Source organism: Henriciella marina (genome assembly GCF_027213945.1).
GTDB classification, from domain to species: domain Bacteria; phylum Pseudomonadota; class Alphaproteobacteria; order Caulobacterales; family Hyphomonadaceae; genus Henriciella; species Henriciella marina_A.
The window spans coordinates 614164-669376 of sequence record NZ_JAPWGW010000001.1 but is presented as its reverse complement, the minus strand read 5'-3'; the positions used below and the strand labels follow the sequence as shown (position 1 = coordinate 669376).

Here is a 55213-nt window from a genome sequence, read left to right as displayed (position 1 = left end):
ATGGGCTGCTTCTGGGGCGTTGAGCGTATCTTCTGGCAGATGGACGGGGTCTGGGTGACCCAGGCTGGCTATGCTGGCGGGGAGACACCCAACCCGACCTATGAAGAGACATGCTCCGGCAAGACGGGCCACACCGAAGTCGTCCGCGTCGTCTATGACCCCTCGAAAGTGACGGCCACTGAGCTCATCAAGGCATTCTGGGAAAACCATGACCCGACACAGGGCATGCGTCAGGGCAATGATGTCGGCACCCAATACCGGTCTGCCATCTTCACGACGACCGAGGAGCAGGAAAAGATCGCGGCTGCGACGCGTGAAAGCTTCCAGAAGGCGCTCAGCGAATCCGGACGCGGCCAGATCACGACGGAAATCCGCTCGCTGGACGAGTTCTATCACGCTGAGGACTATCACCAGCAATATCTCGCCAAGAACCCTAATGGCTATTGCGGGATTGGTGGCACCGGCGTTTCCTGTCCGATGCCGACGGGTGTCAGCGCCTGAGCTATTTGCTAAGCGGGCCCGGTGAGCGATTTCCTGACCCGTTTTGCGCCATCTCCGACCGGAAGATTGCACCTCGGCCACGCGGCCTCGGCCTTTCATGTCTGGCAGGCCGCAGAGCGGGCGGGCGGCAGTGTTTTGCTGCGCATAGAGGATATCGACCAGACGCGCTGCAAGCCGGACTTTACCGATGGTATTCTGGAAGACCTTGCCTGGCTCGACTTTGACTGGACGGGCCCGCCGCGCATTCAGTCAGAGCACTTCGCGGACTATGCTCGCGTGGTCGAGCGACTGACCGAACTTGGCCTGACCTATCGCTGCTTCCGCACACGAACCGACATGGCCGCAGAGACTGAGGCGGCAGGCCTTACCCCCGGAAGCCCTTTTACCGGCCAGCCCTTGCCTGCAGAACTGGAAGCCGAACGACTGTCCCAGGAAGCGCCCTTCGCATGGCGCCTGTCGCTGGAGAAATGCCGCGACTATCTGGGGCCGGAGTATGACCGGCTGAGCTTCGAAGTCTGCGGTCTTGATGGGGCCACCCGCATCGAAAAGGCCCGCCCAGGGCTCCACGGCGATATCAACCTCACGCGGAAGGATGCGCCGACCGCGTATCACGTTGCGTGTACACATGATGATGCGCGGCAGGGCATCACGCATGTTATACGCGGCACCGACCTGGAAGACGCGGCCCATATTCATGTGTTGTTACAGGCCCTTATGGGCTGGCCGACCCCCATTTACACCCATCACCCACTTGTTCTGGGCCCGGATGGACACAAGCTGGCCAAACGCTTTGAATCACAAAGTCTTGCGAGTCTTCGCGAGGCGGGTTTAACGCCACGGGACGTTAAAAAGCTCGCAGGCGTTTGAGGCAGACAGTATGAGCGATACCGCAAACGGCCGCGCCTGGCTCGGCCCTCTCCTGCTGCTTCTGGGCGGTCTTTGCATTGGTCTCGCACCAATCGGTCTGCGCATGGGGCTCGATACGCTCGGGCCGCAGGCTATCGCTTTCTGGCGCTACACTTTTGCGATCCCGATGCTGTTCGTCCTGCTCATCGGCATTGAGCGGCGGATGCCGAAAAAGATCACGCCCCTGATCATCCTCGCAGGTACGCTCTTTGCGCTGGACATTGCGCTCTGGCACTGGGCGCTGACAATGACCACGGTCGCAAACGCCACCTTTATCGTGAACATGGGCAATGTCTGCGTAGGATTCGTCGCCTGGCTGGTGTTGAAGGAACGTCCCAAGCCCATCTGGTTCGTCGCGGTCGCCGTCGCTGTGGCTGGCGCGGCAGCCTTGTCGCAGGGCGGCGGCGCAAGTGGTCAGGCGGACATTCGCGGCGACCTGCTCGCTGTTGCAGCGGCCATCATGGTCGCGGGCTATATGCTGTTCTCGAAAATGTCCCGCAACAAGCTTGGCGCGATGGATGTCATCTTCTGGCTGACCGTGGTCGAGGCCATCGTTGCAGGCATGGTCGTTCTCGCCTCTGGTGAGCGTTTCATCCCTGAAACACCTCAGGGTTTCGCCGCGCCGCTCTTCCTTGCTCTCGTTGCACAAGTTGGCGGCCAAGGTCTGATTATTGCCGGACTTGGCCGCACGCCGGCCGCCGTTGCTGGCATCATCGTTCTTATCCAGCCGGTCTTCGCCGCTGGCCTGTCTTGGCAGCTTTTCGGCGAGTCCCTCACTGTTTTGCAGGGGGGCGGTGCCGCCCTTATTCTGCTTGGCATCTGGCTCTCGCAGGGCGGGGTGAAGAGGCGTCGCCGGTCTGCGGCAAAACCGTCACATGCAGAAGCTACAACCAGCGCCTGAAACAGGAGAATTCCGCCATGACACAGCCAAATGCCGGCGCCTTCCGCGCGCTCCTTCTCGCGATGACCAGCAGCGCCGCAATCGCAGCTTGCGCAACCCCGCCAGCTGAACTCGAGCCCGTCGATGCCGTGGTGCCGCCATCAGAAACGGCCGAGACCGCCGACGCACCGGGTCTTGCGCGTACGGGCGTCTCCCCGCAGCAGGCCGGCGATGATTACTACGTTGCGGCCGCTGCTGATGTGCAGTCCCGCACGGCAGAAGACTTCGTCCCGCGCGCCCGCAACGTCATTCTTTTCGTCGGAGATGGCATGGGCGTGTCGACCATCACCGCCGGGCGTATCTATGCAGGTCAGCAGAAAGGGCTCGACGGTGAAAGTTACCGTCTGGCGATGGAAAGCCTGCCCTATTCAGCCTTTTCCAAGACTTACAGCCATGACGCACAGGTGTCCGACAGCGCATCGACCGCCACCGCAATGATGTCCGGCATAAAGACGCTGTCGCGAACGCTCGGCCTTCGTTCTGGCATTGCTTACGGCAATTGCGCGTCGGTGTCCGGACAAAGTACGGATTCAATCTTCGAGATCGCCGAAGCGGCCGGTCTTTCGACGGGTATCGTCTCGACGGCGCGCATCACGCATGCAACGCCTGCCGCAGCCTATGCCGAGAGTGCCGACCGCAATTGGGAAGACGACAACCAGCTTGGCGGTACGGACTGTAAGGACATTGCCCGCCAGCTTGTCGACTGGGAGGCCGGGGACGGCTTTGAAGTCGTGCTGGGCGGTGGCCGCGGCGCATTCTTTCCGGCGAGCCTGACCGATCCTGAAACCGGCGAAGCGGCCGGCGGCCGCATCGATGAAGCAGACCTTACCGAAGTTTGGACGGCCAAGTCGGACGATCACGTCTACATCACCGATCAGGCGGGCTTTGAAGCGATCGATTTCACAGGCGAGACCCGTGTGCTTGGCCTGTTTGAGCCGTCCCACATGCAGTTTGAGCTCGACCGCGCGGAAGATCCCGCTGGCGAACCCTCGCTTGCCGAGCTGACCACCGCCGCCATCACGCGTCTGTCCCAGAATGAGGATGGCTATGTGCTGCTGGTTGAGGCAGGACGCATTGATCACGCCCATCATGGCGTGAATGCGGCGCGCGCACTTGGCGACACGGCCGCGCTGGATGATGCAGTCCAAGCCGCGCTAGACCTAACGGACGCCGAAGATACGCTGATCGTAGTCACCGCCGACCACTCACACACGCTGACGCTGGCGGGTTATCCCGCACGCGGTAATCCGATCCTCGGCAAGGTGGCCTATGGGCCTGGCGGTCTGGCGCGGGCTGACGACGGGAAGCCTTACACCACCCTTGGCTATGCCAATGGTGAAACAGGCTGCGCACCGGGTGAAGAAGACTGCGCTCGCGAAGACCTTTCCGATGTCGACACGACAGCGAAGAACTTCCAGCAGCAGGCTCTGGTCTTCCAGGGTTCGGAAACGCATGCGGGCGAGGACGTACCTGTGTATGCCAGCGGACCGGGCGCAGAGCTTTTCCGCGGCACAATCGAACAGCACGAGATTTTCCACGTAATGGGCCGTGCCAGCGGCCTCGTTTCCTACGAGGACTGATCCATCGCATCTGCGGCGAGGCGGCGGATCACATCTGCCACTTCGTCGCCATGGTGATGGTGGGGCATGTGCCCGGTCTGCGGCAGTTTGACGAGCTCAAAGCCTGTGACCTGATGCTTGATCTTTCCTGCATGGAGGGTCGGATCGATCACAGTGTCCTTGGCGCCTGAAAAAAGCACGATGGGCATGCTGAGCTCTGGGTAGCGGTGCTGCTGGGCCGCGAGCTCCTCCTGCAGGACGTTCATGTCATCTGCATTCGCGCGGAAGCTCGGCGGCCGGAAGAGAAGGCCGATGGCCGCGTCTGAATAGTAATCGTTTGGCGCGTCCTTCGGGTCGAACACGCCATCAATGCCGCTTTTTACCATGGCGGGCGCAACGAGCGGAACGAGTTGTGAGAAGATCGGCCCGATGACAGGTGGGCCTGCAACCTTGTTGTACCAGGTCTCACCCCCGCCGCCCCAGTCATGGGTTACCGGCGCAAGAAGCACGACCCCGTTGACGAGATCAGGGTGGTCCAGCGCAAGCCGGAGCGCGACCGCGCCGCCATAGGAATGTCCGACGATGACCGCTTTCTGCCCCGGTGCAAGCTGTCGGAGAACCGCTGCCATCTGGGCCGCCTGAACCTCCAGCGTTTCCGCAGCTTCAGGGCGGCCGGAATAGCCATGGCCGGGACGGTCCGCCATGAGCACACGGAAATCATCCTGAAGGCGCGGTGCCAAGGTAAACGTGAACTCTCTGGCGTTTGCCGACGCGCCATGGATCATCAGGACGGGCGGGCCTTCGCGGCCCGCTTCGATGACATGAACCTTCGCGCCATTTGCGACTACGAGCGTGCCCTTGGGCGGGTACTTGTCCTCGACATTGCTGGTGTAGACCGCACTATGAACGCAGGCGCTGATACCGCTCAGCGCGAGCAGCAAGGTGAGTCCGGTAAGAATAATTTTCAAAGCCCCTGACCGTTCTGTTCACGCAGCAGCCTCGACTCTGCGGCGCGCGCCGCCTGAAGCGTCGGGTGAATTTTCAATGCTTCGCGATAGGCTTCCAGTGCCTCATCCTTGGCCCCAAGCGTTTCCATGATGCGGCCAAGACCCGTCCAGGCCTCGAAATGGCGCGGCTCCAACCGGATCGCCTCATTGAGGTCGCGCAGAGCTTCGGGAAAATTTTCGTCGACCAGAAAAAGCGCTGCGCGCCGATTGTACGCCTCTGCATATTCCGGCTGGATCGCGATGACGCGGTCAAACAGCTCGTGCGCAAGTTCGAGGTCCCCTAGGCTCTGGGCTTCCACGGCGCGCTGCATCACAAGGTCTGCAGCGGCAGACCCGCTTTCCAGCCAGGCCGCCCAGATATCCATCGCCGTGGAATTTGCCTTTTCTTCGCTGGGTGCGTTCTTCAACTCATCGAACATCTCATCGCTCGGCCCGTATTGCGGGCCGCTGACGGCGATGACACTGGCGATAAGGAGGGCCTTGAGCATGCCTATCAGTATGGCTCTGGATGAGGTCCCGGCAAGGCCCGAATGCGGCAATCAGGCGACAGGCGCAAGCAGCCCTTCTTCGATCAGCGCAGCTTCAAGCCTTTCGGCGTCAGTGAAGTGATGCCCGCGGAACCCGAAGGCGCGGGCGGCTTCGATATTTTTCAGGCTATCATCAATGAAGAAGACACTGTCCTTGCGCGGCTGGCCGAGGCGCGCATGGGTCAGCTCATAAATCGCCGGATCAGGCTTAATCAGTTCTTCCTCGCCAGAAACGACAACATCGCGGAACAGCTTGAGCATTGGAAACCGCTCAACCGTTTCGGGCCAGATCTCTGCTGACATGTTAGAGAGGGCGAAGAGCGGGACCTGCGCTTCCTCGAGGCGGGCGATGAGCGCCGGTACGCCTGTGACGTAGCCATCGAACATCTCGAACCAGCGCCGGTGCCAGGCGTCGATTTCGTCTGCATAGTGAGGGTAGTCCTGCTTCAGCAGGCGCGCGCCTTCTGCAAAGGTCCGGCCCCGGTCATGCTCGACATGCCAGTCCATATTGCAGACTTCACGGCAGAAGGCCTCGGCCTCTGCCTCAGACGCGAAAATCTTTCGGTAAAGTCGCAAGGGTAGCCAGTCGATAACGACATTGCCGAGATCGAACAGCACGATGGGTTCAGCACCGGCAGAAATATTTCCGCCGGGCGCTGATGCCGTCATCTTCTGCTTAGCCCTGCTTTGCTTTAAAGCGTGGGTCTGTTTTGTTGATGACGTACGTCCGGCCCTTACGGCGAACGACCTTGCAATCGCGGTGGCGGTTTCTCAAGGATTTCAGTGAAGACTTAACTTTCATGGGATTGGCCCGGCGATCTTTGAAAACTCGTAAGGGGTGCGAGATACAGAATGGGTTATGTAGAGTCAACGCCGCTCACGCATCGCGACGGTAAAAGGAAGATATCATTTATGACGCGCAAGAATCTGGTCCTTCTCCGCTGGACCACCGCTGCAAGTTTCGCCGCACTGATCAGCGCCTGCGCGGCCACGCCAGAGCCGGCGCCGCAATCAAGCGCGCCGACCCCGCCCTCACAGAAACCGCTGGTCGAGCGGACGGTGCCGACAACAACACCGGACGTAGTGACGACAGACCGCGCGCCTACACACCATAGCTCAACAATCTCCCCCGGTGACCCGCGCGGTACGCCCGGCGCGCCGCCCTCTTCCGGCCCGGTCGGCCCGTTTGCACCGACGGGGAATGCCGAAATGGATGCCTGGCGCCAGGACTTTGTGTCCCGCGCAACCGCCCGCGGCACCAATCCGGCGCTTCTCTATGCCCTGCTGAAGGATATCCGGCCGCTCGACATCTATCTTGGCCCCGACAACCAGTCGGAAGTCGCCAATCAGGCAGAGTTTTCCAAGGCCATCTGGGAGTATCTGCGCACGGCCGTCACGGATAACCGTTTCGAAACAGGTCGGCAAAAGCTCGCTGAGCTTGCGCCGGTCTTTGACCGCATCGAAGCGACCTATGGCGTCAACCGCGAAGTGGTGAGTGCTATCTGGGCGATGGAAACCAATTTCGGCGGCTATATGGGCAATTTCAGCGCCGCGAACACGCTTGCCAACATGGCCGTTGAGGGCCGTCGCCGCAGCTTTGCCGAGGGCGAAATCCTCGCCCTCGTTGAGATTGTCGAGAAGGGCTATGCGCGGCTTGACCAGCTTGGCTCTGGCTGGGCGGGCGCTATGGGACACACCCAGTTCATGCCTTCCACCTATCTTGCCTATGCGCAGGACTATGATGGCGACGGGCTCGCCAATGTCTGGTCATCGTCACCAGACGCGCTGGCGTCTGCTGCCAATTATCTCTCGGTCTCTGGCTACCGCTTTGACCAGCCGTGGGGGATTGAAGTGCTTGCGCCGCAAGGTTTTGACTGGTCGATGGCCGACGGCAATGACCGGCGCCTGTCGTCCTGGAAGTCCGCAGGCCTGTCGCCGATCCGGGGTGGCGGCTTCGGCGTCGATGACAGCGACTATGCCGAGCTGTGGCTGCCAGCGGGTGCGACAGGACCGAAATACCTCCTGTTCCGCAACTTCGACGTCTTCAAGACCTATAACCGGTCCAACAGCTATGCCTTCGCAGTCGGCCTTCTCGCGGACGGACTTGCCGGCCAGTATGGCCCGGTCGCGTCATGGCCAACGGATATACAGCGCCTGACCTTTGACGAGGTGAAGCAGCTTCAGACCGCGCTCAACCAGCTTGGATACAATGCAGGCGGCGTCGACGGCATCATTGGGTCCGGCACGCGCGGCGCGCTGCGCCAGTTCCAGCAGGCAAACGGCCTGGTCGCGGATGGCTATCCGTCCCGTCCGGCGCTGAATGAGGTGCTGGCGCGCCTGCGCAGCTAGGACCTAGTCGTAAATTTCCGGCTGATCGTCATCGTCCTGATAGACCTGATTGGCCGGAAAGACGCGGCGGGCAAAGAAGGCCATCAGGACGAGCACGACACCCGCGCCGATGAAAGGCGCGCTCTGGTGAACGTTCTCATACATCCATGGGCCGAAGAACGGACTGACGATAAAACCGGTCCCGTTCGCCGAGATGACGAGGCCTGCGACATTGCCCTGAAGGCTGGAGCCGACAGAGAGCGACGCGCCGCTGGAGAAGCCGGGGCGCGCAAGGCCCTGACCGATCCCGACAAAAAATTGCGCGAGCACGAGCACCGCGAATTCATTGGTTGGCACGATGAGAAAAGCACCGACAGACAGCGTAAGCGCCCCGGTCACCATCAGCGTGCGGTTGGTCATCTTTAGGCGCGGAATGATGACGAGCTGCGAAATCAGCGTGCCGGCGGCGCCAACCGTATAGGCCGGGCCAGTGAACTGCATTGCTTCAGCCCCGTCGACGCCGATCTTGTCCATGATGGCGAAGGCGAAGGTCTGGGTCAGAACACCGGTCACAACGGACAGACCTACCGCGAAGATCAGGTAAGGCAGCACCCGCGGATCGCGCCACAGCCCGTCGCCCTCCTTCTTGCCGGTTGATTTGAGGCCCGCCTCTTTTCGCGGGGCGGTCTTTTCCGGAAGGCGCGTATAGATCAGGAAGGAGAGGACTGCCGCTGCTGCGCTGATCATGAAGACGGGGGTCAGCAGGCCAAACACGGCGCCCGCAGCCGCCGCGAAGGCGGGGCCTGCCACAGCGCCAAAGCTGAAGCCCGAAGTCAGCGAGGCGATTTCCTCTGTGCGTTTGTCACGGCTGGTCCTGTCGGCGATATAGGCCTGCGCCGCCGGGTTCGTACCAGACCCCAACAGGCCGAACAGCGTCCGCGAGGCGAGCAGGCAAACGAAGATGACGAGCGAGCTCTGCAGGTAACCTGCCATGGCGAGCGCGGCGCTAGTCCCAAAAAGCAACATCGACACCGAAAAGCCGAGCATACCGAGCGCGGCGACAGGGCGCCTGCCCCAGTCATTACTCTTGCGCCCCCAGAAGGACGAGGTGATCGCCCAGAGCGCCGCCGAGAGCGAGAAGATCGCCCCTGCCATCCAGTCAGGCAGGCCAAGGTCTCGCGAAAGCGGCGGCAGGATTGCGCTGACCAGCATCGTATTGCCCGCCCCGACCGCCAGAAGCGCGAAGAAAAGCAGCCGGAAGGCGCCGCGGCGGTCCGGCCGGTCATGTCCAAGCTGTGGTGAGGGCGTGTCGGTCATCACTTCTCTTCGGCCTCGCCGCTGGAAAATTCAAGCGCCCCGTCGCGTCATGGGACGCATCCTGTCGTCCGGAAACCTTATTTAAAGCCTGCCGCGATAGAAGCAGCTTTGAACCCGCCTGCGGAGACCCGTGAATGTTTCAACTTATCGGCCTTGTTCTGGTCACTGCCCTGATTGCAGGGGCGCTCCTTTTTACAGGAAGCCCGGCCCTGTTCAGCGCGCTGCCATTCGAACTGGCCCTGATTGGCGGGGCCGGTCTCGGCACGCTCGTGATAGGCAATTCACCGAGAGTGGCGGGCGCCGCGCTTGCCGGGATGGTCAAATCCATGCGGGGCGCCAAGTGGAAAAAGGCTGACTATGCGGATCTGCTCAGTGGCCTTAACGATCTGATGCGCCGGGCCCGCCAGGGCGGCATGATCGCCATTGAAGCCGACATTGAAACACCGGAACGCTCAGAGCTGTTTGCCAGCCGTCCGCGCCTTCTGGCTGACCGCACGGCGACCTCGATGATTACTGACAGTCTTCGCATCCACGCCCTCAACCCCGGGGGCAAGTCACCAGTTGCCGCGCATCTTGAAGATGCGGTCGCCTCTGCCGCGCGAACCCGGCACCGCGCCGTGGCCGCGCTGAACTCGCTAGCAGATGCCCTGCCCGCACTTGGAATCGTGGCGGCGGTCCTTGGTATCATCAAGACGATGAGCCTGATCGATCAGTCTCCGGACGTTCTCGGCCCGATGATCGCCACAGCGCTTCTCGGCACATTCCTTGGCGTCTTCCTTGCCTATGGCCTGGTCGGGCCCATCGCCGCCCGCTTCGGGCAGGTCGTGGACGAGGAAATGCAATTTCTGGAAACGATCCGGACGGTCATTACGGCCTGGCATGAAGGCGTGGCCCCCGGCACCGCTATTGAACTTGCGCGCGCCGGTCTGCCGGTTCACCTGCGGCCGTCTGTCGAAGACGTGGACGGACCAAGCTCCAACGTCGAGACCTTCCCCTCACAGCGCCGAAACAGTCGCGCCGCCTGACCCCTCAGCGACTAAATTCATGCGCCGACTCGCAATAGTAGGCGCACACCCCTAGTTTCCCGCCTGATGAGAAACCACGGGGAGGGTCTCACGTGTCGCGTTTCGACGAATTGAAGGCCATCGCAAAGACCTATCAGGATCTTGCGGCCGAAAACTATGCGCGCGTGCGCCAGCTCGCTGAGGAAGTCCGCGCAGGCTTCTGCGACTATCTGGATGCCTCCGATGGTGTCTGTGTCCAGCTCGTACCGCCTGTCGGCAATTTTGAGCCGAAACCCTATGGCGATCAGGCGTTTTCCGTCCCGCCGCGCGGCTTTCGACCGCTTGGACCGATTGCCTTCGGACTTGCTGTTCGGGTCACTGGCGGCACTGACTGGATTCGCATCACCACCCAGTGCCAGAAGATCGGCGACCGGTTTGTGCTGGACATCCAGGGCGGAGAGTCATTTACCTTGGCACTGCCCCTTGCAGAAGAGGATTCAACGCGTCTTTTCGGATATCTCTTTAATCACCTGACCAGCTGGTTTCAGGAAAAGATTGATCATTACGAGGCCGGCGAATACGGCACGCGCGAAATCGGTTTCGATTTCTCGCGCGAAGATACTGTCGCCAACGTCTGAAACGTACGGACCCCAAGTAAAAACCCATGCCGGATTTGAACCTCATTCTCGCGGGCACAGGCTCTGACAGCCTGATTTTTGCCTGCGCCCTTATCGGCGCGCTCGGTCTCGGTGCCCAGTGGCTTGCCTGGCGGCTTCAGGCCCCTGCAATCGTTCTGATGGCCCTGGCCGGGCTGGCCGCAGGGCCGGTCTGGTCACTTATCTTCGGCGACCCACTGCTCGATCCGTCCTCGACATTTGGGGATCTGCTACGGCCCATCGTGTCACTGTGTGTCGCGGTCATCCTGTTTGAAGGCGGGCTAATCCTGAAATTCGAGAATTTGCGGGATGCAGGCGCCGCCGTGCGCCGCGTGGTGTTCTTTGGCGGCCCGCTCGCCTGGCTGCTTGGCTCTTTGGCCGCGCGCTATGCCGCTGGCCTCGATTGGGCAAGTGCAATCGTCTTTGCGGGCGTCATGGTCGTTACCGGCCCGACCGTGATCATGCCGCTGATGCGCCAGTCCAAGCTCTCCGGCAGGCCTGCCCAGTTCCTGAAATGGGAAGGCATCGTCAATGACCCGATTGGTGCCCTGTTTGCTGTCGCCGCTTATGAAGTGATCCGCGTGGCAAGCCATGGGGATTCTATCGTCGGCGCAGGCGTCTGGATCCTCGCGGCTGCAGGCATCGGCGTCGCCCTCGGCATCATCTTCGGCCTCGGTATTTCGCGCGCCTTCCGCGCAGGCTGGACACCAGAATACCTGAAAGCGCCGCTCATCTTTGCGTCGATCATTCTGTGTTACGCGCTGGCCGAACAGGTCGAGAAGGAAATCGGCCTCGTTGCTGTCACCGCCTACGGCATGACGCTCGCCAATTCGAAGCTGGCTGACCTTTCCGAGCTTAGAAAGTTCAAGGAAGACATCGCCGTCCTGCTCGTCTCTGGCGTCTTCGTCATCCTGACGGCGGACCTGACACCCACGATCATTTCTTCGGCGCTCAACCTCAATACGCTGTTCTTCCTTCTGGCGATGCTCTTTGTCGTGCGACCGCTATCGGTATGGATTGCAACGGCCGGTACGCTGAACCGCAAGGAAGCGCTTCTCCTGGGCTGGATCGCTCCGCGCGGTATCGTGGCCGTCGCTGTCTCGGGCCTATTTGGCTCGCTGCTCGTCGACCTGTCGCGCGAGGGCCGATTCTACTTCTCCGGCGCAGACCAGATCGTGCCCCTCGCCTTTGCAATGGTGTTCACCACCGTTGTTCTGCACGGTTTCACCATCGGGCCGCTCGCTCGCAAGCTTGGCCTGGCCCGTTCGGAAAAGCCGGGCGTGCTTCTGGTAGGCGCAAACTCCTGGAGTGTGGAGTTCGCCAAGGCGCTGAAATCAGTGAAGATCGACGTCATCGTTGCCGACAGCAACTATCGGCGCCTGCGCCCGGCGCGTGAGGCGGGTCTCGATACCTTCCTGGGCGAAGTATTGTCCGAGGACGCAGAGATCCGTCTGGACCATTCACGCTTCGACACAGTGGTGGCACTGTCGACCAATGACAGCCACAATGCGCTCGTCTGCAGCCAGTTTGCGCCGGAAGTCGGTCGCCACCGCGTCTATCAACTCTCGCTTTCCGAAGGCGATGAGACCGATGACAAGTCAGTGGGTTCCTCTGCTCGCGGGCGCACGCTCATCAAGCGTGGACGCACTTATGATGGCTTGATCCGGGACCAGTATCGCGGCTGGAATTTCTCCCGCACGCGGCTCACTGAGAAATATACGCTGGAACAGTATCTGGCGGACAGGCCAAAAGGCGACCTCGTTGCCGAGATCCGTTCGGATGGCACGCTCGTCCTGCTCGGCCCAAGCCGGGAAGCGCGCGGCGGGGATGGCGCGACCATAATCAGCTTCGCACCTGACCAACAGCCGCAGACATCCGCGCCAGCGGAAGAACCATCCTCTTCTGATCCCAAAACAGGCGAGCCCCAGAAAGCCTAGACAGTCACGGCGTGAAGGGCGCGGCCATGGCGACGTAGCCAGTCGCGTTCCTTCTTCCAGTCCGGACAACATCTCGCCACATGCGCCCAGAAGCGCGGGCTATGGTTCATCTCAAGCAGGTGCGCGCACTCATGTGCGGCGACATAGTCGAGTACGCTGTGCGGGGCCATGATGAGGCGCCACGAAAAAGCCAGTCCGCCATCTGACGTGCAGGAGCCCCAGCGCGAGCGCGTATCCTTGACGCTGACTTTTCTGGCCGCAACGCCCAAGGTCGCGCAATGGCGCTCAACGGCGTCTGCAAGATCCTCGCGGGCTGCTTTCTTGAGGTAGCGCGCGGCACGGCGACTGACGGTTTCGGGGTCGCCCGGCAGGGAAAGCTGCTGCGGCGGTCCAGGCGCAAGCGATGCTCGCCGCCCTGGACCCTCCAGGGTGATCTCGCACGGCGCGCCGCGCAAATTGAACAGAGCGCCCTCGACCAGCCCAGTCTGTTGCGGCAGTTGCGCAAGACGGGCTGCAATCCAGTCGCGCCGATCAGTGGCAAACTGTGCTGCTGCCTTCAGATGTCGTTTCGACGGAGCGACGGCCACGGCTTCGCGATTCGCCTCATCCAGACGGAGAATCAGCCGCTTTGCGCGCGGGTTAATCTCAATGCGGACAGTTATGTTCTGGCCGTCTGAAGCGGACAGGGTCAGAGGCTGGCATTTATCGAAAAACATGATAAGTCTCAAACTGAAGGCGCGATGAGCCTACACCCATCTTATGACATCAGGGGAACCATCATGAAATATCTGCTCTGCGGCGTTGCGGCGATCTCCATTCTGACCGCATGCGACCAGACGGGCGTCGATACGCCAGAAGACATCAGCGAAATCACACTGCGGGACGGCGACGCTGCCGAAGCTCCGGACGTCATCTCTGCGATGATGCTGACCAATTCCGGCGACGGCATGATCACTTACGCCAGCAAGGAAGTCGACGGCGCGTCGGCAACCTTCTCCGACATCAGCGTCCAGGGCATGGAAGGCTTCACGGCCGATTCGCTGGTATTCGAAGGCCTCGACATGGTCGACGGTCAGGCTTCGTTCTCACGCATGAGCTTTTCGGGCCTGTCCATGAGTGACCCGGAAGCTGCTGACACGACCAATATGGGCGTTAGCGAGATCGAACTGATCAACCCGTCCCCAGCACTCGCGGCCTGGGTGGCGTCTGCACTCGGCACGGGTGAGCCTGCCGACTTCCCGGCTGTCGAGGAAATCTCCTTCGACGCATGGTCGATTTCTGACCTTTCCGGCGAATTCTCCGGCACGGACGGAGAAGGCACTTTTGCTGTCTCTTCCCTTCAGCTGCGCGACGTTGAAAACCAGCGCGCAGCTCTCGCAGAGCTGACCGGTGTAACCTTCGACATCATCGGCGAAGACGAGATGAACTTCAAAGGCGGCGTCGACTCCATGTCGATCGCTGGTAGCGACCTCAGCTTCCTGTCTGCCATCCAGCAGAATGCAGGGGACGAAGACGCCATGGGTGCAGCAATCATGAGCGCCATGATGCAGAACCCGATGGAGCCAGGCTATGATCGTTTCACGCTCGACAATCTGACCTTCGAAGGCGAAGGCATGAACTTCGCCATGCCGTCCATGGACGCCTATGTCGAACGCAATGATGATGGCCAGCCTGTCAGCTATGTCGTCGAGCCGTTCAGCATGACGCTCGACGCAGATGCCGATGGTGGTGAGGTCGGTGCAGGCCTTGCGCAGGGTTTCAGCATGCTCGGCTATGATGGCATCGAAATCCGCGGTGCCGGCAACAGCCAGTACAACCCGGATGCAGACATTCTGACCTCCGAAGCTGCAGACAACTATTTCGAGCTCGTCGATGGCGCCCGCTTCTCCTATGGCGGTGAGTTCATCGGCTATTCGGAATTCAACCAGCAGCTGGCCGCTTCCATGGATATGGAAAACCTCGCCGAAGGTGGTGAGCCTGATCCGATGGTCATGCAGCAAGCGCTGAGCGCGCTTCAGATTGGCAATTTCGAAATGCGCATCACGGATGACGGTCTGGTCGATCGCGTTTTCAACGTTGTCGCCACGCAGCAGGGTCAGGACCCCGCCCAGATGCGTGCGCAGGTCGCCCAGATGATGGGTATGGCGCCGCTCATGGCCCAGCAGGCCGGCGTGGACACTGCGATTGCCACCGAAGTCGGTACGGCGCTTTCCTCCTTCATCCAGGAGCCGAAGACGCTGACCATCATGCTCGATCCTGAAGAGCCGATCTCCATGGAGAGCGTGGCTGCGATGGAAGATCCAAGCATGCTGACCAAAGACTATCTTGGTCTTTCGGCTTCCAACGAATAGGCCTCAGACCTCGTCTGACATGTGAAGGCGCGCCCCGGGCAACTGAGGGCGCGCCTTTTCTTTTGGGGGGCAAGGGCCCATAGCTATCGCCCATGAAACTCGCATATTTTGGAGATGTGGTCGGCAAGCCGGGCCGCGCAGCTGTGGTCGACTATCTACCGGGCCTGCGCCGTGACCTGAAGCTCGACTTCGTCGTCGTGAACGGGGAAAATGCGGCAGGTGGCTTCGGCCTGACTGAATCCATCGCCAATGATTTCTTCAATGCCGGTGCCGACTGCCTGACGCTCGGCGACCACGCATGGGATCAGCGCGAGGCGCTTACTTTTATCGCCCGTGAACCGCGCCTCCTGCGCCCTGCAAACTATCCTGTCGCGGCTGGCGCTCCCGGAAAGGGCGCGCACGTCTTTGTTCTGGACGATGGCCGCCGCGTCGGCGTCGCCCAATTGCAGGGCAATGTCTTCATGAAGCAGCAGCTGGAGAACGCTTTCCAGCATGCAGACCGCATCCTCGACGACATGCCGCTCGGCCTCGCCGTCGATGCCATGATCGTCGACATGCATTGCGAAGCAACCAGTGAGAAGATGGCGATGGGCCATCACTGCGACGGCCGCGCCAGCCTTGTCGTCGGCAGCCACACACATGTGCCGACCGCAGACCTGATGATCCTTGAAGCCGGGACGGGTTATCAGACCGATGCCGGCATGTGCGGGGACTATGACAGCGTCATTGGCATGCGGAAGGAAAACTCCGTCCAGCGCTTTGCGACCCAGCTCCCCGGTGAGCGTTACGCACCCGCCCTCGGCGAAGGCACGCTATGCGGCGTCTATGTCGAAACAGATGACCGCACCGGCCTTGCAAAACGCATAGAGCCGATCCGCATCGGCGGCCGGCTGGCAGAGCATATTCCTGCCAACTAGACGTCAGGCCCGGTTGCGGGCTCTTCGCGTGTCTTCGTCGGGCATCTTTACGCTTTTCCTGCTCGCTGCTTCGCCCATATTGGTCGCCTTGCCGAACAGCCAGCCCTGAATGAGCGAACCGGCGCAATCGCGTGCCCAGTGTAACTCACGCGGGGTCTCCACGCTTTCAAACAGGAGGTGCGTGCCCAGACCGTGCAGTTTCTGAATGATGGAGTGGGCAAACTGCTGGCTCGCCTCGTTTTCCATCATCTTGCGGAACCAGCCAGCATCGATCTTGACGATGTCAGGTCGAAGTTCGATGACGCGCAGCAGGTCGGACTTGCCGCGCCCGAAATCGTCAATGGCGATACCGAAGCCGAGCGCGCGAAGCTTCTCGACCACCGCAAGCAGGTCAGACCGCGGGCAGTCGGCGCCTTCGGTGATTTCGAAGACGACCTTGTCGCGTCGCAGACCATAGTCGGCAATCAGGTCGCAGTACTGCTCGATACCCGTGATCATCTGATCGCGATAACTGCAGGAGTGCGGGTTCAGATTGACGAAAAGACGCGTCTCACCGAGTTGCCAGGCCGCCGCATTGGCGAGGTGAACGCAAAGGCACGCCCAGTCGGCAATGAACCGGTCCCAGCCCTCGAGCCGTGCAAAAAAGGCTGGCGGCTCGACCGATTGCGCACCCAACATGGGACGCGCAAGCGCCTCAACACCATAAAGCGCGCCTGAACTGCGGCTGATTTCGTAAATTGGCTGGAAGGCCGAATGCAACTGGAACGTTCCAAAATCAAAGGTACGGTGACCGCCATCCAGTTCGACAATTCTTGTCGTCAATTGATCAAGTCTCATGGGACCTCCGCTCAGATTGTAGCGTACATGAACCGCGTTAATACTTGATTGTCGTTTGCCGGGTCTGCATCCTTGGCTTTCAAAACGCCCGCGCCTGATCTATCCCGGCGCGAGCAATCAACAGAACCAGACAGTTTTGCGAGGACGTCATGGCCGGACATTCGAAATGGGCCAATATCCAGCACCGTAAGGGCGCGCAGGACAAGAAGCGCGCGGCCCTCTTTGCGCGCCTGTCCAAGGAAATCACCATCGCCTCCAAGCTCGGCGGCCCAGACCCTGATGCCAATCCGCGCCTGCGCCTGGCCATAAATAATGCGCGCGGCCAGTCCATGCCCAAGGACAACATCAAGCGCGCGGTCGACAAGGGCCAGGGCGGCGGCGGCGAAGAGTATTACGACATCCGCTATGAGGGCTTCGGGCCGGGCGGCGTCGGCATCATCGTCGAGGCTTCTACCGACAACAAGAACCGCGCAGCCAGTGAAATCCGCGCGGCCTTCTCCAAAAATGGCGGCAATCTCGGCGAAACCGGGTCGGTTTCTTTCGGCTTCGACCAAGTTGGCGAGATCGAGTATCCGACTGAGGCTGGCGATGAGATGGCGGTGATGGAAGCGGCCATCGAAGCAGGCGCGACCGACGTCGAAAGCGACGAGGAAGGTCACTGGATCTATACAGAACGCGAAGACCTGATGGACGTCGCCTCCACGCTTGAGGGCAAGTTTGGCGAAGTTGAAGCCAAATCGACGAAGCTGATCTGGAAGCCGCAGAACAATGTTCCCGTCGAAGGCGATCAGGCCGACACGCTGATGAAGCTGCTCGATGTCCTCGATGAGCTCGACGACGTCCAGAACGTCTACGACAATTCCGAATTGTCAGAAGCAGAGATGGAGCGGCTGGCAGGCTAGTCCCGCCAGCGCTTCAACCAACTGCACACGGCGCGGTCACCATTGCGTGAGCGCTGCTGGAGCTTGCTCGCAATTCCCGCCTGCCTGTCCATATGGATGGAGACACAGGACTTCCCCACGGGAAACAACGCTCATGAAGTTTTCGAATACGACGATTATTGCCATTGGCGCTGGCCTGGCTGCTGCAGGCGGTGCCTTCGTCTGGTCCGCTATGGCGGAACAGTCCGACACGCCTCCGCCGCTACAGGCCGCAAACACGGAATCCGCCATTTTTGCGGGCGGCTGCTTCTGGTGCACGGAAGCTGATTTTGACAAGGTCGATGGCGTCGTCGCTACAGTGTCCGGCTATACAGGCGGCACGGTCGATAATCCGAGCTACAGGCAGGTCACCGGCGGCGATACCGGCCATTATGAGGCCGTACAGGTAACTTACGAGCCGTCCCGGGTCAGTTATGAAGAGCTGGTCGACTATTACTTCCGCACGATTGACCCAACTGATGATCGCGGCCAGTTCTGCGACAAGGGCTCAAGCTATCTGTCCGCCGTATTCGTCGAAGACGAAGACGAACGCGCCATCGTGGAAAGCGAGATCAAAGAGATTGAGGCCTCAGGCGTCCTCCCCGGCCCGGTCGTCACGCGCGTGCTCGACGAGGCAACCTTCTGGGAAGCGGAAGACTACCACCAGAACTACTACAAGACGACGCCCGTGAAATACCGCTTCTATCGTCAGGGCTGCGGGCGCGATGCGCGTCTGGAAGAGCTGTGGGGCGACGAAGCCATGCAGCTTCCAGAAAGCGCAAGCTAGGCTCCCCAAATTTCAGCCATGCAAAAAACCCCGCGAGCCTCATGGCTGCGGGGTTTTCTTTGATTGAAAGGCGAAGCGACTAGCGCTCGTCTTCCTCTTCGTCGGCTGGATCATCCAGTCGGAAGAGGCGCGGGTTGAGACGCACATTGGTCTCGATGTCCTCAAGCACCACGCGGGTAACCTGCTGGTTCGCATCCAGCGTCCGCCAGCTGGTGAGCTGGTAGCTTGCCGGATCGAAATAGAGCGTCAGAACGCCTTCCGCTTCGCCGCGGCGGTCTTCCATCGTGATGGCAATCTCGCTGGTCGTCTTCTGGACGTCCGTAACGCGCGCTTCGGTTTCGAAGTCGAGCTCATCGTCGAGGACGAGGCCGAGCGGTGTCGAGGAAAGCGGCACGCGGTCCACTGTCTCAAGGTCGCTGTCTTCCATAGCCACCGTCGTGCCATTCGCAACGATCAGGATCGGCGTCGGATCATCGTAATCAAAACGCATCCGGCCGGGGCGTTGGAGGGCAAAATCGCCCTTTGTAACAGAGCCATTTGGCGCGAGCTGGACGAAGCGTCCGCGCGCCGTTTTCGCGGCTGCGAGAGAGTCGCCAGCAGCTTTCAGGATGGCACGGCGTTCTGTCGCAGACACCGCGCCGGATTCAGCCCGTACCGGCGCAGCCTCTGCGCGTGGGGCTTTTGGTTCTGGGGCAACGCCCGTGACTGGTGTTTCGTCTGCGTCAGCCTGCGCGAGAACAATCTCGCCCTGCGCAGCCTGTGCGACCGGGGCGACAGCAACACTGCTGACCGCCGCGTCATTGGCGACACGCCAGGCCAGTGGCTGCTGGCTGACAGCGCTGAGTTCGGTTGTAAGCGCAAAGGGCCCCGTCCCGATGGCGAGAAAGGCGGCGAGCGCTGGAAATAGAGACGTCATTGTCGTTCTCCTGTCTTGGCCACGAAACATAGGCCTCGATCAGGCGGTAAAACAGGGCTGAAATAAGGTATTTCCGCCCCGTTTCGTTGTAACTCGTTCAGCTTTGATCGGCTCAGTCCGACGGCGTATCGCGCGCCAGGATCTCGCGCTTACCAGCATGATTGGGGGCGGAGATGACCCCCTCTTCTTCCAGTCGCTCGATCAGGGTTGCGGCCTTGTTATAGCCGATCTTCAAGCGGCGCTGGATGTAGGAGGTCGAAGCGCGCTTGTCGCGGATCACGACGGCCATCGCCTGCGCATAGAGATCATCATCGCCATCGCCGGAGGAAACACCCAGCATCGCATCCATAATCGCGCTGCCCGTGCCGCCTTCTTCAGGCTCTTCAAGGATGGCTTCGTTATAGTCAGGCTCACCCTGCTCTTTCAGCCAGCCGACAACCGCCTCGACTTCATCATCGGAGACAAATGGCCCGTGCAGGCGCTTGGTTTTGACGCCGGCCGCCTGATAGAGCAGGTCACCCATGCCGAGCAGCTGCTCGGCGCCCTGCTCACCGAGAATGGTGCGCGAGTCGATCTTGGTCGTGACCATGTAGGAAATACGGGTCGGGAAGTTCGCCTTGATCGTGCCTGTGATGACATCGACAGACGGACGCTGGGTCGCGGTAATCAGGTGGATCCCGGCCGCACGCGCCATTTGCGCGAGGCGCTGGATGCATCCTTCAATCTCCTTGCCCGCAACCATCATCAGGTCGGCCATCTCGTCGATCACGACGACGATGTTCGAGATATGCTCCAGCGGCAGGATTTCGGTCTCATAGGCTGGCTTGCCGCGCTCATCGTACCCGGTCTGCACCTTGCGGGTGAGCTGGTCGCCCTTCTCACGGTAGCGCGCGGCCTTCTCATTGAAGCCAGCAAGGTTACGCACGCCGGCCTTGGACATGAGCTCGTAGCGGCTCTCCATCTCACGTACGGCCCATTGCAGCGCGTTCACTGCCTTTTTCGGGTCGGTGACGACCGGGGCGAGAAGGTGCGGGATACCTTCATAGATCGACAGTTCCAGCATTTTGGGGTCGATCATGATGAATCGGCACTGTTCCGGCGTCAGACGATAAAGCAGCGACAGGATCATCGCATTGACGCCAACCGATTTACCGGAGCCGGTCGTGCCCGCGATGAGCAGGTGCGGCATCTTTGAGAGGTCAACCACGGTGGGCGTGCCGCCAATATCTTCGCCAAGTGCCATGGGGAGCGGCGATTTGTTCTCGGCATACGCCTTCGCCGAGAGGAGCGAGCGTAGATAGACCGTCTCGCGCTCTTCATTCGGCAGCTCGATACCAATTGCATTCTTGCCCGGAATGACCGCGACGCGCGCCGACACGGCGCTCATCGAGCGAGCGATGTCGTCGGCAAGCGAGATGACGCGTGCTGATTTCACACCGGCTGCAGGCTCAAGCTCGAACAGGGTAACGACCGGGCCCGGGCGCACTTCCTTGATGCGGCCGCGCACGCCGAACTCACGAAGCACTTCGGCGAGACGGTTCGCCTTGGCCAGCAGACTGTCCTCGTCCACAGAGCCGCGTCGTGCAGGCGGAGAGCCAAGAAGATCCAGCGATGGCAGGGTACGCGGACGCTTGCGCTTTCCGCTCTTTGTGGTGGGGTGGGCAACAGGTTGCGGCGCCTGAGGCGCGGACACTTTTGGCCGTGTGGCGGCGCGGGGCATCGCCTCTTCGGGCGCCTCGTCATCAACATCGTCATACGCGTCGAAGGCGTCATCTTCGTCATCAAACTGCGGGGCGGGACCGAGGCTACGCGCAGCACTTTCATAGTCATCACCCTCATCAGCGCCTTCATGCCGTCGCGGTTTACCAACGAAACCGCCGAAGAGCCGGGCAACACCACCCGCTGCGCTGCCAAGGCGCGAGAGGGCGCGCTGTCCTGATGTGCTCGCCGCAGACTGCAGGAGGCTTGCATCACCGCGCCGGAAGCCGAGCGCCGCGCTGCCAAGCAGGAACGCCGCAATCCCAAGGGCCAGTCCGGCCAGAAAACCGGGCGCGGGCAGCAACAGTGCCTTGAATGGCATGACGACCAGGCCGAAAAGCCCGTCACCCACCATGCCGCCCATCCCTGTCCAGAACGGCCAGGAGGCCGGCACAGGAAAAGCCGAAAGCGTGGCGGCCAGCACCGGAACGAAGGCAACGCCATAAAACCAGCGCCGGATGCGCGGCGCGCCGATCAGGACAGCGCGCATCGCGCCGCCAATCATCAGGCAGAGGCCCGCCATCCAGGCCGAGAAGCCAAAAGTCTGAAGCGCGAGGTCAGCGACGATTGCGCCGCTATTGCCGAAGAGGTTTGAGACTTCGATGCCGGTTGCTGCGTTGAGGCTCGGGTCGGTCGGCTCGTGCGTGCCGACACTGCCGCACAGGAAAACGCCGATCGCGAAGGCGGCCGTCCCGGTCAGGATACGCCAGGCCGGATCGGATACTTCGCGGGAGAGGCCAGTGTGCGTTTCAGCGCTGGTTGTCGCCATGGCAGGTTGCTTCCATCGGTTCAGAAGGACTGTCTGGCTGCAACCTCGCAGCTTGGCCTTAACACACAGCAAACAAGTGAGCAGGCGACGGCAACGACTTGCTCACCTTCCACAATAAAAAATCCCCGGCCAGAAGACTGGCCGGGGAAGTCTGGGAGGAAACGCTTCGAATGAAGCGAGGTATTCAGCCTCAGCTGAATTCTGGGTAGGCCTCGAGACCGATTTCGCTCTTGTCGAGACCCATGATTTCTTCTTCCTCGGTCGGACGCACGCCGGTCGTCATCTTCAGCGCGAGCCACACGACGGTGGACACGACAGAGACGAAGATCGCGCAAGCCGCAACGCCGACGAACTGGCCGAAATAGCTTGGGTTACCTGCTTCGTTGAGGCCGATATCGTTCGCATAGGAGAATGGAACGATCATCGTGCCCCAGATGCCGCAGACGAGGTGAGCCGGGATTGCGCCGACCACATCGTCGATGCGGAGCTTGTCGAGCAGTGGCACCGTGACGACCACAAGCATGCCGCCGATAGCACCGATCAGGATGGAAGCACCCATCGAAGGCGCCAGCGGTTCTGCGGTGATGGAGACGAGACCACCAATGGCACCGTTGAAGGCCATGGTTGCGTCGATCTTGCCCTTGTAGAGGATACCGGTCAGGAACATCGCACCGAGAACACCACCGCAAGCGGCCATGTTGGTATTGGCGAAGATGTTGGCGACCGAATTGATGTCGTCAAACGTGCCAGCAGCAAGCTGCGAGGCGCCGTTGAAGCCGAACCAGCCGAACCAGAGGATGAACGTACCCAACGCTGCGAGCGGGATATTTGAACCTGGCATCGGGTGGACCGTACCGTTGACGAACTTGCCCGCACGCGGGCCGATGATGATGGCGCCGACAAGCGCTGCCCAGCCGCCGGTGGAGTGCACCAGGGTAGACCCAGCAAAGTCAGAGAATGCGAACTGGGAGTCCAGAGCGCCGCCGCCCCATTCCCACGATGCAACGACCGGATAGATGAAAGCGGTCAGCACAGCGGTGAACATCAGGAACGGCCAGAGTTTCACACGCTCGGCAACCGTACCGGATACGATGGACGCTGCCGTTGCAACGAACACCATCTGGAAGAACCAGTCCGACGAGGCAGCATAGCCTGTCGCGAGGTCTTCTTCAGGCGACCAGACGAAAGACGGAATACCGATCCAGCCACCGACCGTATCGCCCGGATAAGCCATGTTGTAGCCGAGAAGCCAGAACATGATGCCCGCAACTGAGAAGAGCGCGACGTTCTTCACCGACTGCATGGCAGCGTTTTTCTTCCGCACCAGACCGGCTTCCAGCATACAGAAGCCGGCAGCCATGAACATGACGATCAGGCCGCCGATAAGAAAGAGATAGCTATTATCGACATAGGCGCTGACTTCAGACGCCTCCTGCGCAGAGGCGCCCAGCGCCAGGGCGGCAGCGGCCGGCATAGCCGCGAGCCCCCGAATTGCCCTTTTAACCATACTGTTCATGCCCTTCTCCCATTGATTGGTATGACGGGCCGACTAAAGGGACTTGCCTCATTCCGCACCAGCACGGCGGGCGCGCACTTAATGGGCGCTTCATCGTTTGACTAAAAATCGTGCACGCTGCGGCGCAAAAGCCCGCTTCTGCGTCACCTCTGGACCGGAAGCAGCCGTGATCCTAAGTCTTTCATCAATGGCTCACCTCGATACCGAAATCGCAATCGTCGGCGCTGGACCGGCTGGCGCGTCTCTCGCCCTGGCCCTTGCGGGCGCAGGCTTTGACATCACACTGATCGATGCGCGCGACCCAGCAGCAAAGGCGCGGCCCGATACCCGCAACTTCGCGGTGGTGACGGGCAGCTGGCGGCTGCTGACTGCAATAGGCATTGCAGAACATATCGCTGGAGAGACCCAGCCGCTGCACGGACTGGAAGCAGTCGATGGCGGCACGCACTGGTTTGGCGCGCCGTCGGTCCTCTTCGGGGACGAAGACCTCATCCACCGCGAAGAGGGCGAAACGCTCGGCCATATGATTGAAGCAATCGTCTTGCAGGCCGCGCTTGATAAGGCTGTCGAAGCTGAAGAGCGGATCAAGAAGCTTGCGCCCGCCCGCTTCAGCGGTGCGAAAGCCGAACCCGGCCACATCACGGTGCATCTCGAAGACGGCAGCGCCATTACGGCCCGTCTTCTCGTCGGCGCTGACGGCATGAATTCCCCGGTGCGCAATGCGGCAGGCATCACCGTCGAAGGCCGTGACTACGGCAAGTCCGTCTTCGCAGCGAATGTGATCCTGTCCCAGCCGCATGAGGGCGTCGCCCGCCAGCTCTTCACCCCTGAAGGCCCCTTCGCCACCCTGCCACTGCGCGGAGATAGGGCGAACCTCGCCTGGTATATGAAGCGCGGCGCACCTGAAGCGCTCGCCAAGCTCTCGCCGGAAGAGGTCGAAGCGGAGCTGAACCACCGCTTTGCCGAATTTGCGGGCGAGATGAAGATTGACGGGCCGATGGGCTCCTATCCGCTCATCCTGCAGATCGCAGAGCATATGGTCGCCGACCGGGTCGCGCTGGTCGGGGATGCTGCCCGACGGATCAATCCGCTGGCCGGGCAAGGGCTCAATCAGGGTTTCCGCGATGTGGCAGCCCTGCACGAAGTTCTGGTCAACAGTGACCGCGCGGGTCTCGACATCGGTGCAGCCCAGTCGCTTTCCCTTTATGAAACGGCACGCCGCTTCGACGCGAACACAGCGTCTCTGGCGCTCGATGCCATTGACCGGTTGTTCTCCAATGACATGATGATGACCAAGCCTGTCCGCACGCTTGGGCTGCTTGCGGCGAGCGCGCTCTCACCGATGCGCCACAGGCTGGCGGCGCTGGCCAGCGCTTCATCGCCAGACCTCCCGCCGCTCATGCAATATAGATTTTCGGGAAGCTAAGCGGCTGCGAGATCGCGCAGATGCTGCCAGGTGTAAAGCCCGCTGGAATGGCCGTCGCTGAAATGGATCCGCACGGCATAGCGTCCGACAGGGTCAGCCTTGGTGACGGAGATATCGTCAGGCACCGGTGGCTGAGGTGGGCGCGGGCCTGATCCATGACCGCGCACTTCTGCGGAAGGGCTCTCCTCGCGCAGGCGCTTATAGGGAATGGCAGCGTCCAGCCCGTCCTCGAACGTGATGGAAAGCTCTGCAGCCCCCTTGCGGAACCGCAGCTCCTGCGGCCACGGCATCACACTCATTTGCCGGTCGCCTCATCGAGCACGCGCGCCTCGTTTTCCAGCATGATGGGCAAGCCGTCGCGGATCGGATAGGCCAGCCCCGCACGCTTGGAGACAAGCTCCTGACGCTCACGATCATAAGTCAGCGGCGTACGTGTGACCGGGCAGATCAGCTGCTCCAGCAGGCGCGGATCGGTCTTTGTCTCAGTCACGTGGATCTCGGTTTCACTCGTCATTGGAGTGTCGAGGAATCATCACCGGGCGCGTCCATGTCAAGCAGAGCGATCAGGGCGCGGCACCGCGCCGCGACCGTGTTGGCCTCGAGCAGTGCCTGCTTTTCCATCGGCGCGAACGGGCACCCGGCTGACAGTGCATGGACAAGTGTCTCTATCGGTGCGCTTTCGACAGCATCCCAGTCGACGTCCATTGCATGGCTCGCCACGTACTTCTTGAGGGCGCTGGCCAGCTTTTGCCGATCCGGCAGATTATCAAGATCAGGCTCAGCAAGGTCGTCCGCATAGGGAGACCAGTCGGGCGCCACCTGCCGATAGGGCGACGTGACATCGAGTTCGCTGCGAAGCCTGAAGCGGCAGATTCCCGTCAGGCTGATCAGATAGCGCCCGTCATCCGTCTCCGAATAGCTCGTCAGCCGCCCGGCACAGCCAACGCCGGCCAGTTTCGGATGTATCTTGTCGCCCCCAACCGGCTGGATCATGCCAATCAGACGAGAGCCTGATAGCGCGTCATCAATCATGTTCAGATAACGCGGCTCAAAAATGTTGAGCGGCAGAGACCAGCGCGGAAACAACAACGCGCCCGTAAGCGGAAAAACGGCGAGCGTTTCCGGCAGGTCTTCTACCTTCCTGTAGCCATGCCTCATCATATGTCAGGCCCTTTCCCGTCCAGACTGAGGACATGGCGCGCCGACAGACGATGTCGAGGCCTTAGGCGAACATCAATGAGGACAGGCGCCTGCGACCCTCAATAGTGGCGGGGTCTTTAGGGCCTGCAGCCTCGAACAATTCGAGCAGCTTGGCTTTCGCCTTGCCCTCTCCCCACTCAAGATCATCCGAGAGGATCTTCAGAAGGTGGTCGGCCGCTTCCTTGTTGCGCCCACGCGCCATTAACGCTTCGGCAAGCTCAAGGCGAAGCGCGTGATTTGCCCGGTCCGCAGTGACCTTGTCGATCAGCGCGTCGAGCTCGCTATCCTTAGGCGCGTCAGCCATCAGCTCGATTGCCGTGCGCACGCTCTTGATCGCCGGATCCATCTGGCGGTCAGGGCCAGCCATGTCGAGGATTTGCGAGGCGCGGTCCGGGTCGTCATTGGCGAGATAGCAACGCGCCAAGCCAACGATTGCCGGGATGTTCTTCGGGTCGCGTTCGATGATCGCGCCATAGATCTGTGCGGCCTGACCGGCATCACCGGCCTGCAAAAGCCCGTCTGCATGCTCGATCGCTTCCTGGATCTGCTGGCCTTCATCGGTCCCGCCGAGCAGCTTTTCGATGAACTGCTTCAGCTGGCTCTCAGGAAGCGCGCCCTGAAAGGCATCGACCGGGCGGCCATTATCGAAGGCGAAAACAGCCGGAATGGATCGCACGCCAAGCTGGCCTGCAATGCCCGGGTTCTCGTCAATGTTGACCTTGACGAGTTTGACCTTGCCTTGCTGCTCGTTGACCACTTTCTCCAGAACCGGGGTCAGCGACTTACACGGGCCACACCATGGTGCCCAGAAGTCGACCAGTACTGGCGCCTGCTTGGACGCCTCGACCACATCGGCCATGAAGTCCTGGTCGGTGGAGTCCTTGATATTGCCGCCAGCGCCGCCGGCTGGCCCAATGGTGATGTCTTCCATTTCGCTTTCGCCTTTCGGAATTTTCTGACGCGGAACTTGGGTCTTCGGCGCGGAAAAAACAACATCCCCCATGCGGGCTTATTCGTCTGGCAGGAGAGCTGCAAAGTCCACCACGGTGAGGTCATGACCGGTCGCCTCAACGAACCGCTTGAAATCGTCGCGTGAAATGGCCGTCGTGCCGGTATTCACCAGCGGATGGAAATTCAGCGTGTCGAACGCCATCAGGGCCGCATCGACGATGAAGCGGACCTTTTGATCCTTGTCGTTCATCAGCGCGAAGCCAGTGACAGAGCCGGGCGTTACGCCGAGTAGCTCTTCCATCAGCTCGCCGCTCGCAAAGGACAGGCGCCGTGTCCCGATCAGCTTGTGCAGCTGGTTCAGCCTCAGCTCGCTGTCTGCATGCGCCGAGATGAGGACGATGACCCCGTCCTTGTCCTTCATGAACAAATTCTTCGTATGCCCGCCCGGCATCGTCTCTTTCAGCTCGCGCCCTTCTTCCACGGTGAAGGTCGCCTCGTGCCAGCGCGTTTCATGGCCGAGGCCGAGCTGGTCGAGATAGGCAAAGAGGTCGTCAGGGCTTGCGGGCATAGCGGTCTTTCAGGCAATCAGGGCGCAGGCGTCAAGTACGCGGCGCGCGCAAAAGCCCGGCCCAAGGACAAGGACAAGGAGGCTCCACATGGAGCTTGAATGCTACAAGATCTACAATGTCGCCCCTGAGATCAGGCCAGGCGTGTCCCAGCGCGACTGGATGGACAAGTTCCCGGACCGCCATCCCTATCGCTGCCTGCCGCTCACCATGGCGAACTCCACCGGCTGGGAAATCCTCTGCCCGATGGACATCAAGATCATCTGGGATGGCGGCGAGCATGACTATTCGCTGAAGCTGTTCACGACGGGCGACCCGGCGGCTATTCCGTCCTTCGCAGACAGTCATTTCCGGCGCGGTATCGTGACCTTCCATACCGGTCACCTTTTCCGCACCCCGCCAGGCTGGGGCGTCTGGACCACTGGCCCGCCAAACTATTTCAAGGATGGCATCCAGCCGCTGACAGGCCTTGTAGAGACTGACTGGCTGCCTTTCCCCTTCACCATGAACTGGCAGATGACGCGCCCCGGCGAAGTCGTCTTCAAGAAGGGTGAACCCTTCTGTTTCGTCATGCCCTTCGAACACGGCAAGACCGAACAGATCCAGCCAGAGCGCAAACTTCTATCCTCCAACAAACAGCTCCAGGACGACTACCTTGCCTGGAATAAGAGCCGGAGCGGCTTTCTGGAAAAGCTTGAAGCGCGCGATCAGGACACGGTGAAGGCTGGCTGGCAGCGCCACTATATGCGCGGCGAGAAAGTCACCGGCGACAAGGCCGACGCCCACCAGACCAAGCGCCGCCTGAAGCCACCGAAAGACGTGTAGGCCCGAACACGACGCCCTCATCCTGAGCGAAGCCGAAGGACGAGGGCGGCATCGCTTACGTCAATCTAGCGCGAATTGCCTCGGCTTTACCGGGGCCCAAGAACACCGATTACACCTCCCGCCTGAAAATCCCCCTTGCACCCTGATCCTATTTGCGCTTAAAGCCCGTCTCTCGCTGATCGGCGCAAGTCGGCCAGCTACCCTATAGGACGCGGGCGTAGCTCAGGGGTAGAGCACAACCTTGCCAAGGTTGGGGTCGTGAGTTCGAATCTCATCGCCCGCTCCAATATTTCTCAATATCGACAAAGTGATTTCATGCCCGTTTCGGGCATCGATGTCGTGCGCAGTCCGCAGCCCTTAGCAGTGCTAATTGGCTCGTTGAGTTGACCGTAAAACTGCCCGCGCTAAGCCCCTCGCCTTGAGTGGGCGGCGCCAGATCGCCCCTCTCCGGTACAGTTTCTCCCAGAGGGTTTCTTACATGCGTATCTCGACATTCCGGCGCGCCTGCCTCGCGTCCGTCTGCCTTGCTTTTTGCGCCGGCCCGGCCGCCGCCCAGACAGGCCCTGACAACGAAGACAACGTCCGCAAGCTGGAGACGGTCGCCGTCACAGCGACGCGGCGCGAAGAGTCGACGCTCGACATTCCAGCCAGCGTCACCGTGCTGGCGGGCGAGATTGCTGAAAAGGCTTCCACGCTGGACGGTGCCGAAGGCGTCACGCAATACCTTACCGGTGTCGAAGCGGCCGTCGCCAATGGCTCACAGGTCGCCTTCCAGATCCGCGGCATCGGCGCCGTCGACCATCAGGCGCTGACGCCGACCGCCGCCGCCATCTATTCGGACGGCGTCTTTCTCTCGACGAACGTCCAGACCAGCCTCTTTCTCTATGATCTTGCCCGCGCGGAGGTGCTGAAAGGCCCGCAGGGCACGCTCTACGGTCGCAATGCCTCTTCGGGCGCGATCAACTTCATCAGCACGCGGCCAAGCCAGGATCAGGAGGGCTACATCCGCGCCTCATACGGCAATTTCAACCGGATCGATCTTTCAGGGGCTGGTGGCGCCGCGCTGACCGACCGTCTCTCTTACCGCGTCGCGGGCCGCTACCTCTCGCAGGACCCGGCCCTCGATAATGTTCAGACGGACCCGGCCATTCCGCGCGGCCCGGATGCGGCAGGCGGTAAGCGCGATGAGTTCGGCCTTCGCGGCCAGCTTCTCTATGAGGCACCCGGTGGCTCAACGCTCCTGCTGCGCGGCCATTTTGAAGAAGACAAGGGCATCAACACGACCCCGCGCAATGACAGCCTGAACGTTGGCGACCATGAGATCTCGTCCGAAGGTCTTGGCCTCAAAGACACTGACAATGAGTTCTACGGGTTTGCGCTCGAGGGCGAGACGACTGTCGGGGCGTGGTCGCTCTATTCGCTCTCGGCGCTTGAAGGTTATGGGCAGGACTACGGCTTTGATTTCGACGGCACGCCCGCGCCTTTCGGCAATCCGAACCTCAACGCCAATCTCAGCTATGACCGTTCTTTCCTGCAGCTCAGCCAGGAAGTGCGCGCCGCGCGTGAGTTTGACCGCGCCCGCGTGCTTGTCGGCGGCCACCTCGCCTTTGAGGACTTTTCGCAGGATTATCTCATCTGGTGCGGACAGCTCGATCCGCAGACACTTGCGGGGACCTGTCCCTATGTCGGCACGGCGGGCCGCGTGGGGCCTGACCCCGTCTCACCGCTCACAGCTGTCTCCCTACTCACCCATATTGGGCAGGAGCGGACCACCGCCGCCCTGTTCACCTATAATGACTTTGATCTTTCAGACCGCCTCACCCTGACGCTCGGCGCGCGCTACACCTACGAGGACATCGAAGGCAGCGGCTATGGCCAGCACATCTTCACCGACGGCACGCGCGGCCTGAACAATCGCGATGGTCTTGGCGGCGCGGTCGGGCAAAATGCCCTCGAAGAGAACAAGTTCACTGGCAATGCCGCGCTTCGCTATGCGCTTTTGCCGGACACATCGATCTATGCCTCGGTTGCCAATGGCTACAAGAGCGGCGGCTTCAATGGTGAGGTCCAGAACAATGCGACCAACTGGCAGGATGAAGGTCTGTTCGGCGCCGAAACCGTGACCTCCTATGAGGCGGGCTTCAAGACCGCGCGTGGCAATTTTGCCTTCAACGCAGCGGCCTTCTATCAGGACTATGACGCCCCGCAGGCGCGCATCTTCGTATCCTTCGACCTGCCGGATGGCAGCCAGATCACGTCGAACTCGCTCTCGAACCTCGATGAGGCGGTGTCCTACGGCGTCGAAGCCGACACACGCTGGTCACCGCTAGACGGCCTCGATCTGACTGCCAGCATCACCTGGCTCGAAACCGAAATTGAGCAAACCAGCAACACCGCCGGCAACGCCGCGCTCTTTGACGGCAACCCGCTGCCCTTCGCGCCGGAGCTTTCGGCCACCCTTGGCATCCGTCAGGAATGGCAGCTCACAGACAATCGCCGCGCAGCCATTCAGGCGAATGCGAAAGCCAAGAGCAAATACTATCTCGACGCCGAGGGTCTCGATGCGCGCAGTCAGGATTGCTATGCCACGGTGGACGCCAGCGCGACGCTCTATCTCGACACGCGGGGCCTCGAGCTCAGCCTGTGGGGGCGCAACCTGACGGACGAGGACGTTGCCATCTCCGGCTATGGCTTCATCGGCTACAACACATTCCGCTCTGATCCTCGCCAGTACGGGGTTGCGGCGAAGCTCAACTTCTAGGCCTCTCCCCGGCGGCAGGGGTGGCCGTGTGCGCATCGCTCCGCCATGTTTCCTCCAACAGCCAAAACGAAAGAGGCCAATGGAGGAAATATGACGGAGCGCAAGAAAGTCCTCGTCGCTGGTGCGACGGGCGTCGTCGGCCTCGCTGCGATGAAGCATTTCGCCAGCCAAGGCGTCGAAACGATCGCGATCAGCCGCCGCACGCCGCGCGAGACCTATGGCGCGGCCCATGTAAGCCTCGATCTTATGGACGCTGACGCCTGCGCGGCCTTCGCGCGCCAGCACGGCGACGTCACCCACCTGGTCTATGCGGCCCTGTTCGAGAAGCCCGGCCTCATCGCTGGCTGGCGCGAAGCCGATCAGATCGACACGAATGATGCGATGCTGCGCAATCTGATTCAGCCTCTCATGGAGAGCGCGAAGTCCCTCCGCCACGTCTCCATCCTGCAGGGCACCAAGGCCTATGGCGCGCACATCCGCCCCATCGAGACCCCCGCGCGAGAGGACCGCTCCGAAGTCGAGCATGAGAATTTCTACTGGAAACAGGAGGCATATCTGCGCGAGGCCGCCACCGGCGCGGACTGGTCATGGAGCATCTTCCGCCCGCAGATCATCTTCGGTGAGGCAACCGGCGCGGCCATGAACCTCATCCCGGCCATCGGCGCCTATGGCGCGCTGCTGAAAGAGAGGAGCGAGCCGCTGCACTTCCCCGGCGGCGCACACACCGTCCTCGAAGCGGCGGATGCAGACCTCGTCGCCCGCGCCATCTCTTGGGCTGGTGAGAGCGAGGCTGCTCAGAACCAGATCTTCAACGTCACCAATGGCGATGTCTTCACCTGGCGCGGGGTCTGGCCCGCCATTGCGGCCGCGCTCGGCATGGAGGTCGGCGAGGAACGCCCGATGCAGGCGGGCGCATGGCTCGAAAGCCAGTCAGAGGCTTGGGCTGCGCTCGCTGAGAAACACGGCCTTACCGAACCGAACCTGAAAGCCCTGCTCGGTGAGTCTCACCATTATATCGACTTCACCATGGCATCCGGGCTCGAAGGTCAGCTTCCGCCCGCCATCGTCTCGACGATAAAGCTTCGCCAGTCGGGCTTGACCGAGGTGATCGACACCGAAGCCATGTTCGCCAAATGGTTCGCCTGGTTTCAGGAGGCGGGCTACCTGCCCAAACCCTAGCGGATGCGCGTCCAGACTGTCGTCTTGCAAAGTGGGCGGATCACGCAGCCCTGAAGCTCCAGCTCATTGGCGGATGTCAGCTTGATCGTGCCCGAATAGGTTTTGCCGTCTGCGGGATTATAGAGCTTACCGCCGCTCCATCGCTCCGGCCCGCCGGAAAACCCGGTCAGCATGGTGATGCCTTTCAGCGGACGGTCCCGCAAAGCGCGATCATTGTTTTCGACGTCTTTGGCTTCTGCCGACGCCTTGATCGCGTTCGAGGTCAGCAGGGTGCCGCACATGGCCGCGCCGCAGGGTGCAATCTCGACTTCGGCACCGTTTGTGCCTGTACTCCAGACGCCCGTGATGTCCTGCGCGATCGCTGGCGCACCTGCGGCAGCAAAAGCGATGCAAACGAATGCTCTCTTCATATATGGTCCCCTTGAACAAGGGGCGGTGTTGCGCCCCAGTCCCCCACCGCTAGGGCGAATTTGCTAGAAAATGACTAATTCCAGCCAGCCTGAACGCCTCCTTACCCGGACGCCGCTTGGCTGGTGCGACCCTGTCGAGGCGTTCGCGCCTCTTAAAGACACGCCCTTCGCGCTCCTGCTGAATGGCGGCAGTGGAAAGTGGAGCTATATCTGCGCCAACCCGATGCGCACGCTGCATGTGACGGCCGCCGACGGACCCCGCGATCTTGATGTCGCGAGAAGCGGCATGGCCGCGCTGCCATTCAAGCGACCGGATGACGCGCCGCCTTTTTGCGGTGGCTGGGCCGGGCTCTTTTCATATGAATATGGCCGCGCATTGCTTCCCAAGCTGGGCGAAGGCGCTGAGCGCGGCGCATGGCCTGACATTGCCCTTGGTCTTTATAATGAACTCATCGCTTTCGATCACGAAACTGAGCGCGCCGAGCATTTCTTCTGGCGCTGGAACGAGAGTACTGAGCCAAAACTCCTAGGTCTAATTGGTGAACCAAAGACCGACCTCCATGTCTCCTTGGCATCAGCGGTAACGGCGCGCCTGCCGCGTGCAGACTATGAAGCCCGTCTCGCCCGCACGGTGGACTACGTCCATGCCGGTGACTGCTTCCAGTCCAACATCTCCCAGCGTTTCGATTTTGAACTCAACATGGGCGCCCACCCGTTTGACCTCACGCGCCGCCTTGCCAGGTCGAGCCGCGCGCCGTTTTCAGCCTATTTCCGCCTGCCCGGTCTGGCGCTGGCCTCGAACTCCCCGGAACGCTTCCTGCAGATCGGCGTCCAACCTCACGGCGCCCTCAAAGCCATCACGCAGCCCATTAAAGGCACGCGCCCGCGCGGCACCACCGAGGAAGAAGACCGCGCCCTCGCCAATGAGCTTCTCTCCTCGGAAAAAGATCTCGCCGAGAATCTGATGATCGTCGACCTCATGCGGAACGATCTTTCGCGTATATCGACGCCTGGCAGTGTCCGTGTGCCGAAGCTCCAGGCACTCGAGACCTATGCCAATGTCCACCATCTTGTCTCCACGATTGAAGCGACGCTCGCGCCAGGGCGGGATGCTTTCGACGTCATAAAGGCCGCGTTTCCCGGCGGGTCGGTCACAGGCGCGCCCAAGATCCGGGCAATGCAGATTATCGAAAAGCTCGAGGATGAAGCGCGCGGCCCTTATTGCGGGTCGCTCGCCTGGATCAGTCCGGACGGCGCCATGGATTCCTCTATCCTGATACGCACAGTCGCCTTCGAAGAAGAAAACGATGGCGGCTGGCGGGGGCATTTTCGATCAGGGGGTGGAATCGTCGCGGACTCCGTCCCCTCGGAAGAGTACACTGAAACACTCGACAAGGCCCGCGCCATCCGGGCTGCGCTTGAGGGGGAGTAGCGTATGGATATCGCATTTCTTGGAGCAGAGCGTCAGACCAAGCCTGCCGTATCGGTTCGCGACCGCAGCTTCCTGCTTGGCGACGGATGCTTTGAAACCCTGTGCGTGACCGACGGAGAGATTGAAGGCGCCAGCGAGCATATCGCCTTGCTCCGCCGCTCCGCAAAAACGCTATCCATCTCGGGCTATCCAGACGATGAAATCCTTCTCGCTGCACTGGGTGAAGCGGCGAGCGTCGCAGGAAGCAGCGCATCCCTTCGTATCACGCTGAGCCGCGGGGCCGGCGGACGGGGCGCCGATGCCGGAGAGGCCCAGCCGCTGACCGTGATCAGCCTTTTCCCGACTATGCAGTCACGGCCTTATGCGCCGCTTTCAGCGATCATCTCTTCGATCCGGCGCAATGAGACCTCCCCTGTCAGCCAGATCAAGCCGACAAATTATGCCGACAGTCTCGCTGCACGCCGCGAGGCCGAAGCCGCTGGCGCTGACGAAGCCCTGCTTCTGAACATGCAGGGGCGTCCTGCTTGCTTTGCCATGGCCAATCTTTTTATCACCCAGCCAGGTGGGAGCTGGGTCACACCTCCACCCTCTGAAGGGGTCCGCCCTGGATATATGCGTGGCCGGGTGATGGCGAAGCTTGAGGAGCGCGGAACGCCCTGTCTGGAGCGCCCCATCGACTCCGAAGAACTTACCCTTCCGAATGGCCGGATTTTTGCAACGAACAGCCTGTGGGGGCTCAGACTTGTCGCAAGTTTGGATACCCGCACCTGAAGAATGTCCTCAACTTATCCGGAGGCAGGACGTTGATAGCAGAGGCGCAGACACTGGAACCGGCGAGGTACCCATTGGTCGATCAGGCTGTAATCTATGCAATAGGCGACGTTCATGGCGAGCTGGCCCGGCTTGAAGCGCTGCATGAAAAGATCGTGGCGCATCACCTGGAATGGCATTCAGACCGCTGGCTCAAACTCATCCATCTCGGCGACTATGTCGATCGCGGCCCGGACAGCGCAGGCGTCATCGAATTGCTGCGAGACCTTGAAACGCGAACCAACATCATCGTCGTCAATCTGCGCGGCAATCATGAGCAGATGATGCTGGATGCCGCTGACGAAAGACATGGCGACTCGCGTCTTCACTGGCTCAGCAATGGCGGTGACGCGACGCTACATAGCTATATGCGCCGCGGCACTGACATGCCACCCGAAGACGACATTGAATGGGTCCGTAGTCTGCCGACGCTCCATCTGGAAGAGGATCGTCACCTCGTTTTCGTGCATGGCGGCGTCGACCCATCCAGCTTTCCCCATTGCGGCGCGCAAACCCATATGTGGACGCGCTCGCAGCGCTTTTTCGAACCGGACCAATGGGAAGGCAGCCCGCTTGATGGCTGGACAGTTATCCATGGGCACACCCCAACCGACGATGCGTCACCAGAACTCGCAGGCGATCCGCCCTGCCGTTTCAATCTCGATACAGGCGCGGTCTATGGCGGACGACTGACCGCAGGCGTCTTTGCGCCGGGCGTGACAACGCCAGAATTTATCTTCGCCTGATAGCAGGCGAACATAAACTCTCCCTTGCCGGGGCGGAACAAATCAGGAAAACAGGAAGAGCCTGTTAACCCGAATAGTGGTTTTTCGCCTTCTATGTCCGAAACCCTTCGCATCCTCGGTATCGATCCCGGCCTTCGTCATACCGGCTGGGGCGTGATCGAACAGACAGGCTCCCGGCTCAGCCACATCGCCCATGGCGTTATCCGCATCGATCCCGGCTTAAGCCTCGCGGCCCGCCTTGGCGGTATCTTTGAAGCGATAGGTCTCCTGACAGCGGAATACCTGCCGCAAATCGGCGGCGTAGAGGAAACACTGGTCAATGCGAACCCGCGCTCTGCGCTGAAGCTTGGTCAGGCGCGCGGCGTGGCAATGGCCGCACTTCATAGTGCCGGTCTGGATGTTTTTGAATTTTCGCCGCGCACGATCAAGCTTGCCGTCGTCGGTACAGGCGCCGCAGATAAAAACCAGGTCGGCTTCATGGTCGCACGGCTACTGCCCAAGGTTGGCAAATTGCCATCTGATGCGGCCGACGCGCTCGCCTGCGCCATCTGCACCGCCCATCATGCACGAATGCCAACCCAGCTGCGCGCAAGGGGGGCCGCATGATCATTGGTAGGCTGAGGGGAGAGATCGCGACGGTCGGGACTGACAGTGTCATGATCGACATTGGCGGCGTCGGCTATGTTGCGCTTGCTGGCGCTCGGCTGCTCTCACGCTTGTCTCCGGGCGACAAGGCTGAGTTGCACATTGAGACCCGGGTGACGGAAAGTTCAATCACCCTGTTTGCGTTTGAAAGCGATGAAGCCCGCGCCTGGTTCGTGCGCCTGCAGGATGTACCAGGCGTCGCTGGCAAGTCGGCCATGGCCATCATGGATGCTGTCTCGCCCGCAGAACTCATGGACGCGCTTGCTATAAGTGATGCCGCGACCATCTCGCGCGCCAAGGGCGTCGGCAAGAAACTGGCTGAACGCATCATCGGCGAGCTGTCCGGCAAGCCCCCACCCATGGGCCGGTTTGGCGCGTTCGCGCCGCATACATCCATGAAAGAAACTGAGACTCAGGCACCCGCGGCCGCAGGCAGCCGCAGCGAAGCGGTCTCCGCGCTGGTCAATCTTGGCTACGCACAGGCTGATGCGTCGAAGGCCGTGCTGGCTGCGTCCAGAAATAATCCTGAGGCTGACACCTCCGCCCTCATTCGTGCCGGCCTGAAAGAGCTTGCGCCCTCATGAGCCGGGATGGAAGCCTCACTGATCCTGAGCGCCAGTCCGGCGAAGCGCTGGACCGGGCGCTCCGCCCGCAGTCCTTCGATGACTATGTCGGCCAGGACGCCATCAAGTCGAATCTGAAAGTCTATGTCGATGCCGCCAAGGCGCGCGGCGAAGCGCTTGACCATGTCCTGCTCTTCGGCCCGCCCGGGCTCGGCAAGACGACGCTCGCGCAGATCGTTTCGAAAGAGCTGGGTGTGGGTTTCAGATCCACGTCGGGCCCGGTCATCGCCAAGGCTGGCGATCTCGCGGCGATCCTGACCAATCTCGAAGCCAATGATGTTCTCTTCATCGACGAGATTCACCGTCTGCCGCCCGCCGTGGAAGAGATCCTCTACCCGGCCATGGAGGACTACGCCCTCGACATCGTGATTGGCGAAGGGCCTTCGGCGCGCTCTGTCCGGCTCGATCTTGCGCCCTTCACCCTTGTTGGCGCGACCACCCGGGCCGGCCTCCTCGCAAATCCGCTCCGAGACCGCTTCGGCATTCCGATGCGCCTCGACTTCTATAGCCCGGAGCATCTTTCCCGCATCATCATGGCGGCGGCGCGCAAACTGTCGGCGAACATTACAGAAGACGGCGCGCTGGAAATTGCGACCCGCGCCCGCGGCACGCCGCGTATCGCGATACGGCTACTACGTCGTGTGCGCGATTTTGCCGAAGCCGAAGGGGCGTCCATTGACAAGGCTGCCGCCTCCCGCGCGCTTTCGCGCCTTGAGATAGATCAGGACGGGCTCGACGCACTCGACCGGCGCTATCTTGAAGCCCTGGTGCGCACTTATGCAGGCGGGCCCGTCGGCGCAGACACGCTGGCCGCTGCCCTGTCAGAGGCCCGCGACGCCGTCGAGGACATGATCGAACCGTTCCTGATGCAAAAGGGCTATATCGCCCGCACCCCGCGCGGCCGTATCGCCGCTCCGCTTGCCTATGAACGGCTCGGCCTGTCGCCTCCGGCCAGCGGCCAGCAAAGCGGTCTCTTCAACGGAGATTGAGCCGCCATGCTGCGCCTGCCAATCGAATATCATGAGCTTATGCGCGCAGTCGTGATCTACATGTATGGCCTCGGCGCGGGCGGCGCCTGGATCGCAGCGATCGCCTCTCCCAACACCTCCTATGACAAGCTCGACCCAGCGCGCGCCGATACGCATATCAGGGCGTTATTGCGGACAGCATCGGCGCAAATCGCTGTGGTTCTTCTGCTTGCCGCAGCCCTCGCAGCGCTCATCACCTATTACATGTCGGCGCTTTTTGCAGTCATCGCCGCGATCGGCTTCATCTCCAACCGCCTCATCCTCTCGAGACGCTCGACCGAAGGCCGCGTCAGGGACCGAAGACAGGCCCGCCGCGTCATTGCGGTCGGCCTGACCCTCGTCTTCATGCTGGCAATTCTGATTGCGATGATTTTCGCGGTGCAGCGGCTCTAGTTCGAGATCCCCTTTTAGGGCTGGCTCAATACTGCGGCTCACAGGTCTCCATAGCTTCATCGAAATGCGGTTTCAGCGTTTCGTGAAGAAGGCTGCACATTTCGTCACGATGGATTGGCGCCGCTAAGTCGACGAAGAAGTGTATGACGTCGACATTCTCTTGCAACGCTGCGGTTACTGGAAATCCGCTGCGTCTTTGGAGATCTTTGAGCACCATGCTTGTAGCGGGGTCTTTGAGCGTCAAAGTCTCGGGCCTCTTAAGCTTCCAACCTTTCACAATGACTAAGCCCATTTCGCTGTCTGCGTAGATACTCTCCAAGTCGAAAACGAGGCTGGGCCCTGTTTCAGCCTTTACCGTCAATCCGAGTGTACAGTTCGCGAATAGGTGTTTCACATCTCCAGCGAAAGATCGCTCCAAGTGCGCACCAGCTATTCTCGGAGCCAGATGAGTTCCGCAACGCTCCCCGCGGAGACTTTTAAATGTCGTTAAGCCCGACTCACGCCACGCGCAGAATTGCCCTTTAAACTTCAGATCAAATAGAGGGAAATCTGCACTGCGAATACTGGCGCTCTCGAGCTCGAATTCGTGAAAGCAAATCTCCGGGTCTGCGAATAAGTCCGTATGCAGGACTTCACCCGCTCCATCGCGTTCGACAGAATAGGGCTCGGTATCTGTTACAGCCTTGCCGCAAGCGACCATTGCCCATGCCGAAAAAAGCGCCACGAAGGCTTTTAGCTTCCCCGTCATCCGTCACCCTCGAAAATGGCCTCTAGAATATCCCGATCCACGCCTGCTCTCTCATCGAGCAAGACTGTACGAATTTCAACTTTGGATCTTCGCGCTCTAACGGCTCTAGTTCGAGATCAGCCACATCAGCTGCATTGAATGCAGGCGCAGCAGCGCCTCGTAGGACTGTTTCGCCGCCTTGCGCGCCACATGTGCCGCAAGCCAACGCGCGACAGCACCAAGCGCGAGGCTGAGCGCCATACCCGGCAGGAACATCCACCAGCCGATCATGAAACTTCCCATCACGGCCAGCATCACGAAGACGACCGACATGGCGTCGGCGAGCTTGATCCATGTTGGCGCATTCCGACCAAAAGGCGCGAGAAGTTCGGGATTGCGGTGAAGCGCCTCGGCATCGATCGCCCAGACCGGGCCGCCGCGCTTGGCAAGCTTGGCGATGCGCGTCGGCGCTCCGTTCTTGTGAGGGTTTGGCGCAACTGCAAGGAACATCGTCTTCAGACCACTTTCTGTGCCGGTCCTGAACGATCTGCAATTTTAATACCGGGAAGACGCAAACGCCGCCCGCCTCAACCGGCCCGCGCCGTGATAGAAAGCGCGTGCAGCCCGCTATCGAACTCATCCTTCAGCGCAGAATTCACTGCCCGCTGCATCTCTACCCGGCTCTTTCCGTCAAATGCGGATGAGACAATTTCGACCTTATAATGGGTTTCACCCTCGGGGCGCGCGCCCGCATGACCGGCATGCATGGCGCTGTCATCCCTGACATTAAGCTCGCTAGGTGCAAAAAGCTGCGTCAATCTCGCACGAATCCGCTCTGATCTGTTTGTCAATTCTGGCCTCATTAAACTCTTCACTCTATGTTCCCTGACCCATGGCAGATGCATTTTCATACCGCGTCAAGTTCACCGATATACGGGTGAAGCCTCCGAAGGAGGAGCAAGAGCGCCAGAAAGCCGTCGAGACGCGAGAGTGTCATCGCGACGACTGCGACCTGGCAGGCGATCACCCCGCACCGAAGCCGAGAGGCCTCGAAGGTGTCTACTGGTTCTGCCAGAAGCATGCGGGGGAGTATAACCGCAACTATGACTTCTTTGCAGGCATGTCGGATGCCGAGCTGGAGGCCTTCAACGAAATGGCCCGCCACGGCTTCCAGAAGACCTGGAAGTTCGGCACCGGTCCGATGGGCAAGGGCAAGGCCGCTGCGGCGCACGATCCACGTCGTTGGCGCGGCAAGGAATTCTTCGAACAGAATGCCGAAGCCCGTCAGGCGCGCCGCAAGGAGCAACAGTCCGAAGGCGTTACCGCGCAGGCGCTTGCTGAGCTTGATCTTGAAGCTGGCGCAACCGCCAATGAGATCCGCGTGCGCTACAGCGAGTACATCCGCAAGTTCCACCCGGACTCCAATGGCGGCGATCGCTCGACAGAGCACATGCTTGCCCGCGTCCTTCGCGCCGGCAAGACGCTGAAGGCGGCCGGAATGATGAAGGCCTGAGCATCGCGCTTAAGTCTTCACGTCTCCGGGCGGCATGAAAAGCAGATCCATGGCGTTTGACGTTTCCATCATCACGCTCTTCCCGGACGCGTTTCCGGGCATGCTCGACGTCTCTATACTCGGGCACGCGCGCGAGCAGGGCATCTGGTCACTGGAGACGACGGACCTTCGCAGCTTCGGCCTCGGCAAACATCGCCAGGTGGATGACAAGCCGGCAGGCGGTGGCGCAGGTCTTGTCATCCGGCCGGACGTCGCTGCGGCCGCCATAGACAGCACCGAGCGGAAAGGCCGCGAGCTCATCTATCTCAGCCCGCGCGGCGAGCCATTCACCCAGAATCTCGCCCATGAGTTTGCACAGGGCCCAGGCCTCATCTGCTTCTGCGGGCGGTTCGAAGGACTGGATGAGCGCGTCATATCCCAGCGCGGCATGCGGGAAGTCTCGCTAGGCGATTTTGTCCTCGCTGGCGGCGAAGTCGCAGCGCAGGCCATCATAGAAGCAACGCTCCGGCTGCTGCCAGGCGTAGCCGGGAATGAAACCTCTATTGAAGATGAGAGTTTCTCGGCCGGGCTACTCGAATACCCGCAATATACGCTGCCCCGGATATGGGAAGCTCAGCCCACGCCGGACGTGCTTTTGTCCGGCGATCACAGCAAGGTCGACCAATGGCGGCTCAACCGCAGTAAACTGTTGACAGAAGGGCGCCGTCCCGATTTATGGGCCGCTTACCTCAACGGGCAAAGAATACGAGCGTCGGAGACGGACGATGAACATGATTGAACAGCTCGAAGCTGAAGAAGTGGTACGCGTCACTTCAGGCAAGGAAATCCCGGATTTTTCTCCTGGCGATACCCTGTCTGTGAATGTGCGCATTCGCGAAGGCGACCGTGAACGCGTCCAGCGTTTCGAAGGCGTCTGCATCGCCCGCGCCGGCAAAGGCGTGAATGAGAACTTCACGGTCCGCAAGATTTCCTTCGGTGAAGGTGTCGAGCGCGTCTTCCCGGTTGTCTCGCCGATGATCGAGAGCATCGAAGTCAAGCGCAAGGGCCGTGTGCGCCGCGCGAAGCTCTATTACCTGCGCAACCTGCGCGGCAAGTCGGCCCGTATCGCAGAGCGTACCACTGGCCACGGCGTGGAGACCACTGAGGTCACCGTATCCAAGACCGAGCGCAAGCGTCAGCGCGTCGAGCAGAAAGCTGCCCGCCGTGAGCAGGCCGCCAAGGATCGCGCAGAGGCAGAAGAAGCCAAGCGCAAGGCCGCAGAAGCTGAAGCAGCGGCCGCCGAGGCAGAAGCTGCAGCCGCAGAGAACGATGCGGCAGAGGGTGAAAACACCTCCGACCAGTAGAATTTCCTAATATTTGGTAATTTTTTAACCCCGCAACGGAAGTTGCGGGGTTTTTGTGTTCTGGCTGCAACACTTTTGGCTTATACCCCCATAACACTACGGCATATGGCTTGCAGAGTAGGTGACAAGCGGGCCGCGAAAGCCAAGTTTTCCCCATCTGGGACAGTGTTTTTCAAGGTCTTGCTCGCGTGCGAAGGGAATCTAGTTGGTTTCAAGATTACCGTTTCGTATACGAAATGAGCGACGTCAGTATTTATGGCGTATCAACAACGGTCCCGAGGGCTTCGGGCAACTTAATATCCTTTAGTTGGCCGGTGGGGTCAGAATTGGGGAAGGTCGAATGAAACTTAGCAAGAAACTTATGGTGGGTGTCGTTGCCTTGGCTGCACTCCCCCTCGCGGCCCACGCCGATGGCGAAGCGGGCACCTGGGAACATGAAGCGGTTGGAGAGCGTTTTTCTTCAGCTGGTTCCGCAACCGACGAACGCGTCCTTACAGATGCTCAGGTTCGTGAAATCATCCAGCAAAGCGGCACGTCCGGCGGCGCTGATGTTCGCTACCTCGGTGGTGAGCAGCAAGCGATCGACAGCGTTCTGTGCTGTGAGAACGTCGAAGAGCGCGTGACCGAGAACACTGAGTTCGAGGAAACCACGACCTATTTCGACGCTGTAACCCGCCGCGAAATCGTTCAGCCGGTTGAGCGCACGCTCATCCAGCCGATCGAACGCCGCATCGTTCGTCCTCGCGTTGAAGAAGTGACTGAAGACACGGTATACGAGGAAGAGTACCTTCCAGTTCGTGTTGAGCAGGATGAAGTCCCTGCCGTTCAGGAAAACATCACCACGGATGTGACGGAAGAATATGTCGAGGAAGCAACCGAGACTTATTACGACGTCGTGACCCGCCGTGAGATCACCCAGCCGATCGAACGTACCACGATCGTTCCGGTCCAGCGCCGCATCACGCGTCCACGCACCGAGACAATCACCGCTGACACCCGTTACGAAACGGTCCGCGCACCGGTTCGTGTTGAGCAGGACGAAGTCCCGCAAGTCATCGAGAACGTGGTCCAGGATCTGACCGAGAACACCCGCGAAGAGTACACCGACACCTATGTCGATGCTGTCACCCGCCGCGATGTGTATCAGCCAGTCGTCCGCACGATGATCCAACCAGTTGAGCGCCGTATCCTTCGCGGGACGACCGAAACCGTCACCGCGGCGACCCGCTACGAGGAAGAGCGTCTTCCGGTTCGTGTTGAAACCGAACAGGCGCCTCAGATCACCGAGCAGATCATTCCGCAGGTTACCGAGCGTACCGTCCTCGAAGTTGAAGACGTCTATGTCGATCAGGTTACCCGCAACGTGGTCCAGCCGGTTGTCGTGACGACCATCCAGCCGATCGAACGCCGCGTGCTTCGCCCGCAGACCGAGACCATCGTCCGCGACACGATCTATCAGGAAGAGTACCTGCCAGGCCGCGTCGAAGCTGAGCCGATCCCGGAAACCCAGGTGAACTACATCCCGCAGGTCACCGAGGAATATCGCGAAGAGTACACCGAATCCTACTTCGAAGCGGTGACCCAGCGTAACGTGATCCAGCCGGTCGAGCGTCGCATCGTCCAGCCGATCGAATACCGCCGCGTCCGCGGCCAGGTTGAAACCGTCGTCGCACCGACCCGTTATGAGACGCAGCGCGCTTCTCTGGTGGTCCTGAACGTCGGCCCAGGTTGCCCTTGCTAGGTCAAGCCTGAACCAGAAAGACCCGGAAAGGGCCAGCTCGATGAGCTGGCCCTTTTCTTTTGCCGGATATTGCAAGGGCTGGACGTGGCGGACGGTCTTGTCATCCCCTGTCCCACATGGTCTTTTGCACCGCAGCAGGAGGCCGCTCTGACATGCCGGGCAAGACACTTTACGACAAGATCTGGGACGCCCACCTCGTGGACACCGACGCCGCGAGTGGCGACGCCCTCATCTATATCGATCTCCATCTCATTCACGAGGTAACCACGCCGCAGGCTTTCTCTGGTCTGAAGGCGAATGGGCGCAAGGTGCGCCGGCCTGAACTCACCCTCGCAGTCGCAGATCACAATACGCCCACGGAAAATCAGGCCGCTGGACTGGAAGGCGTGCGCGATGAAGCCGCCCGCAACCAGCTATCTGCGCTGTCACGCAATGTGGCCGAATACGGCATCGAATTTTTCCCAATGGGCGACGTTCGCAATGGCATCGTTCACGTCGTTGGCCCTGAACAGGGACGGACCCAGCCCGGCATGACAATTGTCTGCGGCGACAGCCATACATCGACCCACGGCGCGTTTGGCGCGCTGGCCCATGGCATAGGCACATCTGAGGTCGAGCACGTCCTCGCCACTCAAACGCTTCGCACCCAGAAGTCCCGTAACATGGCGATTGACGTCAGCGGCCAGCTAAGGGAGGGCGTCACCGCCAAGGATCTCGCCCTCCATCTCATCTCCGTCATCGGCACAGCCGGCGGAACCGGCCACGTCATGGAGTATCGCGGTGAAGCGGTCCGTGCACTCTCCATGGAAGGGCGGATGACGCTCTGCAATCTCTCGATTGAGGGCGGCGCACGCGCGGGTCTCGTCGCACCGGATGAGACGACGTTCGCCTATATGAAAGGCCGGCCGGCGGCTCCAAAAGCAGGTGCGTGGGACGTGGCTAAGTCTTATTGGGAAACCCTGTATTCTGATGACGACGCCCAGTGGGATCGCATTGTTGAAATTCGCGGCGAAGACGTTGAGCCAACCGTGACCTGGGGTACCAGTCCCGAGCAGGCCATGCCCCTCTCGGGAAATACGCCGGACCCCGCCATCATTACAGATCCCGTGCGGAAGGCCGCCGTGGAACGCGCACTCCATTATATGGACCTTGCCCCCGGCGCGCCCATTGCCGGCACGCCGGTACAGCGCGTCTTTATCGGCTCTTGCACCAATTCACGCATCGAAGATTTGCGCGAAGCTGCACGTGTCGCGTCCGGGTCAAAGGTCGCCGACGGCGTTCGCGCCATGGTCGTTCCGGGCTCCGGCCTTGTGCGTGCACAGGCCGAAGCGGAAGGTCTGGACCGCGTCTTCATTGAGGCCGGTTTCGAATGGCGTGAGCCGGGCTGCTCCATGTGCCTTGGCATGAACCCGGACATCCTCGCTCCGGGCGAGCGCTGTGCCTCTACCTCGAACCGCAACTTCGAAGGTCGCCAGGGCCGGGGCGGACGAACCCACCTGATGAGCCCGGCCCTCGCCGCCCGCGCTGCAATCACCGGCGTGATCGGCTGAGACTTCGAACACCTGGACCGCTTTTTCTTGCGCTTGCCGCAGCGGCCACCTAATCCTCTTGGTTAATAGAGTACCAATAAACTCAACACTTGGGAGGAACTAATGAAACGCACTGCACTCACCCTTGCGGCCATCTCGATCTGCGCCGCGCCAGCTTTTGCCGGCTCTATCACGATCAAATTCGACAGCGACAGCGGAAACGATCAGGAAGCCGTCTTCCACGATGATGGCACGATGACGTCTGCCGCTGGAAACGGCACCTACACCTATGACGAAGACGCCTCGAAGATGTGTATTGAGAGCGACGCGTATAATGGCTGCCTGACTTTCGCGGAGCCGGGCAATGAAGTCGGCCACGCCTCGGCCTATACCGGCGACAATGGCGCGAGCGGCACCGCCACGGTCATCGCGGCAGAGGAATAGGCAAACCCATGCCTGGTGCCGGCCTGCTGACCGCGATCGACCATCTGGTTCTCCTTTGTGGTGATATCGAGGTCGGCACCAATGCCTATTCGGCTCTTCTCGGCCGCGAGCCGGACTGGCGCGCCGCGTCGGGCGGCGCAGCGACATCTCTCTTCCGCGTCGACAACACTGCGATTGAACTCATGGCGCCCGATGGCGACGCGGGCGCAGCGCCGCGTTTACGGGAGCTGATTTCCGGCGGTGCGTCTCTCACCAGCCTAGCTTTCCGCACAGATGATATCACCGAGGCACACAGGCTTTTCACCCGGCGCGGCCTACAACCTGATGCCGTCCAGCCGGGGGAAAGCACGCATCTGGACACGGATGCGCGCCGTCATTGGCAGCGGTTCCGCTGCAGCGATGAAGCCATGGCCGGCATCAAGACCTTTGTCATTCAGCCTGAATTCGACAGTCTAGCGGCAAAAGTAGACGAATCTTGCGTCCACTGTATGGACCATGTGGTGATCAACACGCCCAATCCTGATCGCGCCGCCGCCAATTATGGTGCGCGTCTTGGCCTCGACCTTCGTCTCGACCGGACGGCCGAGCAATGGAAGACGCGTTTCCTCTTCTTCCGCACCGGCGGCCTGACCCTGGAAATCATTAACGGGCTGGACGGAGCATCAGACCCCGCCGCCAATGACCATATATGGGGCCTCACCTGGACGGTCCGCGATATCGAGGCGGCCCATGCGCGTCTCGCCAGATCGGGCATCGAAACCTCTGACGTGCGCAAAGGCCGCAAGCCCAGAACCCAGGTCTTTACGGTAAAGGACAGGACTCTCCGCGTCCCCACCTTGTTCATTGCCCACTCTCGGGATTAGAACAGGGCCATGCAAGCTTTCACCACGCTCATCTCGACCGCCGCCGCCCTCACCGACAAGGGGCGGCTCATGGCGAATGTCGACACGGACATGATCATCCCCAAACAGTTCCTGAAGACAACGGAACGCGAGGGTCTGTCGACGGGTCTGTTTTACGAACTCAAGACCACGGCAGACGGTAGCCCTGATCCGGATTTCGTCCTTAATCAGCCTGAACATCAGAATGCAGGCATTCTCATCGCAGGCGACAATTTCGGATGTGGTTCGTCACGGGAGCACGCACCCTGGGCGCTGCTGGACCAGGGCATCACATGCGTCATTGCCCCGTCCTTCGCCGATATCTTCCATAATAATTGCTACAAGAATGGGATCCTGCCCATCGCTCTGCCGATCGAGGTGTGTGAAGCTCTGGCCGAGCAGACGGGAGGCGCCAATCATCGCTTCACCGTCGATCTCGCGCAACAAGTCATCACAACGCCAGAGGGCGCGGAGATCCGCTTCAATATCGACCCTGGTCGCAAGCAAAGTCTACTCGAAGGACTTGATGATATCGGCCAGACGCTGCAGGCCGCACCTTCTATCGATGCCTTCGAAGCGCGCCGCGCACACGAAACACCCTGGCTGCCCCGCTCGCGCGCCTGAGCTTTTCTGAAAACACGTAATCGGACCGCCACTGCGGCCTGTGGAGACGATCCATGAAACAGACCCTGCTTCTTCTGCCCGGCGATGGCATTGGCCCTGAAGTGACCGCTGCCGCGCAACGCATCTGCCAGCTCGTCGCGCCGGATGTCGCGATCGAAGAGGATCTTGTTGGTGGCGCCTCCATCGACAAGCACGGCGTACCGCTTACCGCTGCCGCGCTGGACCGCGCTAAATCTGTTGACGCCATCCTCCTCGGTGCGGTTGGCGGACCCAAATGGACGGACGTTGCCCGCGACAAGCGTCCGGAAGCTGGACTCCTGGGTCTCCGCAAGGGACTCGATGTCTTCGCAAACTTGCGCCCCGCCTATTGTTTCGGCGCGCTCGTCGATGCCTCAAGTCTGAAGCGCGACCGCGTCGAAGGCCTCGACATCATGATCGTCCGTGAGCTGACCTCCGGCGTTTATTTTGGTGAGCCGCGCGGTATTGAGACCGACGCGAACGGTGTTCGCCGCGGCTTCGACATGTCGGTCTACACCGCGCCGGAAGTCGAACGCGTCACCCGCGTCGCGCTGGAAATCGCGCGCGGCCGCACCGGCCGGGTCTGTTCGGTCGACAAGGCCAATGTGATGGAAAGCGGCCAGTTCTGGCGCGAGGAAGTCACCACAGTCCACAAAACGCATGGAGATGGCGTTGAGCTTTCTCACATGCTCGCCGATGCCTGCGCCATGGAGTTGGTGCGTGCCCCGAAACAGTTCGACGTCATCCTGGCGGATAATCTGTTCGGCGATCTTCTGTCAGATGCTGCGGCCATGCTGACAGGCTCCATCGGCATGCTCCCTTCGGCCAGCCTCGGTACAGAAGGCACGCCGGGTCTGTTTGAGCCCGTGCACGGCTCGGCGCCGGACATTGCAGGCCAGGGCATCGCAAATCCTTGCGCCGCCATTCTGTCGCTGGAAATGGCGCTACGCTGGTCGCTCGCCCGCCCGGATGCCGCCGACCGGATCATGGCAGCTGTCGGCCGCGCACTCGAGGCCGGCGCCCGCACCCGCGACCTTGGCGGCGATCTCTCCACTACCGCCATGACCGACGCGATCATCGACTGCCTTTAGGTTGGGTTGGGCGCTGCCAGTCGGCGCCCGGCTCGTCCTTCGACTGCGCTCGGAATGAGCCTGTCGAACCACGCTCAGGATAAGCTGGTGAAGACGAGACCGTGAAGGCGCTCATGCTGAGCGAAGGCGAAGCACGAGCGGCGACTGGCCTCCCCTCAACTATAATCCGCAATCCTGCACATCAGCTGGCCGCGAAACTCAAAGAAGCTCGCCCCGCGAATCTTGAGCGTTTCGCCTGCCTTGCATCCATTTGGCAGATCCACCGCAGCCTTACCCTCGAACTCGATCTCTGCAGCCGCGCGCCCTTCGCCAATGGTGAGGCTGATCAGTTTTTGCCGGCGGTAGGAGAAAGCGCGGCCAGACAGTTCGGCCACCTCCCGCATCTTGCCGCGTCCCTCGAACTTCATCGTCTGGCCGTGATTGGAGATGTTTTCAAACACCACGTCTTCAGTCACGCAGTCGAGCATGCCTTCGATGTCGCGCGCATTATAGCTGCGGACATACTGGCCGATCAGGTCTTCGATCACGGTGTTTTACCTCTCATCACAGAGTGATTGCAGCTCCCACCCTGAATCCGCCCCAGTCGTGCATTACATGCTTTTCAAATCAAGGCTGGCTGGGCGCTCTTTCCATCGAAATGCTGTGATCCGTCCAGTGGCTAATCATCTGATTGGACGAAAGCTCGCTTGGCGTTAAATGAGCGGGCATCGCGAAAGGAAAAATTATGGCTATCAAAGTCGCAATCGTTGGCGCCACCGGTAATGTGGGCCGCGAACTTCTCAACATCATGGACGAGCGCGATTTCCCCGCGGCTGAAGTTCATGCGCTCGCCTCGCGCCGCTCGAAAGGCCGCGAAGTCAGCTATGGCGACAAGACCCTGAAATGCGAAGTGCTGGACGATTTCGATTTCTCCAAGGTCGACGTGGTCCTCATGTCGGCTGGCGGCACGCTGTCGAAAGAATGGGCCGAGAAGATTGGCAAGCAGGGTGCGATCGTCATCGACAACTCGTCTGCCTGGCGCATGGACCCGGATGTTCCGCTCGTCGTGCCCGAAGTGAACGGCGAAGACGTGCTTGGCTATGACAAGAAGATGATCATTGCCAATCCGAACTGCTCCACAGCGCAGCTCGTCATGGCGCTGAAGCCGCTTCATGATGCGGCAAAGATCAAGCGCGTTGTCGTCTCGACCTATCAGTCGGTGTCCGGCTCAGGCAAGTCCGGCATGGACGAGCTCTGGAACCAGACCAAGGGTATCTTCGTGAACGATGCGCCGGAACCTGAAGAATATCCACGCCAGATCGCCTTTAACGTAATCCCGATGATCGGCTCTTTCCGCGAAGACGGCTTCACCGACGAAGAAGCCAAGATGTGGAACGAGACCCACAAGATGATCGATCCGGAAATCAAGGTCACCGTGACCTGTGTGCGCGTGCCGGTCTTTGTTGGTCACTCCGAGAGCGTGAACATTGAGTTTGAGGAAGCGATTACGCCCGAACAGGCGCGCGAGGCGCTCCGCAATTTCGATGGCGTGCAGGTCATCGATAACCCCGAAGAAGACCAGTATATCACGCCGGTTGAGTGCAAGGGCGAATGGGACACTTTCGTCTCGCGTATCCGCGTCGACAACACGGTCGAACACGGCCTGTCGCTCTGGGTGGTTGCCGACAACCTCCGCAAGGGCGCGGCCCTCAATACCGTTCAGATCGCTGAAGAGCTAATCAAACGCGGCGTGCTAAGCGCCTAGAACGCGGGCGAGCAGCTGCGGCAATTACCGCAGGCAGCTTGCCTTGGCCCCAGCTTTGTCCGATCTTTCAGCGATCTGACAAAGCTGGGGTTTTTTAATGAAATTCGTTGCCGCCACGGGCCTTCTGGCCGCGCTCGCGCTCACCGCCTGCAATCCAAGCATTCCTGAAGAGGCCCACGCCGCCGCCGCACCGGACACCGCGTCGGCCGAGAAGGTCGAAGCCCATGTCCGCTTCCTCGCCGATGACCTTCTGGAGGGCCGCGAGGCTGGCACGCGCGGCTATGACATCGCTGCGCTCTATGTGGCCGAACAGTTCCGCGCCTATGGCCTCCAGCCCGGCGGCGATGACGACAACTATATGCAGCAGGTCCCGCTCTTTCGCTATCAGCTCGACCAATCGGCGCCGCAAAGCCTGGCCGTGACCGATGGCGCGGACCTGGCCCTCGAGCTGGGCAGCGACTATCTCATCTCCGCCTCCTCGCAGGTCGAAGAAGGCCTGGTCGAAGCGCCAGCCGTCTTCGTCGGCTATGGCTTCATCGCGCCGGATGGCAGCCGGAATGACTTTGAAGGCGTCGACCTGGACGGCAAGATTGCCGTGATCTTCCGCGATGCGCCGAGCGACCTCAACACCGAAGAGCGCGCGCACTATTCCTCGACCAGCTACCAGCGCCTTTCCGAAGCTGGCGCGGTGGGCGTGATCACCCTCTACCACCCCGTCGCACAGGAGCGTTATTCCTTCGAGAGACGCGCCGCCATGGCACGCATGGGCCGCGCCTCGATGACCTGGGTCGATGCCGACGGCAACGCCCATTCAAGTGCGCCAAACCTCAAGGCTGCAGCGACGATGAGCATTGCGGGCGCCAAGAAGCTGATCGAAGCCGCTGGCCGCGACTATGACGCACTTGTGGAAGAAACGGTCACAGGCACCGCGCCTTTTGAGCTCGGCCTCACCCTCCGCATTGAAGCCAACAGCACGCACGAAGAGATTACCAGCCCGAACGTTGCCGCCATCCTGCCCGGTACGGATGAAATGCTTGCCAGTGAGTATGTCGTGCTCTCGGCTCACCTCGATCATGAAGGCAAGAAGCCGAGCTTCAACGAAACTGAGGACACGCTCTTCAATGGCGCGATGGATAATGCCTCCGGCACATCGGCTCTTCTGGAAGTGGCCCGCCTTCTCGCCCTCGACCCGCCTCAGCGCAGCGTTGTCTTCGTTGCGGTGACGGCAGAGGAAAAAGGCCTGGTCGGCTCTGACTATTATGCTCGTTTCCCGACTGTTCCGGCCGAGGGCGTAGTCGCGAACGTCAATCTCGACATGCCGATCATGACCTATGAATTTGAAGACGTCGTCGCCTTCGGCACGGAGCGCTCCAATTTGTATGAGCCGGTGAAAGCCGCCGTAGAAGACGCTGGCCTGACGCTCAGCCCTGATCCGAACCCGGATCTCGGTCTTTTTACACGCTCAGACCATTATAGCTGGGTGAAACAGGGCGTCCCGGCGACCTATCTCGTGCCCGGCCACGCCAATGGCGGCGGCGAAGCCCAGGCGAAATTCCTCGCCGAAGACTATCACCGCCCATCCGATGAAGCCGACCAGCTGAACTTCAACGCGCTCGCCCGCTTCGCCGGCGTCAAAGCCGACATCGCCCGCAGCGTCGCCAATATGGAAGAACGTCCAGGCTGGAATGAAGGCGACTTCTTCGGTGATATGTTCGCTGGAGCCGGCGAATAAGGGCCTCGGCTTACCGAGCCCCAGCCTGCATAATTCCGCCTTCCCAGCGAAAGCTGGGACCCATGGCGACCGGGGGGTCGTTCTCAACCGCCATCGGCCCCACCTTTCGGCGGGGTGACGGCATCAAAAACCGAGTTCCCGCACCATTTGACAGCACCGCCGCGGCCAGGCCGAGGCGGTGTTTTCATTCACCGGCATAAGAGGCATGCGCAATTAGCCGGACGAAACACAAGATTCAGGTGGCGGCGAACCGCGCGCCGCATTAGGTGCCGCGAATGACGAGCGAACTGCGCCTTGGCCTCACTTGCGGATTCGGCGCCTACCTTATCTGGGGTGGGCTGCCGCTCTATTTCCGGCTGCTCGATCATGTCGGGCCGTTTGAAATGCTGGCCCATCGTATCCTCTGGGGCCTGCCAACCGCGCTGATCTTCATCGCGATTGCCCGGCGATGGCGGGACCTGCGCGGCGCGCTAACACCCCGGCGCATGCTCTATCTCTCCATATCTGCCGGGCTGATCGCGACCAACTGGCTTCTCTACATCTGGGCGGTTTCAGCCGAGCGGGTTACCGAGGCAAGCCTTGGCTATTTCATCAACCCGCTGGTGAGCGTGCTTCTTGGCATGATCTTCTTTTCAGAGACGTTGCGCCGCGCCCAGTGGATCGCAATTGCCATCGCGGCTTGCGGTGTTGCTGTCCTCACCTGGGAGCTTGGGCGCCTGCCCTGGGTGTCTCTTGTTCTCTGTTTCAGCTTTGCCGCCTACGGCGCTGTGCGGAAGACGGTAAGTGTCGACAGCCGAATTGGGTTCGCAATCGAGACTGCGCTTCTCTTCCCAGTCGCTTTCATCTGGCTCAGCTGGTTTCAGCAGACGCCGGACGGCGGCTGGATGGGCGACGGCATTGCGCTTGATTGGCTCATTCCTCTTGCTGGGCCCATCACGGCTGTGCCGCTGATCCTCTTCGCGCTTGCGGCCAAACGGCTGAAGCTCGCGACGATTGGGATGATGCAATACCTGACGCCGACGCTGCAATTCCTGATCGCTGTCGTAATCTTCCGCGAACCGTTCGGCCCTGTCGATGCCGTTGCGTTCGGCCTGATCTGGACCGCGCTCCTGGTCTTCACGCTCGACAGCGTCTTGCGCGAACGCAAATCGCGTCGTCTCGCGCGCGCTGCCAGGCTGGCTGAGTAGCAAAAAAAGACCGGCGCTAGTCAAGCAACGCCGGTCAGAGGTCTTTGCATGTGAATCAGGATGGAGGTCCGGTTCGCCTCTTACGTTAGCAAACTGCATGCCACGTCCCCTGCGAGGCGAGCGTCAGCGCTGCGATGTAACGCCCATCCAGATCGCAATGCCGATAAGCGCAAGTGCGAAAGCGGCCCTTACCTTTGCCGACTGACGGTAGCGGGCGATTTGACCGCCCAGCCTTGCGCCCATCATGACGAGGGCGACATGGACGAGGGTGGCCACCAGGATATGCAGGCTGCCTAATATCAAAATCTGTCCGGTCGATGGCGCCTTGTCGCCCTCACCCGCAAACTGCGTGACCACGGCGATATAGAACACCAGCGCCTTGGGGTTCAGTAGATTGGCGATGAAGCCGCGCCTGAAGCCTTCGAGCGCTTTTGCCTGACCGGGCGAGCTCTCGCCCGTTTCGCGCCACGCTTCCAGTGCCAGGTAGAGCATGAAGGCGATGCCCGCCCAGCGCAGCACCTCATAGACGAGCTGGTTGCCCGCGATGAAAGCAGAAAAGCCCGTCGCCGCCAGAACCAGCTGGACGGCAAGGCCAAGCGTAATGCCGGCCACCGCCATGAAGCCGACCCGGCGGCCCTGCTGCGCGGCGAGCGCGGTCAACCAGCCCATATTCGGGCCGGGGGTCAGCTCAACCAGAGCCATCGCGCCCAGAAAGGCGAGCCAGTTCATCTCGCTCAACATGTCTTGTCCCCGGCTATTTTCGCAGCGTTCTCAAAAACACCACGAAAAACACCGCCCATGCACCATCAGTGCACCGAGATTCATAAGGGAAACCCCGGAAGTTTCCTACAGGCAGCCATACAGTGCATCCACCAGGCGCCGCGCGCGCGGATCGCCCTGCAGATGGCTCGACTGTTTGTTCATGACATAGGCCGCCGACAGGTGGCGGTCCGGATCTCCAAGCGCGAGCGACCCACCCCAGCCAGAATGCGCTAGCGTTTCAGGGTTCGGTCCATAGATGCCCAAATTATTGCGCATCACTCCGGCTGCGAACTCCGTCACGAAGGGAAGCACCAAGTCATCGCCGATCACCCGGCGGCGTGTCAGCTCCCGGAAAGAGTCTTCTGGAATCAGTTGCTTGTCGCCATGCTTGCCGCCATTCGCATAGATCCCATAGAGCTGCGCGACCGCCTTGGCGGTGCCATGCCCATTGGCGGCTGGCTGCTCCATGCGGCGCCACTCACTGCCCGTGCGGCTAGGCGATGACCATTTGGTGAGGAAGGCGACCTTCCTGAATGCATTGATTTCGCCCAGTTTTGGCATCTCACGCGGCCGCTGGAGCTCGGCGACCCGGTCATCGTCTTCCGGCGGCAGGCCGATCTGGAAATCAACCCCGGCAGGCGCGCAGAAATCCTCTCTCAATATGGTACCGAGCGTACGCCCGGTGATCCGTTTGACGATTTCTCCCGCCAGATACCCCCACGTAGACGGGTGATAGCCATGCGCCGTCCCCGGTTCCCAAAGCGGTTCGAGCTCTGCCAGGGCGGCGGCCAGCCCATCCGGGTCGAGCCAGAGATCGGGGTCAATCGGCTCCGCAAATCCAACCAGACCGGCCTGATGCGAGAGCAACTGCCCGATCGTGACATCGCCTTTCCCGGCGGCTGCAAACTCGGGCCAGACCTCTGCAACAGGGGTCTCGTAGCCGTCATTCAGATCGCCGATAATGGAAGCGATCACGAGCGCAGAAACGCCCTTTGTCGTTGAATAAACAGGCACAATGGTCGTCTCGTCCCAGTCCCTGTCGCCGGCGCGAGAGGTTTTCCCACCCTGAATGTCGACAACGACCTCACCGTCCAGAATGGCGCTGAAGCCCGCGCCAAGCTCCTCACCGGCCTCGAAAGTTTCGGCGAAAACGTCTCGGACAGGCTCAAAACCGCTCGCCACGTGGCCCCGGATGTCGCTCATCGCCTGCTCCTCTTTGCTTAGTGCTGAACGTAAGCACTCCGCCGCGCGTTGCGAAGGTTCAAGATGGAAAACAGGGACCCCAGATGAAACAAGCACTTCTCGCTGCCGCCGCAATCGCAGCTGTCTCACTCAGCGCCTGCCAGACCGGCATAACGCAGAACCAGCCGGTGATCTCTCCTGAGCTTGCCGATCAACCCGCTGCCCAGGCCCTCATCGCCGAAGACAG

At 60.8% G+C, this 55213-nt stretch carries 58 protein-coding genes and 1 tRNA gene (2 of these 59 running past the window's edge); 37 read left to right on the top strand and 22 right to left on the bottom strand.

The window, feature by feature from the left end:
- The 4 genes in view from msrA (O4G74_RS03400) to O4G74_RS03385 are tightly spaced (at most 21 nt apart) and all read left to right on the top strand, a layout consistent with a single transcriptional unit that may run on beyond the window.
- A protein-coding gene (gene msrA, locus O4G74_RS03400; RefSeq protein ID WP_269401257.1) for a peptide-methionine (S)-S-oxide reductase MsrA crosses the window boundary here: on the top strand, nucleotides 1-501 show its 3' portion. The gene continues 153 nt to the left of window position 1, outside the view; the window shows 501 of its 654 coding nt (coding positions 154-654); the start codon falls outside the window, past its left edge; the stop codon is at nucleotides 499-501.
- A gap of 21 nt (nucleotides 502-522) precedes the next feature.
- Entirely contained in the window at nucleotides 523-1368 is an 846-nt protein-coding gene (gene gluQRS / locus O4G74_RS03395) for a tRNA glutamyl-Q(34) synthetase GluQRS (RefSeq protein WP_269401256.1), read from the top strand.
- Nucleotides 1369-1378: 10 nt separating this feature from the next.
- On the top strand, nucleotides 1379-2308 hold the full coding sequence (locus tag O4G74_RS03390) for a DMT family transporter (RefSeq protein ID WP_269401255.1): 930 nt from the start codon (nucleotides 1379-1381) through the stop codon (nucleotides 2306-2308).
- A 17-nt stretch (nucleotides 2309-2325) separates the two neighbouring features.
- Entirely contained in the window at nucleotides 2326-3927 is a 1602-nt protein-coding gene (locus O4G74_RS03385) for an alkaline phosphatase (RefSeq protein ID WP_269401254.1), read from the top strand.
- Here the strand turns inward: O4G74_RS03385 and O4G74_RS03380 are convergent.
- The 4 genes from O4G74_RS03380 to ykgO are packed head-to-tail and all read right to left on the bottom strand — an operon-like array spanning nucleotide 3915 to nucleotide 6242.
- Nucleotides 3915-4874 (bottom strand): alpha/beta fold hydrolase, encoded by a 960-nt coding sequence (locus O4G74_RS03380; RefSeq protein ID WP_269401253.1) that lies wholly within the window; start codon nucleotides 4872-4874, stop codon nucleotides 3915-3917. The two genes, O4G74_RS03385 and O4G74_RS03380, sit on opposite strands and share 13 nt — an antisense overlap.
- On the bottom strand, nucleotides 4871-5401 hold the full coding sequence (locus O4G74_RS03375) for a tetratricopeptide repeat protein (RefSeq protein ID WP_269401252.1): 531 nt from the start codon (nucleotides 5399-5401) through the stop codon (nucleotides 4871-4873). The genes O4G74_RS03380 and O4G74_RS03375 overlap by 4 nt, the downstream gene beginning before the upstream one ends.
- 51 nt (nucleotides 5402-5452) lie before the next feature.
- Nucleotides 5453-6109, bottom strand: coding sequence for an HAD family hydrolase (locus O4G74_RS03370; RefSeq protein WP_269401251.1), 657 nt, complete (start codon nucleotides 6107-6109; stop codon nucleotides 5453-5455).
- A 7-nt stretch (nucleotides 6110-6116) separates the two neighbouring features.
- A complete protein-coding gene (gene ykgO / locus O4G74_RS03365; RefSeq protein WP_119379210.1) occupies nucleotides 6117-6242 on the bottom strand; it encodes a type B 50S ribosomal protein L36 in 126 nt (41 codons plus the stop codon).
- A gap of 110 nt (nucleotides 6243-6352) precedes the next feature.
- On the opposite strand from ykgO, the gene O4G74_RS03360 reads away from it, so the two are divergent.
- The gene (locus O4G74_RS03360; protein WP_269401250.1) at nucleotides 6353-7789 is read left to right on the top strand and encodes a lytic murein transglycosylase; all 1437 of its coding nucleotides are present in this window, start codon (nucleotides 6353-6355) and stop codon (nucleotides 7787-7789) included.
- 3 nt (nucleotides 7790-7792) lie between these two features.
- On the opposite strand, the gene O4G74_RS03355 is transcribed toward O4G74_RS03360, so the two are convergent.
- Nucleotides 7793-9085, bottom strand: a complete 1293-nt coding sequence (locus tag O4G74_RS03355) for an MFS transporter (RefSeq protein WP_269401249.1) — start codon at nucleotides 9083-9085, stop codon at nucleotides 7793-7795.
- A 134-nt stretch (nucleotides 9086-9219) separates the two neighbouring features.
- On the opposite strand from O4G74_RS03355, the gene O4G74_RS03350 reads away from it, so the two are divergent.
- The 3 genes from O4G74_RS03350 (at nucleotide 9220) to O4G74_RS03340 (ending at nucleotide 12682) form a co-directional block, all read left to right on the top strand.
- Nucleotides 9220-10110, top strand: coding sequence for a motility-associated protein (locus O4G74_RS03350; RefSeq protein ID WP_269401248.1), 891 nt, complete (start codon nucleotides 9220-9222; stop codon nucleotides 10108-10110).
- Nucleotides 10111-10202: 92 nt separating this feature from the next.
- Nucleotides 10203-10727: a hypothetical protein gene (locus O4G74_RS03345; protein ID WP_269401247.1), complete on the top strand. Its 525-nt coding sequence runs from the start codon at nucleotides 10203-10205 to the stop codon at nucleotides 10725-10727.
- 26 nt (nucleotides 10728-10753) lie between these two features.
- Entirely contained in the window at nucleotides 10754-12682 is a 1929-nt protein-coding gene (locus O4G74_RS03340) for a cation:proton antiporter (RefSeq protein WP_269401246.1), read from the top strand.
- Here the strand turns inward: O4G74_RS03340 and O4G74_RS03335 are convergent.
- Nucleotides 12679-13398, bottom strand: coding sequence for a M48 family metallopeptidase (locus O4G74_RS03335; protein WP_269401245.1), 720 nt, complete (start codon nucleotides 13396-13398; stop codon nucleotides 12679-12681). The genes O4G74_RS03340 and O4G74_RS03335 overlap by 4 nt on opposite strands.
- A 63-nt stretch (nucleotides 13399-13461) precedes the next feature.
- Here O4G74_RS03335 and O4G74_RS03330 point away from each other — a divergent pair, with 63 nt between their 5' ends.
- Nucleotides 13462-15033 (top strand): hypothetical protein, encoded by a 1572-nt coding sequence (locus O4G74_RS03330; protein WP_269401244.1) that lies wholly within the window; start codon nucleotides 13462-13464, stop codon nucleotides 15031-15033.
- Between the two features lie 92 nt (nucleotides 15034-15125).
- Nucleotides 15126-15950 carry a TIGR00282 family metallophosphoesterase gene (locus tag O4G74_RS03325; protein WP_269401243.1) on the top strand — a complete coding sequence of 275 codons (825 nt, stop codon included), beginning with the start codon at nucleotides 15126-15128 and terminating at the stop codon, nucleotides 15948-15950.
- 3 nt (nucleotides 15951-15953) lie between these two features.
- Here the strand turns inward: O4G74_RS03325 and O4G74_RS03320 are convergent, their stop codons facing one another.
- Nucleotides 15954-16787 (bottom strand): EAL domain-containing protein, encoded by an 834-nt coding sequence (locus O4G74_RS03320; RefSeq protein ID WP_269401242.1) that lies wholly within the window; start codon nucleotides 16785-16787, stop codon nucleotides 15954-15956.
- A 149-nt stretch (nucleotides 16788-16936) separates the two neighbouring features.
- Here O4G74_RS03320 and O4G74_RS03315 point away from each other — a divergent pair, with 149 nt between their 5' ends.
- Both O4G74_RS03315 and msrA (O4G74_RS03310) read left to right on the top strand, forming a co-directional pair.
- Nucleotides 16937-17689, top strand: a complete 753-nt coding sequence (locus tag O4G74_RS03315) for a YebC/PmpR family DNA-binding transcriptional regulator (RefSeq protein ID WP_269401241.1) — start codon at nucleotides 16937-16939, stop codon at nucleotides 17687-17689.
- Nucleotides 17690-17822: 133 nt separating this feature from the next.
- Nucleotides 17823-18494, top strand: a complete 672-nt coding sequence (gene msrA / locus O4G74_RS03310) for a peptide-methionine (S)-S-oxide reductase MsrA (RefSeq protein ID WP_269401240.1) — start codon at nucleotides 17823-17825, stop codon at nucleotides 18492-18494.
- 79 nt (nucleotides 18495-18573) lie between these two features.
- Here msrA (O4G74_RS03310) and O4G74_RS03305 read toward each other — a convergent pair whose 3' ends face one another.
- From O4G74_RS03305 to amt, 3 genes are all read right to left on the bottom strand, one after another.
- Entirely contained in the window at nucleotides 18574-19410 is an 837-nt protein-coding gene (locus O4G74_RS03305; protein WP_269401239.1) for a LolA family protein, read from the bottom strand.
- A 112-nt stretch (nucleotides 19411-19522) separates the two neighbouring features.
- Complete coding sequence (locus O4G74_RS03300) at nucleotides 19523-21937, bottom strand: FtsK/SpoIIIE family DNA translocase (RefSeq protein ID WP_269401238.1); 2415 nt, start codon at nucleotides 21935-21937, stop codon at nucleotides 19523-19525.
- Nucleotides 21938-22127: 190 nt separating this feature from the next.
- Complete coding sequence (gene amt / locus O4G74_RS03295; protein WP_269401237.1) at nucleotides 22128-23453, bottom strand: ammonium transporter; 1326 nt, start codon at nucleotides 23451-23453, stop codon at nucleotides 22128-22130.
- A gap of 187 nt (nucleotides 23454-23640) precedes the next feature.
- Between amt and O4G74_RS03290 the strand changes: the two genes are divergently transcribed.
- On the top strand, nucleotides 23641-24879 hold the full coding sequence (locus O4G74_RS03290; protein ID WP_269401236.1) for an FAD-dependent oxidoreductase: 1239 nt from the start codon (nucleotides 23641-23643) through the stop codon (nucleotides 24877-24879).
- On the opposite strand, the gene O4G74_RS03285 is transcribed toward O4G74_RS03290, so the two are convergent.
- The 5 genes from O4G74_RS03285 to O4G74_RS03265 all read right to left on the bottom strand — a co-directional run bounded on the left by O4G74_RS03285 (nucleotide 24876) and on the right by O4G74_RS03265 (nucleotide 27598).
- On the bottom strand, nucleotides 24876-25178 hold the full coding sequence (locus O4G74_RS03285) for a DUF971 domain-containing protein (RefSeq protein WP_269401235.1): 303 nt from the start codon (nucleotides 25176-25178) through the stop codon (nucleotides 24876-24878). The genes O4G74_RS03290 and O4G74_RS03285 overlap by 4 nt on opposite strands.
- Nucleotides 25175-25393 (bottom strand): Trm112 family protein, encoded by a 219-nt coding sequence (locus O4G74_RS03280; RefSeq protein WP_269401234.1) that lies wholly within the window; start codon nucleotides 25391-25393, stop codon nucleotides 25175-25177. The genes O4G74_RS03285 and O4G74_RS03280 overlap by 4 nt, the downstream gene beginning before the upstream one ends.
- Entirely contained in the window at nucleotides 25390-26040 is a 651-nt protein-coding gene (locus O4G74_RS03275; protein ID WP_269401233.1) for an LON peptidase substrate-binding domain-containing protein, read from the bottom strand. The genes O4G74_RS03280 and O4G74_RS03275 overlap by 4 nt, the downstream gene beginning before the upstream one ends.
- Nucleotides 26041-26101: 61 nt before the next feature.
- Nucleotides 26102-27082 carry a thioredoxin gene (trxA, locus tag O4G74_RS03270; protein WP_269401232.1) on the bottom strand — a complete coding sequence of 327 codons (981 nt, stop codon included), beginning with the start codon at nucleotides 27080-27082 and terminating at the stop codon, nucleotides 26102-26104.
- 6 nt (nucleotides 27083-27088) lie between these two features.
- Entirely contained in the window at nucleotides 27089-27598 is a 510-nt protein-coding gene (locus O4G74_RS03265) for a prolyl-tRNA synthetase associated domain-containing protein (protein ID WP_269401231.1), read from the bottom strand.
- 88 nt (nucleotides 27599-27686) lie between these two features.
- On the opposite strand from O4G74_RS03265, the gene O4G74_RS03260 reads away from it, so the two are divergent.
- From O4G74_RS03260 to O4G74_RS03245, 4 genes are all read left to right on the top strand, one after another.
- Nucleotides 27687-28421 carry a DUF6065 family protein gene (locus tag O4G74_RS03260; RefSeq protein ID WP_269401230.1) on the top strand — a complete coding sequence of 245 codons (735 nt, stop codon included), beginning with the start codon at nucleotides 27687-27689 and terminating at the stop codon, nucleotides 28419-28421.
- A 211-nt stretch (nucleotides 28422-28632) separates the two neighbouring features.
- Nucleotides 28633-28707, top strand: a tRNA-Gly gene (locus tag O4G74_RS03255).
- A gap of 192 nt (nucleotides 28708-28899) precedes the next feature.
- The gene (locus O4G74_RS03250; protein WP_269401229.1) at nucleotides 28900-31182 is read left to right on the top strand and encodes a TonB-dependent receptor; all 2283 of its coding nucleotides are present in this window, start codon (nucleotides 28900-28902) and stop codon (nucleotides 31180-31182) included.
- Nucleotides 31183-31272: 90 nt separating this feature from the next.
- Complete coding sequence (locus O4G74_RS03245; protein WP_269401228.1) at nucleotides 31273-32361, top strand: SDR family oxidoreductase; 1089 nt, start codon at nucleotides 31273-31275, stop codon at nucleotides 32359-32361.
- Here O4G74_RS03245 and O4G74_RS03240 read toward each other — a convergent pair.
- A complete protein-coding gene (locus tag O4G74_RS03240) occupies nucleotides 32358-32771 on the bottom strand; it encodes a DUF2147 domain-containing protein (RefSeq protein WP_269401227.1) in 414 nt (137 codons plus the stop codon). The genes O4G74_RS03245 and O4G74_RS03240 overlap by 4 nt on opposite strands.
- Before the next feature lie 70 nt (nucleotides 32772-32841).
- Between O4G74_RS03240 and O4G74_RS03235 the strand changes: the two genes are divergently transcribed.
- From O4G74_RS03235 to O4G74_RS03205, 7 genes are all read left to right on the top strand, one after another.
- Entirely contained in the window at nucleotides 32842-34203 is a 1362-nt protein-coding gene (locus tag O4G74_RS03235) for an anthranilate synthase component I family protein (protein ID WP_269401226.1), read from the top strand.
- Between the two features lie 3 nt (nucleotides 34204-34206).
- Complete coding sequence (locus O4G74_RS03230; protein WP_269401225.1) at nucleotides 34207-34974, top strand: aminotransferase class IV; 768 nt, start codon at nucleotides 34207-34209, stop codon at nucleotides 34972-34974.
- A gap of 74 nt (nucleotides 34975-35048) precedes the next feature.
- On the top strand, nucleotides 35049-35759 hold the full coding sequence (locus tag O4G74_RS03225) for a metallophosphoesterase family protein (RefSeq protein WP_269401224.1): 711 nt from the start codon (nucleotides 35049-35051) through the stop codon (nucleotides 35757-35759).
- 93 nt (nucleotides 35760-35852) lie between these two features.
- On the top strand, nucleotides 35853-36365 hold the full coding sequence (ruvC, locus tag O4G74_RS03220; RefSeq protein WP_269401223.1) for a crossover junction endodeoxyribonuclease RuvC: 513 nt from the start codon (nucleotides 35853-35855) through the stop codon (nucleotides 36363-36365).
- The gene (gene ruvA, locus O4G74_RS03215; RefSeq protein WP_269401222.1) at nucleotides 36362-36988 is read left to right on the top strand and encodes a Holliday junction branch migration protein RuvA; all 627 of its coding nucleotides are present in this window, start codon (nucleotides 36362-36364) and stop codon (nucleotides 36986-36988) included. Before ruvC ends, ruvA begins: the two co-directional genes overlap by 4 nt.
- Nucleotides 36985-38016, top strand: coding sequence for a Holliday junction branch migration DNA helicase RuvB (gene ruvB, locus O4G74_RS03210; protein ID WP_269401221.1), 1032 nt, complete (start codon nucleotides 36985-36987; stop codon nucleotides 38014-38016). The genes ruvA and ruvB overlap by 4 nt, the downstream gene beginning before the upstream one ends.
- Nucleotides 38017-38022: 6 nt before the next feature.
- Nucleotides 38023-38448, top strand: coding sequence for a hypothetical protein (locus O4G74_RS03205; protein ID WP_269401220.1), 426 nt, complete (start codon nucleotides 38023-38025; stop codon nucleotides 38446-38448).
- Nucleotides 38449-38473: 25 nt separating this feature from the next.
- Here the strand turns inward: O4G74_RS03205 and O4G74_RS03200 are convergent, their stop codons facing one another.
- The 3 genes from O4G74_RS03200 to O4G74_RS03190 form a co-directional block, all read right to left on the bottom strand.
- Nucleotides 38474-39196, bottom strand: coding sequence for a hypothetical protein (locus O4G74_RS03200; protein ID WP_269401219.1), 723 nt, complete (start codon nucleotides 39194-39196; stop codon nucleotides 38474-38476).
- A gap of 105 nt (nucleotides 39197-39301) precedes the next feature.
- Nucleotides 39302-39685, bottom strand: a complete 384-nt coding sequence (locus tag O4G74_RS03195) for a hypothetical protein (RefSeq protein ID WP_269401218.1) — start codon at nucleotides 39683-39685, stop codon at nucleotides 39302-39304.
- Between the two features lie 77 nt (nucleotides 39686-39762).
- Nucleotides 39763-39993: a BolA family protein gene (locus O4G74_RS03190; RefSeq protein ID WP_269401217.1), complete on the bottom strand. Its 231-nt coding sequence runs from the start codon at nucleotides 39991-39993 to the stop codon at nucleotides 39763-39765.
- Nucleotides 39994-40067: 74 nt separating this feature from the next.
- On the opposite strand from O4G74_RS03190, the gene O4G74_RS03185 reads away from it, so the two are divergent.
- From O4G74_RS03185 to leuB, 9 genes are all read left to right on the top strand, one after another.
- Nucleotides 40068-40688, top strand: a complete 621-nt coding sequence (locus O4G74_RS03185) for a J domain-containing protein (RefSeq protein ID WP_269401216.1) — start codon at nucleotides 40068-40070, stop codon at nucleotides 40686-40688.
- A gap of 34 nt (nucleotides 40689-40722) precedes the next feature.
- Complete coding sequence (gene trmD, locus O4G74_RS03180) at nucleotides 40723-41466, top strand: tRNA (guanosine(37)-N1)-methyltransferase TrmD (RefSeq protein ID WP_269401215.1); 744 nt, start codon at nucleotides 40723-40725, stop codon at nucleotides 41464-41466.
- The gene (rplS, locus tag O4G74_RS16415) at nucleotides 41453-42031 is read left to right on the top strand and encodes a 50S ribosomal protein L19 (RefSeq protein WP_419715345.1); all 579 of its coding nucleotides are present in this window, start codon (nucleotides 41453-41455) and stop codon (nucleotides 42029-42031) included. Before trmD ends, rplS begins: the two co-directional genes overlap by 14 nt.
- Nucleotides 42032-42371: 340 nt before the next feature.
- On the top strand, nucleotides 42372-43772 hold the full coding sequence (locus O4G74_RS03170) for a hypothetical protein (protein ID WP_269401214.1): 1401 nt from the start codon (nucleotides 42372-42374) through the stop codon (nucleotides 43770-43772).
- A 152-nt stretch (nucleotides 43773-43924) separates the two neighbouring features.
- Nucleotides 43925-45322, top strand: a complete 1398-nt coding sequence (leuC, locus tag O4G74_RS03165) for a 3-isopropylmalate dehydratase large subunit (RefSeq protein ID WP_269401213.1) — start codon at nucleotides 43925-43927, stop codon at nucleotides 45320-45322.
- A 102-nt stretch (nucleotides 45323-45424) separates the two neighbouring features.
- Complete coding sequence (locus O4G74_RS03160; RefSeq protein ID WP_269401212.1) at nucleotides 45425-45745, top strand: hypothetical protein; 321 nt, start codon at nucleotides 45425-45427, stop codon at nucleotides 45743-45745.
- Between the two features lie 8 nt (nucleotides 45746-45753).
- Complete coding sequence (locus tag O4G74_RS03155) at nucleotides 45754-46608, top strand: VOC family protein (RefSeq protein WP_269401211.1); 855 nt, start codon at nucleotides 45754-45756, stop codon at nucleotides 46606-46608.
- 9 nt (nucleotides 46609-46617) lie between these two features.
- Nucleotides 46618-47250, top strand: coding sequence for a 3-isopropylmalate dehydratase small subunit (leuD, locus tag O4G74_RS03150; RefSeq protein ID WP_269401210.1), 633 nt, complete (start codon nucleotides 46618-46620; stop codon nucleotides 47248-47250).
- A 53-nt stretch (nucleotides 47251-47303) separates the two neighbouring features.
- Nucleotides 47304-48359, top strand: a complete 1056-nt coding sequence (gene leuB, locus O4G74_RS03145; protein ID WP_269401209.1) for a 3-isopropylmalate dehydrogenase — start codon at nucleotides 47304-47306, stop codon at nucleotides 48357-48359.
- A gap of 155 nt (nucleotides 48360-48514) precedes the next feature.
- Here leuB and O4G74_RS03140 read toward each other — a convergent pair whose 3' ends face one another.
- Nucleotides 48515-48886 carry a nuclear transport factor 2 family protein gene (locus O4G74_RS03140; RefSeq protein ID WP_269401208.1) on the bottom strand — a complete coding sequence of 124 codons (372 nt, stop codon included), beginning with the start codon at nucleotides 48884-48886 and terminating at the stop codon, nucleotides 48515-48517.
- Nucleotides 48887-49083: 197 nt separating this feature from the next.
- On the opposite strand from O4G74_RS03140, the gene O4G74_RS03135 reads away from it, so the two are divergent.
- From O4G74_RS03135 to rarD, 3 genes are all read left to right on the top strand, one after another.
- Nucleotides 49084-50103: an aspartate-semialdehyde dehydrogenase gene (locus O4G74_RS03135; protein ID WP_269401207.1), complete on the top strand. Its 1020-nt coding sequence runs from the start codon at nucleotides 49084-49086 to the stop codon at nucleotides 50101-50103.
- 97 nt (nucleotides 50104-50200) lie between these two features.
- Nucleotides 50201-51835, top strand: coding sequence for a M28 family metallopeptidase (locus O4G74_RS03130; protein ID WP_269401206.1), 1635 nt, complete (start codon nucleotides 50201-50203; stop codon nucleotides 51833-51835).
- A gap of 275 nt (nucleotides 51836-52110) precedes the next feature.
- A complete protein-coding gene (rarD, locus tag O4G74_RS03125) occupies nucleotides 52111-53022 on the top strand; it encodes an EamA family transporter RarD (protein ID WP_269401205.1) in 912 nt (303 codons plus the stop codon).
- Nucleotides 53023-53145: 123 nt separating this feature from the next.
- Here the strand turns inward: rarD and O4G74_RS03120 are convergent, their stop codons facing one another.
- Together O4G74_RS03120 and O4G74_RS03115 are read right to left on the bottom strand one after the other, a co-directional pair.
- On the bottom strand, nucleotides 53146-53763 hold the full coding sequence (locus O4G74_RS03120) for a LysE family translocator (RefSeq protein ID WP_269401204.1): 618 nt from the start codon (nucleotides 53761-53763) through the stop codon (nucleotides 53146-53148).
- Between the two features lie 105 nt (nucleotides 53764-53868).
- Nucleotides 53869-54987: a serine hydrolase domain-containing protein gene (locus tag O4G74_RS03115; protein ID WP_269401203.1), complete on the bottom strand. Its 1119-nt coding sequence runs from the start codon at nucleotides 54985-54987 to the stop codon at nucleotides 53869-53871.
- An 83-nt stretch (nucleotides 54988-55070) separates the two neighbouring features.
- Here O4G74_RS03115 and O4G74_RS03110 point away from each other — a divergent pair, with 83 nt between their 5' ends.
- Nucleotides 55071-55213 carry the beginning of a DUF302 domain-containing protein gene (locus O4G74_RS03110; protein WP_269401202.1) on the top strand. It continues 361 nt past the right edge of the window, so the window shows 143 of its 504 coding nt (coding positions 1-143); its start codon is at nucleotides 55071-55073; its stop codon lies off the right edge, out of view.

Bases quoted from the DNA above. Each gene is read 5' to 3' on its own strand.
- O4G74_RS03390 (WP_269401255.1), top strand. From the start codon at position 1,379: ATGAGCGATACCGCAAACGGCCGCGCCTGGCTCGGCCCTCTCCTGCTG.
- O4G74_RS03385 (WP_269401254.1), top strand. From the start codon at position 2,326: ATGACACAGCCAAATGCCGGCGCCTTCCGCGCGCTCCTTCTCGCGATG.
- O4G74_RS03375 (WP_269401252.1), bottom strand. From the start codon at position 5,401: ATGCTCAAGGCCCTCCTTATCGCCAGTGTCATCGCCGTCAGCGGCCCG.
- O4G74_RS03370 (WP_269401251.1), bottom strand. From the start codon at position 6,109: ATGACGGCATCAGCGCCCGGCGGAAATATTTCTGCCGGTGCTGAACCC.
- ykgO (WP_119379210.1), bottom strand. From the start codon at position 6,242: ATGAAAGTTAAGTCTTCACTGAAATCCTTGAGAAACCGCCACCGCGAT.
- O4G74_RS03360 (WP_269401250.1), top strand. From the start codon at position 6,353: ATGACGCGCAAGAATCTGGTCCTTCTCCGCTGGACCACCGCTGCAAGT.
- O4G74_RS03355 (WP_269401249.1), bottom strand. From the start codon at position 9,085: ATGACCGACACGCCCTCACCACAGCTTGGACATGACCGGCCGGACCGC.
- O4G74_RS03350 (WP_269401248.1), top strand. From the start codon at position 9,220: ATGTTTCAACTTATCGGCCTTGTTCTGGTCACTGCCCTGATTGCAGGG.
- O4G74_RS03340 (WP_269401246.1), top strand. From the start codon at position 10,754: ATGCCGGATTTGAACCTCATTCTCGCGGGCACAGGCTCTGACAGCCTG.
- O4G74_RS03335 (WP_269401245.1), bottom strand. From the start codon at position 13,398: ATGTTTTTCGATAAATGCCAGCCTCTGACCCTGTCCGCTTCAGACGGC.
- O4G74_RS03330 (WP_269401244.1), top strand. From the start codon at position 13,462: ATGAAATATCTGCTCTGCGGCGTTGCGGCGATCTCCATTCTGACCGCA.
- O4G74_RS03325 (WP_269401243.1), top strand. From the start codon at position 15,126: ATGAAACTCGCATATTTTGGAGATGTGGTCGGCAAGCCGGGCCGCGCA.
- O4G74_RS03320 (WP_269401242.1), bottom strand. From the start codon at position 16,787: ATGAGACTTGATCAATTGACGACAAGAATTGTCGAACTGGATGGCGGT.
- O4G74_RS03315 (WP_269401241.1), top strand. From the start codon at position 16,937: ATGGCCGGACATTCGAAATGGGCCAATATCCAGCACCGTAAGGGCGCG.
- msrA (WP_269401240.1), top strand. From the start codon at position 17,823: ATGAAGTTTTCGAATACGACGATTATTGCCATTGGCGCTGGCCTGGCT.
- O4G74_RS03305 (WP_269401239.1), bottom strand. From the start codon at position 19,410: ATGACGTCTCTATTTCCAGCGCTCGCCGCCTTTCTCGCCATCGGGACG.
- O4G74_RS03300 (WP_269401238.1), bottom strand. From the start codon at position 21,937: ATGGCGACAACCAGCGCTGAAACGCACACTGGCCTCTCCCGCGAAGTA.
- amt (WP_269401237.1), bottom strand. From the start codon at position 23,453: ATGAACAGTATGGTTAAAAGGGCAATTCGGGGGCTCGCGGCTATGCCG.
- O4G74_RS03290 (WP_269401236.1), top strand. From the start codon at position 23,641: ATGGCTCACCTCGATACCGAAATCGCAATCGTCGGCGCTGGACCGGCT.
- O4G74_RS03285 (WP_269401235.1), bottom strand. From the start codon at position 25,178: ATGAGTGTGATGCCGTGGCCGCAGGAGCTGCGGTTCCGCAAGGGGGCT.
- O4G74_RS03280 (WP_269401234.1), bottom strand. From the start codon at position 25,393: ATGACGAGTGAAACCGAGATCCACGTGACTGAGACAAAGACCGATCCG.
- O4G74_RS03275 (WP_269401233.1), bottom strand. From the start codon at position 26,040: ATGATGAGGCATGGCTACAGGAAGGTAGAAGACCTGCCGGAAACGCTC.
- trxA (WP_269401232.1), bottom strand. From the start codon at position 27,082: ATGGGGGATGTTGTTTTTTCCGCGCCGAAGACCCAAGTTCCGCGTCAG.
- O4G74_RS03265 (WP_269401231.1), bottom strand. From the start codon at position 27,598: ATGCCCGCAAGCCCTGACGACCTCTTTGCCTATCTCGACCAGCTCGGC.
- O4G74_RS03260 (WP_269401230.1), top strand. From the start codon at position 27,687: ATGGAGCTTGAATGCTACAAGATCTACAATGTCGCCCCTGAGATCAGG.
- O4G74_RS03250 (WP_269401229.1), top strand. From the start codon at position 28,900: ATGCGTATCTCGACATTCCGGCGCGCCTGCCTCGCGTCCGTCTGCCTT.
- O4G74_RS03245 (WP_269401228.1), top strand. From the start codon at position 31,273: ATGACGGAGCGCAAGAAAGTCCTCGTCGCTGGTGCGACGGGCGTCGTC.
- O4G74_RS03240 (WP_269401227.1), bottom strand. From the start codon at position 32,771: ATGAAGAGAGCATTCGTTTGCATCGCTTTTGCTGCCGCAGGTGCGCCA.
- O4G74_RS03235 (WP_269401226.1), top strand. From the start codon at position 32,842: ATGACTAATTCCAGCCAGCCTGAACGCCTCCTTACCCGGACGCCGCTT.
- O4G74_RS03230 (WP_269401225.1), top strand. From the start codon at position 34,207: ATGGATATCGCATTTCTTGGAGCAGAGCGTCAGACCAAGCCTGCCGTA.
- ruvC (WP_269401223.1), top strand. From the start codon at position 35,853: ATGTCCGAAACCCTTCGCATCCTCGGTATCGATCCCGGCCTTCGTCAT.
- ruvA (WP_269401222.1), top strand. From the start codon at position 36,362: ATGATCATTGGTAGGCTGAGGGGAGAGATCGCGACGGTCGGGACTGAC.
- ruvB (WP_269401221.1), top strand. From the start codon at position 36,985: ATGAGCCGGGATGGAAGCCTCACTGATCCTGAGCGCCAGTCCGGCGAA.
- O4G74_RS03205 (WP_269401220.1), top strand. From the start codon at position 38,023: ATGCTGCGCCTGCCAATCGAATATCATGAGCTTATGCGCGCAGTCGTG.
- O4G74_RS03200 (WP_269401219.1), bottom strand. From the start codon at position 39,196: ATGACGGGGAAGCTAAAAGCCTTCGTGGCGCTTTTTTCGGCATGGGCA.
- O4G74_RS03195 (WP_269401218.1), bottom strand. From the start codon at position 39,685: ATGTTCCTTGCAGTTGCGCCAAACCCTCACAAGAACGGAGCGCCGACG.
- O4G74_RS03185 (WP_269401216.1), top strand. From the start codon at position 40,068: ATGGCAGATGCATTTTCATACCGCGTCAAGTTCACCGATATACGGGTG.
- trmD (WP_269401215.1), top strand. From the start codon at position 40,723: ATGAAAAGCAGATCCATGGCGTTTGACGTTTCCATCATCACGCTCTTC.
- rplS (WP_419715345.1), top strand. From the start codon at position 41,453: ATGAACATGATTGAACAGCTCGAAGCTGAAGAAGTGGTACGCGTCACT.
- O4G74_RS03170 (WP_269401214.1), top strand. From the start codon at position 42,372: ATGAAACTTAGCAAGAAACTTATGGTGGGTGTCGTTGCCTTGGCTGCA.
- leuC (WP_269401213.1), top strand. From the start codon at position 43,925: ATGCCGGGCAAGACACTTTACGACAAGATCTGGGACGCCCACCTCGTG.
- O4G74_RS03160 (WP_269401212.1), top strand. From the start codon at position 45,425: ATGAAACGCACTGCACTCACCCTTGCGGCCATCTCGATCTGCGCCGCG.
- O4G74_RS03155 (WP_269401211.1), top strand. From the start codon at position 45,754: ATGCCTGGTGCCGGCCTGCTGACCGCGATCGACCATCTGGTTCTCCTT.
- leuD (WP_269401210.1), top strand. From the start codon at position 46,618: ATGCAAGCTTTCACCACGCTCATCTCGACCGCCGCCGCCCTCACCGAC.
- leuB (WP_269401209.1), top strand. From the start codon at position 47,304: ATGAAACAGACCCTGCTTCTTCTGCCCGGCGATGGCATTGGCCCTGAA.
- O4G74_RS03135 (WP_269401207.1), top strand. From the start codon at position 49,084: ATGGCTATCAAAGTCGCAATCGTTGGCGCCACCGGTAATGTGGGCCGC.
- O4G74_RS03130 (WP_269401206.1), top strand. From the start codon at position 50,201: ATGAAATTCGTTGCCGCCACGGGCCTTCTGGCCGCGCTCGCGCTCACC.
- rarD (WP_269401205.1), top strand. From the start codon at position 52,111: ATGACGAGCGAACTGCGCCTTGGCCTCACTTGCGGATTCGGCGCCTAC.
- O4G74_RS03120 (WP_269401204.1), bottom strand. From the start codon at position 53,763: ATGTTGAGCGAGATGAACTGGCTCGCCTTTCTGGGCGCGATGGCTCTG.
- O4G74_RS03115 (WP_269401203.1), bottom strand. From the start codon at position 54,987: ATGAGCGACATCCGGGGCCACGTGGCGAGCGGTTTTGAGCCTGTCCGA.